Raw genomic sequence first — 42,047 nt, 5'->3', positions numbered from 1 at the left:
ATTGGATCGCTCGCCCGGCGGGGCGCGGCGGCGGACGCTCGGGCCGGTGCCACAGCTTCAGGTGGCGCAGGATCCTTTCAATCACCGGGCCGTCGCCGATCAGGCTGATGATCTTAAGGGCGCCGGAGCAGCGGGGGCAAACGAGCGGGTCCGCTTCGTACACTTTCTTGATCAACCGGGCCCACGAACGCCTGCGGCCGCGCGCGAACTGGGCGCCGCTGTCGGAATCGTCCTGGCGCAGCGGCTGTACTCCGGCTGCGGGAGCGCGAGCTGAAACCGGGCGCGCATTGGAAAAAGCTCCGTAATACCTGACCAGCTGCTGTCCCGAATCCGGCACGTGGGTGCACAGGGCGGCCCGGAAGTCCAGCGCCGGAAAGATGCGGGCCGGAGAGGCTTGGGCATCGCCGCCTCGCCCGCGTTGCCGGCCGTAGTAGAGCCGGCACCAGTTCGTTTTGGAATGCGGATCAGGTTCTCACAATATCGAGAACATTCCCGGAGCCGGCCGAGGTACTGCTCGTCCCGGTCCGACAGCATCCGTGCGAGTTCCCGATGAGGCGGCTTGCCGTAGCCGTATCGGAATGACCTCTACGAGCCCCACATCGCAACGACGAGGTTCTATCTCGGCCTGTTCGGTTTTTTCGCGTTTGTCGCGGTGTCGATGGCGGCCATCGGATTGTACGGTCTCATCAGCTATTCGGTGGCGCAGACGACCCATGAGATCGGCATTCGCATGGCGCTCGGCGCGAAGGCCGCGGATGTGGTCGGCATGGTTCTCAGAAAGGCGGCGCTGCTCGCCCTGCTCGGAGTCGCCCTCGGGATCGGCGGCGCGTTCTTGTTGACGGGGTATCTTAAGACTCTCTTGTTCGCCGTCACGCCCACGGACTTGCTCACGCTCGTCGTCGTCTCCGCAACCCTGTTCGCAACCGCGGTCGTGGCCAGCCTGATCCCGGCCCGCCGCGCAGCCCGAGTGGATCCCTCCGTCGCTCTGAAATATGAATAGCGGCCGGAGGGGGAGCTGTACGTATTACGGAACTCGGGAAATGCGCTCGATCTCGAATCAGTGGCGACTTGCGCACATAATGATGGCGCCAAGACACCAATGATTCTGCCGGTGACATTCTCATGTCCGCATCGGTTCGACTGCGATAAAATCGGCAAAGTACCGTTTCGTGTGAATCCGCTCGATGAGTTCCGTACCCCTGGAGGAATCATCCATGAGGTCGCTGAATCGCATAAGTTTGGCTTTGTGTATTTTCGTTCAATGGAGCTCAAACGGCTTAGCGCAGTCCGGGATCATCACAACCTACGCAGGTCCCGCGATGCCCGTAAATGGCGCGCAGGCGAATACACAGGCCATTGAGTTTCCGACCGCGGTTGCTGCGGATGGCACCGGTGGTTTCTATGTGGCAAGCCCGCATCAAAACCGGGTGTACCGGGTTACGGCAGACGGCAGGATCAGTTTGGTTGCAGGAACCTCCGGCCAGGGGTTCAGCGGGGACGGCGGCCCGGCGATTTCGGCACAACTCAACCGGCCAAGCGGCGTAGCAGTGGATGCAGCGGGCAATCTGTTCATAGCCGACACGGGCAATTTCCGCGTGCGCAAGGTGACGCCACAGGGCGTTATCAGCACCGTCGCAGGGAACGGACATGGTGGTGTCAATGGGGACGGCGGCCCGGCACCCGCTGCCCAACTCGCAGTCCTGACTGCCCTAGCGGTGGATGGGCGGGGCAACGTGTTTATCGCCTCAGGTGACGGCCGCATCCGCAAGGTGACGCCTGAGGGCGTGATCAGCACGGTAGCCGGAAATGGACATCCCGGCTTCAGCGGGGACGGCAGCCCGGCGACATCGGCACAGCTCAATCAGCCGCACGGTGTCGCAGTAGATGCGACGGGCAACCTGTTTATAGGGGACTATGGCAACCAGCGCGTGCGCAAGGTGACGCCCGGGGGCGTGATCAGCACGGTGGCCGGAAATGGAAGCCGTGGTCTCAACGGCGATGGCGGCCCGGCGTCCTCAGCAGAGCTCAATGATCCAAGCGGCATCGCGGTGGATGCGGCGGGCATATTGTTTATCGCGGACTATGGCAACCGCCGCGTGCGCAGAGTGGTGCCCGGTGGTTTGATCAGCACTGCCGCCGGTAGTGGGGGCAGCGTTTTGGGGGACGGCGGCCCAGCGACCTCAGCCCAACTCTCGACTCCGTCAGGCGTGGCTGTGGATGCAGCGGGCAACCTGTTTATCGCCGACTCCAATGGTAACCGCGTCCGCAAGGTGGGTCCCGGCGGAGTCATCAGCACGGTGGCCGGTATCGGAAGGAATGGTTATGGTGGGGACGGCGGCCCGGCGACATCAGCGCAGCTCTCGAGCCCATTTGGCGTGGCGATGGATAAAGCCGGCAACCTGTTCATCGCCGACTCAGGCAACATGCGTGTCCGCAAGGTGACACCGGACGGGGTCATCAGCACGATCGCCGGAGGCGGGACCCAGCCGTTCCGTGGCGACGGCGTCCCGGCGACTTCGGTCGGGCTGCCATCCACAAATGGCGTAGCCGTGGATGTCGCGGGCAACCTGTTCATCGCTGAGAACACCGGCGTGCGCAGAGTATCGCCTGACGGCGTGATCACAAAGGTGGCGGGAGGTCAAAGCCGCGGTTTCAGCGGAGACGGCGGCCCGGCGGCTTCGGCCCAGTTCGTTGTCCCATTTGGGATAGCGGTGGACGCCGTGGGCGATCTGTTCATCACCGACCCGGGCAACGAACGTGTCCGCATGGTGACTCCCGACGGGGTCATCAGGACCGTGGCCGGAATGGGGATCCAGAGTTTCAATGGCGACGGCGGCCCTGCCACTTCCGCCCAACTCTATCACCCGAGGACGGTGGATGCAGCGGGCAACCTGTTCATCGCTGATAGCGACAACAACCGCGTCCGCAAGGTGACGCCTGAGGGGGTGATCAGCACGGTGGCCGGAAATGGCGGCCGCGGATTCAGTGGCGACGGCGGCCTTGCCACTTCCGCACAACTCAATGGCCCGGCAGGGATGGAGCTGGATACCGCGGGCAACCTGTTCATCGTCGATTTCGGCAACAACCGCGTGCGCAAGGTAACGCCGACCGGAGTGATCAGCACGGTGGCCGGAGGCGGCGCCCGGGGTTACGTCGGCGACGGCGGCCCTGCGACCTCCGCTCAGCTCAATGGCCCAAGCGACGTTGCCTTGGATACGGCGGGCAACCTGTTCATCGCGGAGTTCTATAGCAACCGCGTCCGCAAGGTGACACGCGATGGATTGATCACGACCGTGGCGGGAGACGGAAACCGGGGCTATAGCGGCGACGGCGGCCCTGCGACTTTCGCCAAGCTTGCTTCCCCAAGCGGTGTGGCAGTGGATTCATCGGGCAACCTCTTTATCGTCGACTCTGAAAACCACCGTGTTCGCAAAGTGGCGTCAAACGGCGTGATCAGCACCGTGACCGGCACCGCAAACATGGGCAACTACGGCCCTGGTCCGAGCGGCATAGCCGTGGATGCGGCGGGCAACCTGTTCATCGCCGATAGCGATAACAACCGCGTCCGCAAGGTGACGCCCGGCGGGGTCGCCAGCACCGTAGCTGGAAATGGCGTCGGGGGTTTTGGCGGCGACGGCGGCGCGGCAATTTCCGCCCAGCTCAGTAGTCCGGGCGGCGTATCGGTCGATGCGACGGGCAACTTGTTCATCGCCGACACCGGTAACAACCGCATCCGCAAGGTGACACCCGCCGGTGTGATCAGCACCGTGGCGGGAAATGGAACCGTCGTAGGCTACGGCGGTGACGGGGGCCCGGCGACCTCCGCCCAGCTCCACGGACCGTATGGCGTGGCGGTGGATGCCGCCGGCAACCTTTTCATTGCCGACCGTGATAACTGCCGCATCCGCAAGGTGACGCCCGGCGGGGTCATCAGCACGGTGGCGGGAAATGGAACCGGCGGTTTCAGCGGGGATGGAGGCCCGGCGACCTCGGCCCAGCTGGCTGCCCCTCACGGGGTAGCGGTGGATGCGGCGGGCAACCTGTTCATCGCCGACTATGCTAACAACCGGATCCGCATGGTGACTCCCGACGGGATCATCCGCACGGTGGCAGGAAACGGAACCATGGGTTTCAGCGGAGACGGCGGTCCGGCGACTTCCGCTCAACTCTTTCAGCCAGGTGGCGTAGCAGTGGATGCGGCGGGCAACCTGTTCATCGCGGATACATTCAACAACCGCGTCCGTAAGGTGACCTTGAAAGCTCCTCCGCCCCGGCAATAGGCTCTACGTCGTGCGCAGGGGGGTAACAGAACCTGAATCGGTTGCGATGAAAGGCATTATTCGCAGCGCAGTGCAACCATGGGATCTATTCTTGTCGCGCGCCGTGCCGGAGCATAGCATGCCGCTAGGGTCACGGCGGTGAGCAGAGCCGATACTGCCACGAAAATCAGGGGATCCGTTGCGCTGACGTCAAAGAGAAGGCTCTTCATGAGCTTTGTGGCCGCCAGGCCTCCCACAATTCCCGCGGACAGCCCGGTGAGCGCGATCCGGAGCCCCTGTTCGATCACCAGGCTCATGATGTCGATCGGCCTTGCGCCCATGGCCATTCGCAGGCCGATTTCGGAGGCGCGCGAAGCGACGGAATAGGAAACTACGCCGTAGAGGCCAACAGAGCCAAGCACGAGTGCGAGGAGGGCGAAGGATGCAAACAACGCCGTGGTCGAGCGAGGGCCGGAAACGGAACTGGAAACCAGTGTGCTGAAAGTCTGGACTTCGCTTACGGGAGCTTCTCTATTCAGGCTCGAGACGACCGAAGGAAGCGATCCGGCGATGATGGAAGGATCGATTGCCGTGCGCAATACCAGGGTCATGGCCGTCGGCAGTTGCCTGCCGTGTCGCGGCGTGAACAAGGTCGAGTTTCCATAAGGCACGTAGATCGCGCCGTCGCTCCAGTCAGCCGACGGTGCGGCCAAGCTGTTTTGCGCGACATCGCCTGCTACTCCTACGATTGTGATCCAATCCTTTACGAACACCGGCTTGATGTGCTTGCCGATGGGGTCGCGGTCGGGCCAGTATTTGCGCGCCGTGGCTGCGGTAATCAGCGCGACCGGCGCCGCATCAGGCCGTGTATCCGAATCGGTCAGCGGCCGGCCGCGCAAAAGCGGAATCCCCATGACATGCAGATAGTCGGGAGTGATTACACTCTCGAACAGCATCGGCGCTGGATCGCCGGCAGGCCTGGGATGATCCTCGATGTCGGAGGCAAAACCGCTGACCCTGCCGTTGAGAGGGAGTACATTCACCATCGCAGCGTCCTGCACTCCGGGCAATGAACGGGCACGATCGAGAAGGGAAGTGTAGAAGGCCCCGCAACGCCCAGGTTCGCTGCAATACCCCTGGTTTGGAGTGATCCGGGCACTGAGCATCGACTGCGTTTCGAATCCGGGATTGACTCTGGACAATTGCCACAGACTCTTCGCGAGGAGACCGGCTGCGACGACCAGGACCACTGCCAACGCGAATTCCGCGGTCGCGAGCAGTCCTTGCAGCCGATGGCTCGAAACCTCGCCGGTATTCCGGCCGCCGCTTTTGATGGCCGTGCTCAGGTCGACCCTCGAAAGGTGAATGGCCGGTACGAGGCCAAAGACAAGTCCTGTGAAAAGGGCGGCCGCCGCCGCAAAGCCGAGCACGCGCCAGTCGATTTCAATCCCTGCCATTTGCGGCGTATCGGCCGGGAGGAGGGCCTTCAACAACGAAATGCCGTTTCCGGTCAACACCAGTCCCAGCGCCCCGCCGCAAAGCCCCAACAGGATGCTCTCGATCAGAAGTTGCCGGAAGATGCGCCAGCATCCCGCGCCGAGCGCCGCGCGCAGCGCGATCTCCCTCCACCGCGCTGCAGCCCGGGCCAGGAGGAGGTTCGCAACGTTGACGCACGCGATCAAGAGGATCAGAGCGGTCGCGCCCAGAAGAATGAGCAGTTTGACACGCACATCGCCCACGAGGTCATTCTGCAGCGGGATCACACTCGCCGCCTTCCACATGCTGTCAGGCATTTTCCACGGAAACATCGCCGCGATCCGGGGGAGCAGAAGGCGGGTTTCGGCGCGTGCCTGCTGGAACGTGACCCCGGGGCGGAGGCGGCCGATAATTGTCAGAGCGGAAACTCCCCAATAATCGCCGACCCGGCTCTGATCGAGGTTAAGCGGTGGGACGTGTACACCCGCCGTTCTTTGCTTCTTCGGCGGGGGAAAGTGGGTGTCCACGTTTTCCACGTTTTGCACCTTTTTGTGATTGGTGCCTTGGACGGACGCCGTCGGGCCGCGACGCCCACGCTGCTGTGAGCCGGAATCTGAAGCGTGAAGAACTGTTCAAATCTTGTCTGGTCAAAACGTTGCCGTCGTCAGTCCCCTATTCCGCCGCAAACTCCACGGCTCCAAACGGTGGGGACACTGGCGACCGTCCCTCCTTCTTTTTTGGCCGGAGGTGTTGCCTTTACGTCTAGTATAAGAGGCTATTGAATAATCTGGGGGGTTCGAGGAAATGGTGTTCCTGTCCGACGGGGAATTGACATGAAACTGCTTGTGAACTGTTTACTCGTATCCCTCGCTGTGTTGCTGTTGGATACGCAGGGGCCGCCGCCCGACCCCAGCATCGACTTGGTCGTCCTGAAGAGCAAGATTTTCCACAACACCCGCAGCCTGCGCGTGCTACTTCCTGCTGGCTACACAGAGCCGGTGAATCGCGAGCGCCATTATCCGGTCCTTTACTTCCACGATGGAATCGCGACGTTTTCGCCAAGGGCCATTAACATCAAAGCGATCATCGAGCCACTTATCCGGGCTGGCGCCCTACCGCCCATGATTGTCGTGGGAATCGATAATGGCGGCTCAACGCTGGAATCAAAGAATCCCGCCGCCGACCGGGCAAATGAGTTTCTGCCTTATCCCGACACTGGATTTCCCGGAATGACGTATGAGCCGGATCCTCCTCATCCCCAGGGTCAACTCTATCCTCTGTTTCTGAGCAAAGAGGTGATGCCGCTGATCAACCACACCTATCGGACCCGGACTGGTGCTTCTCACACGAGTCTTGGTGGATTCTCCTTTGGAGCAACTTGTGCCCTTTATTGCGCCATAAAAATGCCGAATGCATTTGGCCGACTCCTGCTTGAAAGCACGCCTCTTTGGATTGGGCCCGACAATCGGCTCTTGAAGGATTGCGAGTCGTGCAAGCATTGGCCGGCGATTATCAGTATAGGAGTCGGGAGTGAAGAAAGCCCTGACAAGACAATTGTAAACCAGGGCCGCGCCCTGCACGATCGCTTGGTAGCTGCGGTCAAGCAGAACGCGCCAAAATCGCGCATTGTCTTTGTTGTAGATGAAGGCGGAAAGCATGATGCCGCGTCTTGGGGGAAACGTTTACCAGAAGTCTTGAAAGTGCTTTACTCGGGCTGGGATGGAAAGGACGCTCAGCGTTTAAAGTAAGGCCAGGATTCCTGTCCTCGTAAAACTCGGGGGCGTCCACCCCGTTTCCTGGTAGGTGAGCAAGAAAACTGGATCCGGGAACACAGGTTGGCTATAAAATGCTGCTTAGCTGGGGCCGAAGCCCCGAAGTTAACAATTGGCTTTTATCGGAAGCTGGACAAGTGGACTGAAGCGGCGCAACCCGCGAAGGAACCGCCGCAAAAGGCAGCCAATTTTACCTATCCTTCCGCGCCGCGGAGGCGGCCAGGAGAGGAAAGAACTTCCCCAGTTTTATCGACAGGCTATCGTTCGCGTACGTCGAGGTGCGGTCGAATCTGAAGGCGCGATCACGAATCATTCAATTGAGCGACTGCACCGACGGCAGCTTGAAGACCGCGGAATCGCGTGTCATCTATCCCGTCCCTCGCCCCCACCTGTGATCCCTTGAGACCGTTTTTCTGTCATGGCAGGGACTGCTCGAGAGCTGCCAATTGCTCTCGTCCCAAAACAGTTCCTGGTTGCCTCTCGGTCCGCTCGGCGATACGCCAGCGTCACGGTGCGAGCGCCGGCAACCGACCGCAGCATCGCGGCATTAAGGACTGCGGGGATCACCCCAACGACCTTGATCTGCACAACAGCGTCGTCCGGAGTCGATTCGACGGCCGCCGCAACTCGAGCGTGGACTTCCGGTATCGCAATACCATCAAAGGAGATCGTCCTGGTGACCATGGGGCGCGCGGGAAGCGGCCGGAACTCGAAATTTTCGAGACCGGCTCGTGTCAAGTGCAGCACGACGAAGCCTTTTGTTTCCGGCTCCTCCGCGAAGGACGTCCGCTCGACCGACCCCGCATATATCGCCGGCGGGCGCCCGGGCAGTTGCAGTACCTGGTGGCGGTGAATGTGTCCACTCAGTACCACTGCCGCGTCCCTCGGCACGTCGGCGGCGCGGATCACATCGGCGCCGAGCCGGAATGTGAAGTTGCCCGGGCCGCACGTCGCTCCCTCGATGCATTGATGAAGACAAAGCACGCGGACATCTGCCCCGGATGCGTCGCGGCATGCATCGACATATATCTTCGAAAACCGATAGCGGATCTCGTTTTCATACGGGAACCCGATGAACGCGGCACGAACTCCGCGGGCCTCGAGCATAAAGCATCGCGGACGATCGAAGATGTGCAAGTGCGGGTGCAAGGCAAGCAACGGATAGGGTATGCGTGCCCGTTCGTGGTTTCCGGGAACGAGCACGACAGGCACTCCGGAAGACGCAATTCGCTTGAGCGGCTCGAGCGCCGCCTCTACAAGCCAGGCGGGAACGCGGCTTCGGTAAAACAGGTCGCCGCCGTGGACCACCACGTCCACTTCGCCGGCGCGCGCGGGTTCGAGGGCTCGCTCGAAGTTCCGAAAGAAGTCCTCCCCCCTGCGGCGCCGGACGACGCGGGGACGACTGGGCAGGTCGAAGCCGAGATGCGTGTCCGAAACGAATAAGACGCGCATGTCAAACCCACGAAAGCACGTGTACAAGCCGTGTTCCCGCCAGCGCCGGGGTGACGCCGAAGCGGACCGCCACCGGCGCGCCCCCCGCAACCAGGCGCTTGAGCTCGCTGCTCAATACCCGCAAACGGTCGAAGCGCTCCAGGTTGATAGCCTTACGACGCGCATCGACCGGGCGCGAATGGCCGGGCGGAACCGGAGGTGTCGCGCCGGAGTCGACGGAGGCCTTGAAGACGATCTCTCCATTTTCGATGACGATCAGCCTTGCGCCGGCAGCGCCTCTCTCGCTCCACAATACGGCTGCATCGGCCAGACGGGTCAGCCAGGTCGCACGATGCCGCGCGAGTGCCGCGCGCATCGCGACCCACTCCAATGAAACCTGTACGAGCTCCGGGGTCCACGAAGCAACGCCCCGGCCAGTACCATCAACCTCGTCCTCGGCTCCGTCGTGGTCCCGACGGCCTTCCCGCCAAAGGCGCGTGCCCAGCCGCAGCAGCCTGGCATGGGCGGCGAGGTCACTACGCGACATCTCGGCGTGTGCGGCACACAGTCGCGCATAGCCTGCTTTGAACGTATCTGCGTCCGGACCGCGACGGACGGGCCCGAGCGCGGCGCGGTCGACGCGGGCGAGTGCCGCGAATTGGTCGAGCACCTCAACCGATGGGAACGGTCCCAGTGGACACCGCGTCGATGGTCGCGCGCTGCGCGATCCGAGGTCCGCGGACGCGAACCAAAGCGTGCGATCCTTGATAGTGAACGCGATATTGTAGGGCGGCCGGTGCCGCTTGATTTCATCAGGTTCGAGGAGTGCGGCCTCAAGTGCGCTCGGCGTGAGTTCGTATGAGATACCGCGCGCTTGCGACAGCATCTCGAGCATCCGTTCGGCGATGCCGCCCTGCTTCCGGAAATAGCTGTTGACCCGATGATGGAGGGACGATGCCTTGCCGACGTAGAGGATGTCGCCGCTCGTCCGAAGCATGCGGTAAACACCGGGGGCATCGGGCAAGGACAGCCGCACGTCCCGCGGCATCGGCCAGACGCGGCGCGGATTCTTCGCCGAGGCGACGGGTGCAGCCAACCATTCCTGAAGCGCCGTCCACGTTGCAACTCCTTCTTCCTCAAGCAGGCACACCAACTCCCGCCAGATAAAGGCCGTGGCCTCCACGTGGTCTGCACTTCGGCGCAATTCACCGACCGCGCGGCCAAAATAGCCCGTGAGGGCACGCAGGCTGCAACGTGGCAAATCAGGTAAGAGCCGCCGTGCGATTTCATGGGTGCAAACGAGGTCGAACGGAGTCGCGCCGCCGGCCAGGGCACTGAGAAACGGCTGCTCAAATCGGGCGAAGTGGATGACGGTTGGCGCCGGCTGTTGCGCGAGTTTCGAGGCTGTGCCGGATAGTTCGCGCCAGGCAAGCCCAGCCTCGATGCCCTTGCGCACCATGCCGTCGGAGATGCCCGTAATGCGCACAACGGCTGGCGGAATGCGCTCTCTCTTCGGAAGCGCAATCAGGCATGCGCGCAGGTCTGTGATGGCCTTGCCTGCGCGCGCCCACCCGATCTCCAGGAGCTGCCCGCACGGAGCCGCCGCAGTGGCCTGGCAGTCGACCACCAGCACCTCGAGCTCAGAAAGCGGCACCGCGGGCGAAACCAACGCGGGGTTCCCGCCCGTATTTTCGACATACGGCAACCTCATAGCCGCGCTGTGCCTCTCGACGCTCCCCTGGGATTCATGAATGCTGTCCGACATTTCTGATTGTTGTCGGGACGGGTATCTCATGTGCGGGAAGACCTCATGGCCATGGGGCACCAGGTGCCCCACCGGTTGTTGACCAAACCAACGGCGATTGTAGCATCACACGCAGGAAATCGCAGAATGAACAGGAATAGCTTTGAGCCTGGGAGCGCCAAGTGTCAATTTTTAGGATTTCCAGATTTGTTTTGTCCTGAAACAGAGAACCAACGATACAGGTCGCGGTTTTGAACTGGCCAAGTCAGCCACTGACAAGATTGTAGGGCCCGGCACGTTGCCGATTCCAGGGAGGCACAGCAAATCGTATGTTTGCATCCTCATTGCCGACTGCATATCTTGCCAACGCTGACGGCACTATTATTAGGCGCGAGTGGCTGATACAAGGCGAGAAACTCGAAAAGGTTCTGGAGGATTTTTTTGCCAGGAAATAATCCCGATCGTTGTCGGGCAGCTGCTCCGGACCAACCGGCTTGCCGGACTGATGTTTCGTCGATCATTTAGGGAGACCGAGTGCCATAAACATTCAGCGGCGCACACATAAGCGCTGCACGACCCCGCCGTAAGAGTTGCGCCCGGCCCCTGCCCATGACAAAATGCACGCGTTTCTCCGTACTTCGATCCAGCAACCATCGAAAGGTGTGCTACGATGAAAACCAGTCGGGCTTTGTTGAGCAGCGCAGCTCTGATCGCTCTCTTACTTCTCCTCTCTTACAATCCGCTCCACGCGCAGGGATTCCAGGAGCCCACGGGGCATTCCGTCGGCAAAGTACGCGCTGTGGGGAACCTCATCTACATGACTCTGGACGAGGGCGCCTTCGGCAAGGAAACGCTGTTCGATCTGACGAAGCGCACGGTGAAGTTCACTCCCGACGGGGCGGGCTACCGCGTCGAGACCTTGCCGCTGAAGTGGGACGCCGATTTCGGTGCCGAACTGAGCGGCGCGCAGATCGCGCTGAAGAAGTTCACGTTCCCCTTCTCCGGCAAGAACTGGGATTCGCTGACGGTCGGCGTGAACGGATCGATCGCCTTCCCGACCACGACGGAAGCAGGCGCCGCCGGACGCGGCGGTGCAGGCGCGCAAGGTCGCGGAGGCGCGGGCGGGGCACAGGGCGGCGGTCGCGGCGGCATGGGCGGCGGCATCTCTGTTGGGGATCGCTTCGCGCAATTGCAGGACGTCGCGCGCACGCTGGTAAACACCCAGCCGGCCATCCTAGTTTTCTTCAGGCTGCGCTTCCAAGCCAAGCCGAATACGCCCAGCCGCTACGTGAAGGAACTGGACGATCGCGTTGTGATCACGTGGGATGTCACCGAGCCGTACGGCGGAATTCAGGATTGGAGCTGGGTCCCGACCGGCAACCGTTTCCAAGCGGTCCTCTATAAGGACGGGTCGGTTGAGATGTCGTACGAGACGCTCAACGCCAAGGACGCCAACGTCGGGCTGTACCCGATGGCAACGGGCGGCGCCGAGCAAGCGATCGCCACGCTGAACGGCAAGGAGAACCCGGCGGTCGCCGGTCACCTCAATATTCAGGACGTGAAGCTGTCGTCTGTCGGCGGCATGTTCCTGAAGGTTGCGCTCGACACGCGCGGCGCTCCGCTTCAGGCGGGCGATCCGGGCGCGGCAGGCGTTACTTATCGGGTGACGTTCACCCCGTCGAGCAAGGCTGCCGCCCCGGCAATTAAGAAAACCGCGAAGGCTGCGCCGGCCGTTCAACCGGTCGTCTGGGTGGTTCGCGCGGGCGGCATGGGACGGGGCGGCAACCGCGGCGGCGCTCCCACCGGCTACGCGGCTTCCGGGCCGGGCGTATCGCCGGCCGTAAAGGTTGAAGGAAACACCATTTCGATCCAGGGCATCCTGCCGGCGGAGCTGGCCAAGGCGGGCACGATCACCGTGGCGGCGGACGTCAGCACCCGCCCGGCCGCTCCTGCAGCGGCCCAGGGTGCCCAGCCCGCTTCGGCCGGCCAGCGCATCACGCCGACCACGGTGGACGAACTGGCGCCGCAAGCGGTGAAGTTGGCCGGGCTCCATAGCCCCGAAGTGGACCTCTCCTCGATCACCGCAAAGGAAGGCCCGTTCCCGATCGTCTACGAGTCGTTCCATTACGTTTCGAAGACTACGATGATGCGGGACCTGCCGTGCACAGTGATCCAGGGATTGGGCGACAACTTCGACTTCCTGGTTTACTACTCCGACTTCCGGATTGACGACCCGGAGGCGGGCACCTCCAGCAACGGTCCGCGCGGCGGCGATACCGGTCCTTATAGCGTCCAGGGCCTGCGCGACAGGAATGGTAACCCCGCGGCCTATTGCAGCCAGGGCCGTTTCCAATGGGAATGGATCCAGCCGGTATACTCCGGTTCAAACCAGATGCAGGAGCGTTCTCCCGAAGGCGTGATCGCACCGCGCGCGGGCGGGCCGATGACCGGCTACGACTACGCCATGTCGCAGGTCGCGCACGAGCTGGGCCACCGCTGGAGCGCCTTTGTGCGCGCCAAGGTCGGCAATGACCTGATCGAACTCGGGCCGACGCACTGGCAGCGCGGCTTGCAGGCGCCCGTCGCCTTCCCCTACAAACGCACGGTGGAAGCTTCGCTGATGGGCGGCGGTGTCTGGCAGGACAACTTTGACGGCACGTTCACCCAGCTTGACGACGACTACTATGTCCCGGCCACCGGCTGGTCGTACCTCGAGCTTTACCTGATGGGCTTGGCCACGCCGGCGGAAGTGCCCGACTTCTTTCTCCTGCGGAACCTGGTGCCCGCCGGACGCGATGCGAACGGCCCCCCGATCTTCAAGGCCGACCGGACCAAGATCACGGTGAACGATGTGATCGCAGCCGAGGGACTTCGCACACCGACGCCCGATAAGTCGCAGCGGAAGTTCAACACCGGCATTGTGCTGATCGCCGCGCCGGGCGCAAAGTCTCCGAAGCCCGACACCATCAAGCGCGCGAACGAAATCGCCGCAAAGTGGATCGAGCATTTCTCGATCACCACCGGACGCCGCGCCAGCATGACGGTGAGCCCCTCTGGGCCCGCCAAACCGGCTGGCAAGGCCGCCCCAGCCGCCGCGAAGCCCGCGGCCGCGAAGAAGGCCGCCAAGAACGGCAACTAGAGACGGTGTCGGATTGAATAACCTGTGACTAAGGGGTGTCGTCGTGGGCGCCGGCCGCCGGACGGCGCCTCCGGGCATTTATCTCAAGTGGGCACCGGCTGCCAGACGGTGCCCACTTATTGGGCCCCGGAAAGTGTTAGTCACAGGCTAGCCGCAGCGCGCTGCCCCCGGAAAGGATTCGTGGAGCAAAGAGCCCTGAAGGGCAACAGAAAATGATTGCATTCAAGGCCTTTCGCCCCTGCCTTGGCTCATTGATATGAAAACTCGTACTAGGGCCATGGACTAATTACACGCACGGGAGGTGCTATTTTGTTCGGAAGGCGCAAGAGTAATTCAGGATTGGAACTACCGCCCATAGCTACGACAGATCAAAGGGCTGTCGAAATACTGCGCGTTTGGGCCGTTCCCGGAGCCCCTCAGCAACTAACCATGCGGACATGTTGGAGGGACCCTGGAGCATGGGGACTTCTTCTTGCAGATGTGGCGCGGCATGCTGCGCAAGCGTATCAGCGTGAGGGGCAGAACCCAGATGATGTGCTTGGACGCATTCGCCAAATGTTCGATGCAGAATGGGTATCGCCGACGAGCGCTGCAGAAAATTTATCAGATAAGAATTAGACGCAAATTAAGGCTTGGCGTCTAACTAGTCGCACCAGCGGCCGGCGCAAAGAGCACGCCGCCGCTGGGCTCAGACATTATAGCTATTGTGCAACTGCCATTGCGGCGGACGAAGAGCCTGCAGTCCAGGAAGAGCATCGCGATGTTTCCGCGGTTGGCAACGTCGTTGCCGGCCTGCTCCAGCTCGACCACCTTCTGCTGGCCCTCGTTTTCCACACGGGCCCGGTGAGCCCCGAGCCCGTCATCGAGCAGCGCGGGCCCTACTTCACCTCGGCAACTCCCGGAAAGAGGTAGGGCACAACCTTGTAGGTCGTGTACATGCACCGATCGTTGTGGCCGCACTCCGGCACGATGAAGATCGCGTGCTTCGCGCCGGGCACCTCGTTCAGGTACTTCACATGCGCTTCGCCGCGCGCGGCGGGTCGGTCCCTGCGCCATCGCGTTCGGCGAACTGTCAAAGCCTCCAAGCGGCAGCGTGTCGACCTGCCCCAACAGAAACGTCGTCGGGCGCTCAATAAGCTGCTTCTTCAACTGTTTTCCAAATATCTGCAATCGCGTATCCCAGAAGTTGCCGAATCCCAAGATTCTAAATGAATCCGATTGGGATAGCGTTCACTGCGAGTCCGTGGGTCGGCGAGAAGTGCCTCTGCCAGCGGTTCCCATGTGTTGGCTGAAGAAGAAGAACATCGTCTTCCATTGACTCGGATACCCTCTCGGGGTATGCTCGCCGGCAACGTGGGATTTGCTCTATACAGAACTCAAACGCGCCCTGGAGTCGCACCCTTTGTCTCCAAACATACGATTCTGGCTGACCGTTGTGCTGTGGCTCGGGCGTCACTACGACCGGGCGACGGAGCGTCCATGGATGACCTTGCCCTCATGAGAGAAGCGCTCCTTGAAGCGCAGGCGGCTTATGACCGCGGTGAATGTCCAGTGGGTGCGGTTCTGATCCAAGATGGCAGAATAGTCGCACGCGCGGGAAATCGAGAATCCGAGCTACACGATCCTACGGCCCACGCCGAGGTCTTGGTTCTCAGAGAGGCGGGGCGCCTGCTCGGGCAGCACACCTTCCCCGATTGCACCGTGTATACGACGCTTTGGCCCTGCCCCATGTGCGAAAACGCGATGCTCCGTGCGAAGATCCGCAGCGTTGTCTGCGGCGCGCGCTCCTTCAAGTACATCTATGAGGTTACGTTTAATCCAGCCAACCTGCCGAAGGTTGGACCCATAATGGACCAGGACTGCAGAGGCATCTTCTTGCGATGGATCAAGAGAAGAGGCTTGAACGTCATCCTCGAACATGAGGGCCTCTAACCACGCGCTGCACCCGACGGCCCGGAAGTATTGTAGGTCAAAGAGTAGGGAGCCGTGACCACGCGTCAACACAAGGTTCACACTCAACTCGGCCAAGCCGCAGTCCAGATCTTTGCCGCCAATGATCGCATGAACCAGATTCTTATCGAACATCTCGACCCTACGGCCTGGAGAGCCAAACCGCCCGGCAAGGCCCGCACCATTGCGGCGATCTTCACGCACATTCACAATGTCCGCTCCAAGTGGGTCAGGCTTACAGCTCCGCACTTGAAGGTTCCACGACTGCTCAACCGCGCGCACTGCACGCCGCAGCAGGCCCGTGCGGGATTGGCCGAGAGCGCCGCTCGCTGCGCGGAGATGCTCGCTGAAGCGCTCGGCGGTTGTGGGGGCCGCGTCGAGAAGTTTCGCAGAGACGGATGGGCTTCGCCTTGGCCGGTTGGCCTGGAAATGCTGTGCTACATGCTTTCTCACGAAGCCCACCATCGCGGGCAGGTGTGTATGCTCGCGCATCAGCTCGGATTCCCGTTGCCGAACGAGGTGGCGTACGGGATCTGGAATTGGGAAAAGCTGTGGAAAGAGTGCGGGTCGCCTGGCGGCCCCGGCTATGATTCTTAAGGAATCGCTCAAGGGCACAGGCCGCCCGGCGATGGGCTGCGATGGTGGAGACATCGAGCCCCAGCCGTTGGGGTTGATGTAGAAGCTCCGGGCGGCGGCAGCGGTCAGAAGCGGGCGCCCGGATCCCGCGTGTGGGAGGGCGCTGCCGGAACGTGGCCCGAGCCATCGCCACACACCGCTTCGGATTGTGGAATGTACGAGTGATCCGTTTACCAACCGCTACCCGCTCCGATTGAACCCGGCAGCAGATCAAAACATCTAAACCATGAAATCAAAGGATATAATTGCGGAACGGTTTGCGGTCTTTTTTCAACCGCCTTGGAAGCCGTCTTGGCACTAATCTCGAAAGGAAATGACAGGATGAACGAATCCTATTTGCCTCGTGCCACTAATCCCGGCGGGAAGTCATTTATCTTCCAATGCCTCGTAGGCTGTCTTCTCATTCTCGCTATCCCCTCCGTTCCCAGAATCAAGGCGCAAAGCAATGCGAAGCCTGGTTGGATTGATGGATACTGGCAACTGACTGCTGAATTCCCCGATTACGACCTCGACACATCAGTGCGTTTCAAAACTGCGGCGGACGCTCAGGCAGTGGAAGGGGTAGTCCTTGGGCCGACAGCAGGACGCGCTGGCAGTTTCGTCGGCACCATTTTGGGCAATCATCTGTCTAGGAAGAACCATACAGTTGTTGTCAGTAACTGATGGGAGAGAGAATGAGCAAACCGACCGATTTGGTCCAAGGCACGCTGGACCTTTTGATTCTCAAGACGATCGCCCTTGAACCGATGCACGGCTGGGGGATCGCCCAACGCATCCGGCAGGTATCAAGAGACGTGCTTCAGGTGAATCAGGGAGCGCTTTACCCCGCTCTGCATCGACTCGAACAAAGCGGATGGATCAGAGCCAGGTGGGGGGAGTCCGACAATAACCGCCGGGCCAAGTTTTATTCGATGACGCCGTCCGGGCGGAGGTATCTGGAGCGGGAGCGAGCCAACTGGCAGAGGCTTTCTGCAGCCATTGGTCTTGTCCTGGAAACCATGTGAGGTGGGATCAACATGATGCGATGGTTATACAAGTTGCCGCTTCGATTCCGTTCGCTGTTTCGCAGGAATTGCGTCGAGCAGGAGTTGACCGACGAACTCCGCTTCCATCTCGAAAAGCAGATTGAGGCACACGTCTCACAGGGGATGCCTCCCGAGGATGCTCGCCGCACGGCCCTGCGCGAACTGGGTGGGATCGAGCAGCACAAGGAGGAATGCCGCGACATGCGACGCATGAATCTCATTGTGGACCTGATGCGGGATCTCCGGTTCGCCGGACGCTTGCTGCGCCGAAATCCGAGCTTTACGTCCGTGGCAGTGCTCGCACTCGCGCTCGGTATCGGCGCCAACACGGCGATTTTCAGCGTCGTAAATGCTGTCATGCTCCAGCGCATGCCGTATGAAGATCCTGATCACCTGGTAATGGTGTGGGAGCAGAGCCCGCAGACGGGTAAAACCAACGTCGTTAATCCAGTAAACTTTCTGGATTGGCAGGCGCGGAATCATTCCTTCGAGCGTATTGCCGCTCTTGTGGAAACAGGAGCGAGCCTTGCGGACGAAGGCGAGCCGGAGCAGGTGAACAGGCTCATTGTTTCCGACGGCTTTTTTCAAATTCTCGGCGTCAAGCCGATCCTCGGTCGCTGGTTCACACGGTCGGAGGACACCCCTGGCAACGACAATGTTGCCATACTGGGCGAGGGCCTGTGGCGGCGCCGTTACGCCGCCGATCCGAACGTTTTCGGGCGCCGAATTAGGATCAATAACCGCAACACCACGATTGTCGGCGTCATGCCCGCTGACTTTCGTTTTCCGTTCACGAAAGCCGATCTGTGGCAGCCAATGGCTCTCGATCGAGCCACCCTGCTATCACTGGGGCTCGGCCGATACCTGCTTACCGTCGCGCGACTTCGCGACGGCGTCACCGTGGCCGGCGCCCAGGCTGACATGGACATGCTTATGCCGCAGCTCCGGAGGGAGCGCCCGGACTTCAACAGCAAGTGGGAGATCAGAGTGGTCAGCCTGCGGGAACAAGTGATCGGCGACGTGCGCACGCCGCTCCTGGTCCTGTTCGGCGCGGTCGGACTCGTGTTGTTGATCGCCTGCGCCAATGTCGCAAATCTCATGTTGATGCGTGCCGCAGGGCGTGGACGCGAGATTGCCGTGCGGGCGGCCATGGGCGCGGGCGTGCTGCGCATTGCGCGGCAGCTGCTGGTCGAAAGCACACTCATTGCCGCGATCGGCGGAACACTCGGGCTGCTGATCGGCATCTGGTCGATGAACGCGCTCGTTGCCGCGCTCCCCGATACCATCACTTACGTGAACCTGAAGACGATTCGAATCGACACGACGGTGTTCTTGTTCACGACGGCCTTGTCGCTCGCCACAGGTATACTGTTCGGTCTCGCTCCCGCTTTCAAAGCGGCGCGTACCGACGTGCAGGATGCGCTCAGGAACGCCGGATGCCGGGTCACGGTTGGGCGCAGTTTCGGTCGCAACGCGCTCGTCGTCGTTGAAGTGGCGCTTACGATGATGATGCTGGTCTGCGCTGGACTGCTGATCCGCAGCTTCGCCTGCCTGACGAGCGTCAACCCGGGTTTCGACGCGCCGCATGTGTTGTCCATGCAGCTTTCCGAGCAAGGACGTTTCCGCACCGCTCAGGAATTCCTCAACTTCAATTCCCGCATGCTGGAGTGCGTGCGCGCGGTGCCCGGTGTCCAGGCTGCCGGCACGAGCCATTTTCTCCCATTGGGCCGCAGCATTCCTGGCACGGGTTTCTGGCGCGCAGATCATCCCCGGCCCAGGCACGGCGAGGAGCCCATGACCGAAGTGCTCTGCGTGATGCCCGGCTACTTCGCAGCCATGACCATTCCGTTGCAGAGCGGACGCGTATTCACTGAGCGGGACCGCAAGGGGGCGCCGCTCGCGGTAGTCATCAACCGCACACTCGCGCACGAGTTCTATCGGGGGGAGGACCCGATAGGCAAGCGACTTTACATCCAATGGGATTATCCCAACGACACCTACGAGATCGTCGGCATCGTAGGCGATGTCCACCAGAACTCGATGGACAAGGATCCCAAGCCCGGCGTTTTTCTCTCGACTCTGCAGCACCCCACAAGCCCAGTCTACCTCGTGATTCGAAGCAGCGGAGATCCGACAATTTTGGCCAGGACGATTCAGGCCGAGATTCATGCGCTCGACCGCGACATACCGATCTCGGATGTGAAGACGATGGAAGACTACGTGTCCGAGTCTGTGGCAGCGCCGCGCTTCAATACGATTCTGCTCGGTGGGTTCGCCGCGCTGGCGCTCGTGCTGGCTGCGGTGGGGATCTTCGGCGTAGTCTCGTATTCGGTGGCGCAGCGGACCCGGGAAATGGGCATACGGCGCGCGCTGGGGGCCGACACGGAGAGCGTCATGGGCTTGGTGCTGGCGCAGGGCATGCGCCTTGCCTTGGCCGGCTTGGCAATCGGCTTGGCGGGCGCCTATGGCCTGACACGTCTGATGGGAACCCTGCTGTTCGGCATTACGCCGACGGATCCAGCGACCCTGGCCGGTGTCGCAGGGTTGCTGATGGTTGTCGCTTTTGTGGCCAGTTATCTTCCTGCGCGCCGCGCGGCCAAAGTCGATCCGATGGTCGCGTTGCGCTGCGAATAGGAGGCGAGAAAAAACAGACAGAATTGTAGGATTAACAGGATACAGTCTGCTGATGTTGAAATAAGCGGCCCTGAACAGTTACCCCACCATGCGTCGGCCAAGTAGACGCGCGCTACCCGTAGATATAAATTCCGCGAAGCGGGCCATAAGTCCCGACCTGGGAAATGTTATTTTGCCGGCATCAGCCGCGTTTCTAATCGAGGCCCGCGCTATGGGCTCCACTCGTCTACCATCCCGGGTCCTCAGGTTCGTACTTGAGAGATCATGACAACTTACCGGTCTATCTGATTCACAGCGGTGCGCCGGTCCGGCAGGATTCTACGCCCGTCTGCGGTCATTTGACCGGAATGGACGGATTCTTGCGCGCGGCGGTGGTCTTTTCAATAAAAGTGTGTTCTGCAACACAATGCGTGCGTTCTGGATGGCCCAGTCAATATCTTTGTCTGCGGCGCCTGCCTTCCGCCATGTCTCGCGCCCGGACTCCATGTGGCTCAGCACCTCTTTGCAGGCAAACACCGCTTGGCGCGCTTCTACCTGCTTTTGGGGCTGAGCGGAGGCGGGTCCCGCTACGTACTTGCTGCGCAAGCTCTGCTTGCCGGAATGCGCGACCTCTTTGTCCAACGCGACCTGGTAGCCGGCGCCGGATGCAAACAGCCCCTTCAACGCACCGGATTCAAAATCGAAATCGAATAGTTCTGAATTGGCGTAGCGCACGCCGTCGATTTCAACCTGTAACGAGTCGAACCAGGCAGTGCCGTCTCCAGGATGCAGTACACCGAAATTGATGTTCTTGACGTCGGCAGGCACCAGCATGGAAATCTCGTAGAGCGTCCAGGGTGTAGTACCACGCGGGCCGCGTTCGGACATGTTGTCGAGCTTCAGCGGTCCGCTCGCGCCGTCGATACGCCACCAGAGTCCCGCATAGCCGCGAGTGATGCCTTCCGTCTTGATGTAGCCGCTGAATCGCACTTGCTTGCCAGCCACGGCGGCTATGGGGGAAAAACCCGCAGCCAGCCCGAAACTGGGCCCGCTCTGCGATGACGCCGAAGCCGCCTTGGCGTCGTCCCACACCCGTCGCACAATGTCAGCATAGCCCGGCTCATACTTGGTGATGAAATCCGATGCAATCACCATGGCGACATCGGGTGTCTGCATGTCAAATCCGGTAAACTCGACTTTACCCTTGCCCGATTTGTTGAAGTCACGCATCCACAGGATCATATCCAGCACTTCCGCGGTGTTCCACGTCCAGAAGTACATGCCCTTGAGCAACGCTGCCGGATCACCTTTGCCGGTCAGCACGAATTCGTTAAGGCGGTAGGCTTCCGGCATATTGGCCTCAATCGAAAAGATGTCGAAGCCCATCCTCGTAACGAGAAACTCCAGCATGCGATGCTTGAGTTGGAAAAACTCGCGCGTCCCATGGGTTGCCTCTCCCAGGGAGACAATTCGAGCGTTTCCTATAACCTTTTTGAGCGGCTGCATGTCGGCAAACCCGTGGCGCGCCTCGGTGGTTTGAAGTCGGATGGCATGCGTGCGCGACCAATCGACGGTCGCCTGGTTTGCCGATTGCCCCTGCATACCTGACAATGTGGACAGGGAAAGAAGAGCAATGCATGCGGCCGAAAAAGCAATGATCTTTTTCATGAGTGCCTCATCTTCATTTCCGGTGGCAGGTCGACTCTTGAATTCCTCTGTCTGTGGGAGGAGATCGCGCGAGGAGAAACGCGGGGCGCTCGCAAGATCCACGCCCAGGCGCTTCAGCCCAGCCTCGCCCTCCGGGGTTGGGATGTTGGTAAGGTGTACTTCGCATCCCGAAAAGTTTCGCAGCTTCTCCATTGTCATCTGAGCGGTGGAAATCGCAGCCAAACCAACGCTGAGCGCGATCAGCGGCGGAGCGGATAGGGAGGACGAGCCGCGTTTCCGATCGAAGTCCACGCCAAGGCGTCCGTTCGTCTGCCCTCCTCACGGGCCCTCAGGTTCGCACTTGAGCAACCATGTCGACTTTCCGGCCTCTCTAATTCACAGCTGTGAGCTGCTCTGACAGGATTTTACACCCAGAAAGGGATGGCGGGGCAGACAAATCCCTCGCCCGGCCATTGACCTTGCTGCCGTTCTATGATCAATGCCTAAGGATTTTGACCGTCGCCAGATCGCTATTGTCCTGAAGTCCTGTTATGGGAGATGCCGCCACGGAAACACCACGCTACCACCCTGATCTCCTCGAACGTCTCAGGGGAGTAACCTGGAAATATCCGGTACGCTGGGCTCTGACAAGGCCAACTTGAATATGCCCAAGGTCCTACGATGAAGATTTTGCCCTCTTTTGGCAACCACGTGGCACCGGACGGTATGCATTTGATGATTCAGGTGCTGCTGGTCGCTGCGTTGATCACGGGTGTGGCCGGGCTCGGTCAGATCAAGCTCGCTCAACGAAGGAGTCTTTAGACTCCACGGCCGAGAATTTCTGGGACTGCCCATCTGCCGATAACTGAACTGTGCTTCATCGTACTCAATAGGAGCGGAACCGGTGCATAAATGAACTTGTCCTGGTAGCAGACTATACGACAATTGACTGCCGCTTCTTCCAGGTTTCAGTTACAGCGGGCATGCAGCCCGATTGATTAGGATCGCTTGACGTGATCTGGATATTGTAATATTCTGAAGGAAATAACGAAGGGCGCGTATCGCACTCGATGGGAGGACGGCTGAGTTGATCAGTGCTTCATCTGTATGCAGAATTGCCGGAACTGTCTGTCTGTCATTTGCCGCGGTTTCTGCTACTGATACACTGCGAGCAGGACAAGAAGCGCAGGAGCTTGCGACTGGTGGAAGGGCAGCACCTGAGCAAATCGAAGAGCTAGACCTCGGAGTAATTCAGAAGCCTGCATCAACGCCAACATGCCCCGATCCGGTCGCACTTGAGAGGTTTAAGTATTTTATCGCCTATGAAAGGATGGGACAAGAGGATCCGTGGAGAGGATTGCAACAGATCCATCTAAACGTTTGGCAACAAGGACGACTAACTGGTTTCTATATGCTGGAGGAGGTGCCAGGGGCTGTGTCTACAATGCGGATATCATATTTATTCAGTGAAGATGGCCCGATAGGTGGTGGCTCGTGCCCGGCTGAACTTGACTGGCAAAAATGCGTCGTAAAATACACGTATGACAACTATCGCCGCGGTTTACCCATTAGGAGATGCACTACGACCATTGATCTGCGCACCATACCACTCTGGGAGCCGTCACCCGACAATGAAGAGAAGCGGCGCGTTGCGGCAGGACTCCGCAAAGAGATCGAGACCAAATGGCACGGAGTTCAGGAAATCGTGGTCCGTGACTTCAATCTAAAGGACAACGGCATCACGATATACATGAAAACGCGAGACGGAGACTTCTTCCAGGGCTGTGAATTCCATGTAACGGATAAAGTGCATTGTGATTCTTGGCACTCGTTCGGCATGATCTCGCTCCCAGACCTCAAGAAATGGATTTTCGAGAGGCCCTACCGTTTGAAGTAGCGGCGACGACACATTGCTGATCGCTTTCAGAATCCGGAAAGCTTTGACGCACGTCCCTAGCCGATGTAGAAAGGCAATCATCCCAACTCCCGAGCGGCGTTCTGCGAATTTCAGAGAGACCGGGACAACCGGCATTCCGGACGAAATACAGCGTTCTGGGAAGTTGATATTTGGCCAGTCAACAGGTCAAACATCGGCATTCCGGGCGGTTAACGGCGAAACCGGACAAGTCGCCCCCGGGGATTTGCTGGTTACGACATTAACGATTCAGGACCCAGGGAACATTCACTTGAAATTCCAGTCGGAATGACGGTTCAGGGAAGCCCTGACTCGGCGTAAAGGGTCCGGGGCGAACAACTGGTATCAATTCAAAATCAGCCGTAATCTCGGTCGATTGGTTTTCATCCCTGATGATGCGCCCAACCACGTCAAACCACCCACCGTACTCGTGACGGCCCGTTGCAACCTTTCCGATAGAATAGAGTTCGCATTCGCGGGCAACATCGATGCCGAGTGTATGAAAGAGCCGGATGATCTCGTCTGGGTAAACCAGTCCCAGGTTTCGTGCCGCGATGAAATTCTGGCACTCTAAACATCCGCATTGTTCGGCAGCACCAATAGGGGCCTTTGAATATTCGGAGCGGGTCGCATCAAAGTCAAACTTAACTGTCCAACCCCTGAAAGTAAGCTCGTCCAAGAACGCCTCCACTGTGCATCAGAGTTCAAGCGGTGCACATAATCTGGCATTATCTTCATCATGTGAGGCGATTACAATCCGCATTCAAGGCAGCCAGCAGGCGAAGCGCGAAGGCAATTGATGCGGTAGGGTAGGGCCATCCCTATAGAATCCGCCAGAACAGCTTATGTCGACTCTGCGCGTTGCTCCGACATAGGCTCAGATCGCACAGTTGCGAAAAGTACACCCATCTCATTGCGGTTGTATCCGAATGTGCACTCATTTGCGCTAAAGTTCCAGTTTGCTTTGGTAGCTCAGCTTCGCAAGATCGAACTTTGCCTGGATCCTCTTGCCCTTGATGCGAGTCTCGAAACGGAGTTCCTTGTCCTCCTTGACAATGGATGGGGTGCCGTCCCGTGTCGTGCGAGGGAAGAAGAACTTGGCGCCCAGACCATCCTTGCCCGGGGGCAGGTAATGATCAAGAGCAATGTGTTTTCCGGTCCTGGTCGACAAAAAGGTTACCGACAAGAAGTCAGATTGCTGGATGCCCTCGAGGGGATCCGAGACGGTCACGCCCGACCAACTGATTCTTGGTGGAGCAGACAAAAAAGACGGTGAAAACGTGATGGAAACCACAATGTGTTCGGGATCCCCTTTAACCATTATATCGTTTGGATTGGATTTTGCAAAATGCTTCAGTGCTTCCCGGCCATTCTTAGTCGCGTCATTGGCGAAGTTCTTAACGTCAATCCCCCATCCAGCCTGTGCCCCCTGGAAGAAAACTTGGCGCAGGTAGGCGTCTCTGATTGGCTTGGCGGTCACCAAACGGAGCACTGAATAAAACGGAACGAGATAGTTGTTGTAGGCGGATGGCGAATAGTCGTGCTCCGCCGGTGCGCGAGAGCTCACCGCCGGCGCGCTGAAGCTCGTTGACGAAACACAAATCCAAGGTGATTTGTACAGAATCTTCATAACATCCTGCCAATTCCATGAGTCGAATGGCTTCTCCCTCCAGTCATCTGCCATCAACGCCGCAGTCAGCAGAAACGCAGTCAGGATGGGGACGCCCCGCTTTGCGAACATCGTCGCCGGCTTCGCGACTACAATCGCACCTGGTCCCTTCATGAGATCCGCCCTTTGTTGGATTGAATCACTGAGTTTCCAGCGGAATTCCAATATCCAAAAACATTATAAGCCTGTCGTGTCAAAGAGATGCCAAAAGTATCCCAAAGGATCAGAACATTTTTGTGAATAATTTCCCTGTGCTGCTGTCTTTGCCGGCTACGAGGTCGTTATACGGAAATTGGCTTGGGCTCTGCCCCCGCTGTGTTCCGCATTGAGATCCGGGGACAAACTGGAATAGAGTACGGGGATGTCCCGGGATTTACTGAGGTTTGCCGACGAACGGGTGACGTATTTCCCTGGTTTTCCAATCTCACAGTTCTCTCAAGGCTATCAGGGGGCCCACACGAGCTGCGCGCCGGAGTGGGAGATAGCAGGCGAGCAGGACGGTTCCGCCGAGGGCCACGGGTACCGTGACAAGGCAGACGGGATCAAGGGCTGGAATCGCAACGACGTAATTGGATATCGGGCGGACGGCCGCAAGCGCCGGCAGCAGCCCCAGGACCGATCCTATCCATGCGGCTCTGATTCCATTGGTATTTCACGCAGCATCTGCGAGATGTCTCCGTTAACCTGAATTATTCATGAAGCAGAACCGTACGCCCGTGAAAAGCAACAAAATTGGACGCGGATTGACGCAGGCAGGATCTCCTGCACGCCGACCGAGACCGAACGGTCGGCGGCGGTCGGCGTTTTTCCGCGTCCAAAACTGCATCCTGGTCGCACATTCATGAATAATCCGGGTTAAAGAGATGAAGCGCGAAATGAACAAGTGATAGGAACGGACGAATGTATATCCCGGTTTGTCCCCGGTTCGCCCGGGAGAAGCTGAAGGTCCAGGCATCTGCAGAACAGGTCGTTCGTCAGGCGACAACCAATGCCGTTGCATGCTAGAATGATTAATAGGAATTTCAGGCGGAATCGAGCGTTTTTCTACAATTCGATGGCGGCGGTTTTTCCGTATTTGCCGCGAGGAGAAGGCAATGGGGAAGATCAACTACGGACGTGTAGTGCTCGGAGGGCTGGTTGCCGGAGTGATTATCAATATCGGTGAGTTCATCCTCAACGAGCAGATTCTAAAGACAGACTGGGCAGATGCAATGAAGGCGCTAAATAAGCCGGTGATGAGTGGGAGCGCGATCCCGATCCTGGTCGTGTTATGCATGTTTCTGGGAATCTTTCTGACTTGGGTGTACGCAGCCATCCGTCCCCGCTTTTCAGCAGGGCCCAAGACCGCCATCTGTGCAGGGCTGGTGGTATGGACTCTCGCCTATGCGTGGCCGTCGCTTTCCGGGATGGTCATGGAAATGTTTCCTGCCAAGCTGTTTGTGATCAGCATGATTTGGGGATTGTTCGAAGCCCCGATCGCGGCACTTGCGGGTGCCTCGCTTTATAAGGAGACCTAGCAGCCCGAAAAGATTTCTGCCGGCTTGAAGCCGCATTCTATCGCCGCGAGGCTTTAACGCCGTTCGTCATGGGTCCAGGACGCACCCGGGCGATTTGACATCTGGATCCGATGAGTACTTCTCCAGCGCAGGGCGCGAACAGGCATGGCCGCCAGTGCCGCCAGGAGAGAGCAACAACATTTCCATGGTGACCGGCAAAGCGAATACCGTGAGAGAATATTTGGCGCAATTGCTGCCGGAGTGGTGCAGGCGATTAAGGCGGTGCGCGCAACGATCCTCAAGCATCTCCCGATGGGATATGGGGAGTGCATTCAGTACGGGATGATATCTTATGCCGTCCCCGAGCTTGTCAGGCGCATCTATGGCGAGTGCGGGGTGGGTGATATTGGAGGTCTGCGAGTTCAGCGAGGTCATAAAGGAGAGAATTCGACCGGACGCCCGTTTCCCGGGCGCGCCCTGAAGGTTCCGTCAGGCTGACCGTGTCCCCGACAAGTGGCAGGCCAGGAGTTGTGAGGTGTCCCCGAGTGAGCGGTGCAACTGGGTGCTTGCGAGCGCTCCGTTCCCCCACAGGTCCAACCAGCCGAGTTGCCGGTTGCCGACAGCCAGAGCCACGGGCGCTCCCGCAGCCGGGATTGGATAGGGTCGGTCGTCCTCCTCAGCTCCGCGCTACAGCAGGTTTCCCTTCACCGACGAAGATCCCGCTGAAATCCTCCCGCGGCGGGAACCTTTTCTCATGAAACGGCATATACTGTAGATATGCCGAATCATTCCTGCATGACAAAAGCGGCAAACGAATCTCACCGCTGGAGATGGATATGCCGGATTCCTCCTTGGAGGCTCCTTTACCATGGCCAATGATGTTCGCTACGCCCTAAGAATGCTGCGCCGATCCCCATCCTTTACTTCAATTGCCATCCTGGTACTGAGCTTGGGAATCGGTGCCAACGCCGCGATGTTCAGCGTAATCCACGCGGTGCTGTTGCAGTCGCTCCCTTATGAAAAGCCGGACAAGCTCGTGATCCTATGGATGCGTTTCACGGGTATTGGCATACCGAAGGATCAGAACTGGGTTTCTGCCCCTGAATTTATGGATCTGCGAACGACTTCGAAAGCATTCTCTGAAATCGCTGCCATTGACGGAAACAGCTACAACATCAGAGTTTCGGAAAAACCGGAACGAATCGAAGGCGCCGCCGTCTCGGCGAGCTTCTTCCGGCTGCTGGGCGTTCAACCGTTAGTCGGACGGTCGTTCCGGCCGGAAGAAGAGACCGTAGGACGGAATGGCGTGATCATCATCAGCTATGGCCTGTGGCAACGCCGTTTCGGATCGGATCCGAATATTGCGGGTCGGCCGCTCAACATTAACGGCGGGAGCTTTCAGATCATAGGGGTCATGCCCAAGGGCTTCGGCTATCCTGAGGAAGCGGAGATATGGACCCCGCTCGCATTCGCGGCGGATGATCTGGCGCCATCCCGTCGGGGCAATCATGGTCTGCTGGCGATTGCCCGGATCCGCGACGACATTTCATTCGCTGCTGCCCAGGCCGACATGGAAGGAGTTTCGCAGCGGATCATCGAGGGGGTGCCCGACTATCCATACAAGAATTTTGGTTTTCGGGTGATCATGACACCTCTGCTGGAGGACATCATCGGAGATCTCCGGCCGGCGCTGTTGATCCTGATGGGGTCGGTTGTTTTTGTGCTTCTGATCGCATGTTCCAATGTGGCCAACCTGCTGCTCGCAAGAGCATCGAGTCGCGAACGCGAACTCGCAGTCCGCAATGCGCTCGGAGCAAGCCGCTTTCGCCTCGTCCGCCAATTGCTGACCGAAAGCCTGGTGTTGTCAATGGCCGGGGCGCTGGTTGGGATGGCACTGGCGAAATGGGTATTGATGGCGCTCATTCGAGTTGCAGAGAGTTCTATGCCACGGATCACCCAGGCAGAGCTCAACTGGCCCGTGCTGGGCTTCACGGCCGCCATTGCGGTCCTCACCGGCATGGTGTTTGGTTTGTGGCCGGCGCTCCGCTCCTCTGCAGAATTCAATCCCGAATCACTTAAGGAAGCGGGGCGTCCGGTGACGTCGGGGACGGCTCGGCGGCGGTTGCGCGACGCCCTTGTCGTGGCCGAGGTGGCCATGTCGCTTGCGCTGCTCGCGGGCGCCGGCCTTCTGATCCGCAGTTTCCTGCGATTGCAGGCAGTCGATCCGGGATTTCGGCCGCACAATGTGCTGACCATGCGGATTGCGCTTCCCGATTCGAGGTACGGCGACCCCGGCAAGGTTCGCGTGTTTTATCGCGAGCTGAACCGTCGGCTTGCAGCGCTGCCGGGCGTGGAAGCGGCAGGTGCAATCGGATTGCTTCCGCTGAGCGGCCAGAACAGCTCGGGAACGGTTACGGTCGACACACAAACCGTCCCTGCGGAAAACCGGACGCCGGAAGCGGACCGAAGGCCTGTGACGGCTGGGCTGTTTCAGGCCCTGGGAATCGAACTGCTGCGCGGTCGTTATTTTGATGAGCAGGATTCCGAAAATGCTGCTCCAGTGGCCATAGTAGACGAGACGATGGCACGGACTTTCTGGCCGAATGAGGATCCGATCGGGAAACGGATCAAACGGGGCGGCGCGCAATCGACGGCACGCTGGATGACCGTAGTGGGGGTTGTGCGCCACGTTCGCTATCGCACGCTCGAGTCACCGTCCCGGGTGCAGCTCTATTGGCCCGAGATGCAGAATCCGTCGCCCAGCATGAGCATCGTGATTCGTACCGCAACCGAGCCGCATGCCCTGGTGAGCGCGGTGGAGCGTCAGATTCTGGCTATCGATCCCGACCAGCCGGTGTACATGATCCGTACGATGGATGATCTGATGTCGAACTCTATGGCGCGGCGGCGATTGTCGACGTGGCTTCTGGCTGCGTTTGCGGGTATAGCCATGTTGCTCGCGGCGGCCGGGGTTTATGGAGTGATTTCATACTCGGTCGTACGGAGGACTCGAGAGCTGGGCATTCGCATGGCGCTCGGCGCAAGCCGCGGGCGGATACTGCGCATGGTGATCCAGCACAGCCTTGGACTGGTCATCATCGGCGTGGCGATCGGCCTTGCCGGCAGTCTCTTCCTGACGAGGCTAATGTCCGGGATGTTGTTCAATGTCAGCGCGACGGACCCGTTGACATTTGCGGCAGTCGCGCTCATTTTGGCATGCGTCGGGCTGATCGCCGGGTACTTGCCCGCCAGGCGTGCGACGCATATTGAGCCCGTTGAGGCACTTCGGCAGGAGTAAAGCCGATAGGAATCCGGCAGCCGTTGGCCGGAAGTCTGCGGTCGGCGTTTGGCGAGATTGAATCCTGTGCTGATGGCGGGAATACTCGGCCTGGAATGTTCCATGGAGGGCAGCCGTGGGCAGGGGCGCGTCGAGGTTGGCCTGGGCACTTGCGGGGCTGGCGGCAATCACCATTGCCGCGCACCGGATCTCTGCCAATCCCACGACTGCAGGATTTCCACTTGCTGAGCGGTAGGAATCTCTGGTTCCACGTCAACCAATGGTCAACACCATTCAGGTCGAGAACGTGGATGCCACGATTCGCTCCGTTAAGGGACTTTATGCAAAAAATCACCCCATTCCTGTGGTTCGACGCCCAGGCCGAGGAGGCAGTGAATCTTTATGTCTCTATTTTTAAAAATTCAAAGATTGTGAATGTTTCTCGAAATGGCGAAGCTGCCCGACTCCCATTGCAACACTAGATCGTGCCAACGTTTTAGTGCTGAAAGTCCTGTTCGTGTCAATATCCCCTCAGGTGTCATCCCAGCCCGAGTAGGCCGTTTACCGCGTCGCGGAGGTTTTGGCTCCTTATTGACGCGAACGCCACATCTTGGGAGCTTGCCAGTTTCCGGTGGCCGACGCATTCGCGCAAGTGCTGCGGATTCGGCTAACCAGGGCTGACCCGAGTCGACTATAATCGCTGCAAATTCAGGTCGTTCTGATTGCAGTGCGGGAATTGCCAGTGGAGGGATTCTCCATGGTCGGCAAGATCGTATCGCACTACAGGATCATTGAGAAACTGGGCGGCGGAGGGATGGGTGTCGTCTACAGGGCCGAGGACACCTCCTTGGGCCGCTTTGTTGCCTTGAAGTTTCTCCCCGAAGTGGTATCCGAAGACCGGCATGCCCTGGAGCGATTTCAGCGGGAAGCCAAGGCTGCTTCAGCGCTGAATCATCCGAACATCTGCACGATCTACGAAATCAACCAGCACGAGGGCCAGCACTTCATTGCCATGGAGCTGCTGGAAGGCAAAACGCTCAAGCAGCGGATCGAAGCGAAACCGTTCGATGTGGAGCGCATTCTCGATCTGGCGATCCAGATCAGCGACGGACTCGATGCGGCGCACGCCAAGGGCATCATTCATCGAGACATCAAGCCTGCCAATGTTTTCGTAACCGAACGTGGGACCGCCAAGATTCTCGATTTCGGACTGGCAAAGGTCTCCGCCGAGCCAAGGCACAAGGGATCGGCAGCCCCCACGGCGGCCACTGAGGAGATGCTGACCAGTCCCGGCACCGCCGTCGGGACCGTGGCGTACATGTCGCCGGAACAGGTTCGCGGCGAAGAACTAGATATGCGGACGGACCTGTTCTCGCTGGGTGTTGTTCTGTATGAAATGGCCACAGGGAGACGCCCCTTCGACGGCACCACTTCTGGAATCATCTTCACGGAGATCCTCACCAAGGCGCCGACCGCTCCGGTCAGGATCAATCCCGGCTTGCCGGATGATCTGGAACGAATCATCAACAAGGCCATGGAGAAGGAGCGCAAGTTGCGCTACCAGAGTGCTGGCGACATGCGCGTCGATCTCGAGCGGCTCAAACGCGATTCTGATTCCGGTCGCGCGGCAGCAAGCGCCGAACAGATATCGTCAACACGCGCCAGGATGCCGGCCAAGCCAGGAGGACGCAGGTGGGCCTGGTGGGCTGTTGGGGTTGCGGCGGTTATCGCGCTCACAGCGGTTATGGCCATCTTGTTTTCCGGCCGGACACGGCAGCCAGCGGCCGATGTTCCTCGCCTGGCCAACCCCGTCAAAGTGACTGCCGCAATGGGAGTCGAGGATTACCCGAGCTGGTCCCCGGACGGCCGCACTCTCGCGTATCAATCGGATCAGACCGGCAACTGGGACATCTGGGTAACCCAGGTGGGAAGCAGCCAGGCGGTCAACCGGACCGCCGACAGCACCGCCGATGATATGTTTCCGACTTGGTCGCCGGATGGCCAATGGATCGCGTTCTTTTCATTCAGGGAGGGAGGGGGTTATTTTGTCATGCCGGGGGTTGGAGGGAGAGCGCGCAAGGTCGCCTCCTGGTCGCCGGGCGATCCGTATCCAACTCCGGCACAGTGGTCCCCCGACAGTACACAGCTGGCGTACGCGCTGGGCCAGCGTGTCGGGCCGTGGCTTGAGATCCTGACGCTGGCCAGTGGTGCCTCGAGAAAGTTGCCGCTCCCAGGGAGGCCCCGCAGTAATGCGATTGTGGACATTAGTTGGTCGCCGGATGGCCGCTGGCTCGCATATGGGCGGGGGATAAGCCCCATTGCTGCAACGCGGGAACTCTGGTTGACGCGCACCTCTGACGGGGAGAGCTTCCAACTGACCGACGGCACAAAGAAGGATTGGAACCCGACCTGGTCGCCGGACTCTCGCACGCTGTATTTCGTCGCGGATCGCGGCGGTACACCCGACCTGTGGAGATATACGCTGGGTCGCGCCGGCCTGCCTGAAGGTGAACCACAGCGAGTTACCGCCGGAATCGAGATGATCCATGCCGTGTTTTGCGCGGATGGGAAGAGGCTGGCATACACAAAGGGACGTACCGCCCGCAACGTCTTTCGCGCTCCCATCCTGACTGACCGTCCAGCAACTTGGACGGACACCGCCCAACTTACTTTTGACGAGTCAGAGTTCGAGTCCATCGATGTAGCACGCGATGGGCGGCTCATCGTCAGCTCAGACCGGGCGGGGAACTGGGATCTGTGGACATTGTCCGCAAGTGGAGGAGATCTGCAACAGCTCACCACGGATCGGGCGGTAGACGCAGGTCCGCGGTGGAAGCCCGACGGCAGCGAAGTGGTGTTCTACTCCTCCCGGACAGGGCATCGAGAGGTCTGGATCATGCCAATCGGGGGCGGGCCAGCGCGGCAAGTGACCCACGGCGAATCGGAGAGCCTTTACCCGGCCTGGTCACCCAATGGGCTGGAGATTGTCAAGGAGGGGAATGGTCTCTCTGTTGTGCCGGCCCAAGGGGGCAAGGAGCGGCGCCTGACGAGCAACGCCGGGGACCTCCATGCCGACTGGTCGCCCGATGGCAAATGGGTGGTGTTTGATTCGATTCGCGATGGCACCCGTGGGCTGTGGCGTGTCTCTGCTTCCGGTGGGCAAGCGGAGCGGTTGACGAAAGGAGTGGGATCTCTGCCCCGATGGTCACTCGATGGGAAGCAGATCTACTTCATTGGGGTTGGAGATCGAGCAAACAATGTCTGGACCCTGTCCATGGGCAACCGGCAGGAGCGGCCAGTCACGGCGTTGGCCGGCAGGCGTGGCGTGCTTGGAGCCCTCGGCCTGGCGACGGATGGGCGGTACATCTACTTTACCTGGGAGGAATCGCGCGGCGACATCTGGGCAGCGGGCATTATCCAACCGCCGGGCAGATGATTGTAGCCCGGGATGAACACACATTGCTTACTCAAGCTTGGCTCCATGCTCGGCCAGGAGCATCCGCAGCACCGAGCGATGGCAGTGCGATTCGTTCTCGCAGTAGCATCCGACTGAGAAACTGCTGTGATGGGACAGCGCGGCGAGGAGCGCGAGGGTGTGGCGGGCTTCCGGGGCCGACATTTCGGCCCGGTATTTCTTGGCGAAGGCGGCCCAGTGTGCGGGGGTGGTGGCCGTCTGCCCCAACTTTAGTGTTTCGACGCTTGGCGCCAAGATTGGAAACCAAACGTCATACCAGTTCTGCGAGGCGAACTCAGACTTGGGTACGCCGCGTGGCGGGCGGCGGACTGTTCCGATGCGCAGCCCTTCGCCCTGGCTTCGGGCGCTTCCCAGCCTCACGATACGGATGGCCATTCCAGCGTCCTCCTTTGACACGCCCAACGGCGGCGCATCAGCTGCCGAACTTAGATCATGCGGGTCTCGATAACTGGATATGTCGCCAGTTGGCGTCTGCATATCTCATCGAGATTGGATCATCAAGACGGCAATTTCGTTAATAATCCCCTGGTTATGCGTAATCCAATTCGCGGCTTAGCCAGATACAAAGCGAGCCTCGCCCACTTGACTGGATAGTAAGTGCCGGGTGAGTCCTCCCGCCGCCCCCCATCTTGAGACCGGTAATCACACCTGCCATCCCTGCATCGGCAGGCACCATAGTTTAAGCAATCGCCTTCTCCGACCTTACACCTAAATGGCTCCATTAAACAAAAGAATTACCTCAGCACCTCCAGGCATTTGATCAAATTGCGCCGCTGCCATCAGCGCTCGGAAACAGCCCCAGGAATAAATGTCTGGCTTCGACAGCATGATAAGAAGCGGCCTGAAGCGATGGCATTGATAAAGCCGAAAATTCGGCGCTGTCGTGACGGAGGGATCGAACAGTCGGCGTTCACTTGGCCAAGTAACTGGAAACTACGGCCCTCACTCCCGCGAAGTCCCGTACGGGGAAGCTTCGATATCCAGCGCATTCGCAGACACAGGCGTGTGGTCCCGTTATAGGAGATCTCGCCCCAGCGACGCCTCGCTGCCTTCCTGATCTCCTCGAACACCTTTTCTGGAGCGCATAGTGGTTTCCGTATACCCCACTAAACGACAACTGAATGCCGATCGCTCGCGCAAATATGAGTGAGATCAAGGACAAGCAGCGGTATCATGGAATGCTGGATCACGAGGGAAATTATGATCCCAAGCGGCCAAGATACGCATTTGATATCGGTCCAATTGTATCTTCAGGCAGTCAGCGTTGCGCTGATCTTTTAGGAGGCAAGTATGCGTCATGGTGCAAATTTGTTTTTTCTTTTCATTTTGGTAGCAGGAAATCCGATTCCCAAATGTGCGGCATATATTATTCCACCTGAACAGGCTCAGATGGTTGATTACGACACTTTTGGCAAATTGGATATTCAGGAAAGGCGTAAAGTGTTCAACGAAATCTCCCCTGAAAACAAGGCTGAAATAATGAGAACGCACGTGAGACGATGGCTTGAAACAAATCGGAATCGCCTTTCTTCAGAGCAGATATCGGTTCTTGAAGAGAGCATCAAATCTATTACTGCAGATTCATATCGTCTTCCCAGAAGCAATGAAGTTATGAAGCGGGCAAAAGAGCTTGAGGCGAAAACTGCCGCCGTATTTTCTCAGGAAGATATGGTTCAAGCGTTTACTTTGGATGGAGACTACATACCCTCAAAAAAGAAATGAGAATGTTCCGCGATTGTGATACCGCTGCCCAGAAGTGGGGATTGCCTATTTGTCAGCAACTTTTGCCTCACGGACGAACCCGGCAGCGCGTACATTGACCGGACGACATTATTACTAAACAGATCGGAGACAAGTCGGGGCCGAGAACCGCGAAAATCATAGTTTCCGTGTGGCCGCCTATACGCCCCCGTGGCCTAAAAGGATGAATCTGCGGCTTCGTTCAACGGGACTTCGTGACAATGTGGTAAACTGAAACCGATTTGAATGGAACTTGCGCGAGTGAGGCTCTCGGTTTCCGGCTTGCCTGTCATGTGACCAGTGCTTCAGATCCCCGGCTGCTGTCTCGGGATCATGTTACTTTGACGGGAGGCCAATGCGGCGAAGCAAGGCCTCAAAGCGCGGGTCGCCGCGCAGGCGGTCCCAGTGAGGTCTGCCGACGTAAGCCAACGAGGGATCGTGAGCTGCGTAGGCTTTGTTGAGAAACTCCATCGCACGGTCCTTATCACCGCCGTCGAGATACCGGAAGGCGACGCCCATAGGATCTTTATATTGGCCCTTTTCATACCGTGCCGCATAAACGTCGGCGATGGCCCGCTGCGCGCCTTCGTACCCGCCTTCGCCGAGGCCCCGTTCGAAAGCCGCGCGTCGTTCGGGGTCGCGGGCGACCCTCAGTCTCTGCTCGGCCAGTTGCTCTTTGCGCATCCCCTTGTTGAGGTAGTAACGCTGAAACATATCGATGGCGATCCCCAAATCAGGCTGAAGGGAGAGCGCCTTGCGGGCCGCGGCGAGTGCATCGTCGTAGCGCCGAAGGTAATCCAGGACTATCGCGTACATGCCATGGTACAGCGCATTGGACGGGTCCAGCTTGAGCGCCAGCTGGCTGTGCGGGAGAGCCTCGTCCGCGCGCCCTCGTACCGCCAGGAAGTGGGCATAGAACGCGTGCGCGTTCGCATCGCTGGGGTTGAGCTCCAGGGCGCGCTTCCACTCCGGCTCGGCGCCGGCCCAGTCCCAGTCTGACCACGACCTGACCGAAGCCAGCGCCCTGTGCGCCACCGCGGAATTGCCATCCAGAGCAAGGGCCTTCAGGGCTTCCTCTTTGGCCTTGGGCCCAGCTTCACCCGGCGGTGTCAAATCCGTCTGCTGGCGGACCATCCAGACCGCCGCCAACCCCTGGTGGGCTGGAGCATAGGTGGGGTCTTTGATCAGAGCCAGCTCGAAGTTGCGCTGGGCCGCCTCTATGTCCGCCGACTTCATTGTCTTCAAGAGGGAGGTGCCCTTGAGATAGGCATCGTAGGCCTCGGGACTGACTGTCCGGGTGGAGGCCAGGCGGTCTTTCTCCGCGGTCAGCAGCCTAAGCGACAGCGCCTCGGCCACGCTCCGCGCCAATTCGTTCTGGACCATCTGGATGCCCGGGACCTCGTGCTCGTATGTGTGGGCCCAGATCTGTGTCTGGTCGCCCACATGGATCAGCTCGGCGCTGATGCGGACGCGGTTCGCCTCGCGCCGGGTGCTTCCCTGCAAGACGAAGTCCACCCCCAGCTCGCGGCCGATCTGGTCGATGCGCGTTTCGGTCTTCTTGTAGAGCATCACCGAGTACTGGGCGATGACGCTCAGGCCTGCCGGATGGAGGCCTCCGAGCTGGGTGATCAACTCCTGGGTGAAGCCATCGGAGAAGGACTCCTGCTCCGGATCGCCGGACTGGTTCACGAACGGCAGCACGGCCAGCTTGACCGCGCGCGCCTGGCCTCCGGTGGTCAACCGCGCGCGCAGGCCGCCCACGTCCAAACCCACCAGGACAGCCATGATGGCCACCAGTGCCGCCGCCAGCACCGTCCAGGGATGACGTCCCAACCGGTAGCGCCACGCCTCCCAGGGGGCCACCGTCCCCGCACGGACCGCTTCGAGGGCAGCCCGCAGTTCGCCCGCCTGCTGATAGCGCTTTCCTGGTTCCTTCTCGAGGCAGCGCTCGATCACCGCCGCCAATGCCGCTGGCACGTGGGAGGGGAGCGGCCGCGGCGCCTGGTTTAAGATCGCCGATGGCAGCTCGAACCCGCTCTGGCCCTGGAATGGCCGCTCACCCGCCACTAGCTCATATAACGTTACGCCCAACGCCCATATGTCGCTGCGGGCGTCGGCGGCCTGGCTGCGCAACTGCTCCGGCGACATGTAAGCCAGCGTTCCGACGGTGCTTCCTTCCGAGGTGAGAGCGGTGGCCGTCTCTTCCTGGCTGGCGATCCCATCGGCCGGAATCATTTGCTTCGCCAGGCCGAAGTCCATCACCTTAGCATGGCCTGTCTGCGTCAGCATGATGTTGGCGGGCTTGATGTCCCGGTGGATGATCCCTTTCGTGTGCGCCGCCTCGAGCGCCTCGGCCACCTCGATGGCTATTGGCAGCGCCTCCCCGAGCGGCAGTGGGGCTTGGTCCAGCCTGTCTTTGAGCGACCGGCCGTCGACGTACTCCATGGCGATGAAGTACTGGCCGTCAGATTCGCCGACTTCGTTGATGTGGCAAATGTAGGGATGGTCGAGCGCCGCCGCCGAACGGGCTTCACGAATGAACCGCTTGTGGGCCGCGGGGTCTTGCTGCATCGCTGGGGGAAGGAACTTCAGGGCAACCTTCCGGTGCAGAGATGTGTCCTCCGCTAGGAATACTTCTCCCATACCTCCCTGGCCGATCTTCTCAACAACCTTATAGTGACCGAGGGTCTTGCCGATCATGGAGAATTCCTCCACCGGCCCTTCGTGCGCTGCAATCTGAGGTACCTGAAGATGCCGCCATTATAAACGGGCGTTGTGGTTTAAGGAAGCTGAATCCGGAGTACTTGCGGCGTTATCGGGCTCTCACGTCTTTGCACGCGAACCATAATCAAACGGCAATCTGGGAAGTTGACAAAAAACCAGTCACGCGGACGGCGTACTCGTACATTGGCAAGGAAGGTAAAACTTAGGCGAACGTCGGATCAGGACGTCGGCAAGGATCGAAAATCCACTGGTACGTGAACGCCACTTATCGACCGCTGGTGCTGGAAAAAAAAGTCGATTGTCCGGCAAGCTCATGGAACTTTCGTATTATTGACGAGTCTGATTCGACAAGGTGACATCATGATAAGATCCGCCCCGCAGAAGTTGTCGCCGAAGTCCTATTCCAGTTTCTACAGTGGACCTTTTCAAGGCGGCAACTGCCTGCAAAAAAGGCCCGCCGATAATTCGCTGACATTCAAGAAGCGCCTTTGCGCTATCCCGTCAGCCTTGCTATCGCCCTGGTGATAACGGTGCAGTAAGAGCACGGCAGGATTGCGATTGCCCTCAGCTCTGCCTACCGCAGCCGCGGAAGGACGGACAAGCCGCGTTTCCGATCGAGGTCCACGCCTGGGCCGCAGCGTGATTCAAGCCATAATGGCAACAAACGTGACGAGTGGGTTTACCGCGTCTCGATCGCCAACGAACTCCGTGTGGGCACGGGCTTCGTTACTCCCCATGCTCTTGGTCCACACGCGCCACGCGATCTCGGAAGGAATCGAGATGGAGGTTTCAGCAGCCGAATCGGTGCCGCTCCAGAGCAGCCAAGCCCCGCCAGTGCGGTGCAGCGTCCAGCCCAAGCTGACCGGACCAGTTGTGGCGATGGCCAGGGCTGTTCCCTCGGGCCGGTCGTACGTACGGTACGCGAAGGGCAGGCCACGCGCGAACGTCTCGAGCACGGGAACCATGAGGGCCGGCTCGTAGAGCGGTGGCCGGACGGTGGCATCTCGGAGCTGCTGCTGATGGTGCCACTTTTCAGTGTATTCGCGTGCAATGTGGAACCATCTGCGCGAGAGGCTCTCGCCGGCCCAGACAACGCCGGTTCCGAGATCGTCTGGAACCGCGTTCTCGAAGAGTGCCAGCATTTGAGGATCATACATCGCGATCAGCTCAACCAAAATCTGCGGGCTGATACGCCGCATCCCAGTCATGAACTCGCGATTTTCCTGCTGGATGAATGCGATGAGATCTTCCGTGCCACGGATCAGCGGCGTCGTGGTCCTGTAGCCATCGCGGCCGTTAGTGACGCTGCGGAGGCTGCCGTGCAGCAGGTGGGCGGTAAGATCCTTGACGTTGCGGTCCCGATGAACTGTCGGTTTGCTCCAGTCCTCAGCCGTGAATCCGCGCAGAAGATCCAGCAGGGCTGCGTTCACTGTCCGCAACGCTTCCAGCACGGGTATTCGTGCGGTCTCGTCCAAGCGCGTTCCGGCAGGAAACATCGGTCCTCCTCCATGCACTCAGTCTTGAGCCACCGCTACCATCGGCTCCTCGACGATGACGCACGCGTCGAAGCCTTCCCCCACCCTGAGGGTGACCTCTGCCATCTCGGCGATCGTCAGCATTGGATGGGTGTGCCCACAGTCGAAGTTCGTGACGATCGGATAGGGCCGTCCGGCTCCGACGATCTCCAAGATGAGATCCTCGTAGCTGAACGGAGCGCCCTCCGGATCCAGGAATTCCGGCTTGCCCACGATCAGTCCCGTGATTACGTCGAACACTCCGATGCGTTCGAGTTGCCGTAGTGCTCGCTCTTCCAGGGAGTGACACCACCTCAGCTCTTCGATGAGGAGGATGTTGCCTTCGAGGGCAGGGAAGTACAGAATGAACTCCCGAGCCCGCTGTTGCGGCGAGCCTGAACGATAGCCTTCGCTGCTGCGCCAGCTCGTGACCTCCCCCTCGACGACACGGAACCCGAGTCGCCGGAGCACCTCCAGACCGTAAAGGTACTTCTCGCGAAAGATGACGTTCGCCGGCGTCGAAGGCGTGAAAATGCCAATCGTGTCACCAGGACATAGGGGCGGCGGTCTCAAGAGCTGCATCTGCTTCACGGCTTCCGTATCTTTGCCCAACTTGTAGGCAGGCTAACCAGCGTATCAACCATTACTTGTTTTCGCCGGATACCCGGAGCACTGTTGCCGGCGTGCGCCTGTGTCGGGAGCAGTTTTAGAGATCTCCGGCCTCCTCAGGGCCCTCAGGCGCTGTTGCTCACTCAAAGGCAGCCACGCCCTTGCCTGGACTCTTGGCAATCTCGAAGTCGTTGGCCTCGAGCAGGTTATACATGTTCTGCTGCAAGGTGATAACGGCTTTCTTGTAGGTAATCAGAGCTTGCACTTCCTCGCCTTGCGCTGCTGAGAGATCTGCCTGGCGCTGGAGGAGCAGGAAGTTCTGGCTCATGCCGGCCTCGAAGCGCTGGGTTTCGCCCTTGAGCTCTTCCTCGGCAAGCTTGCGCGAAACCTGGGCGGTTTCCACGCGCTGTCGGCAGGTTTCAAGGTCCTCGACCGCGTTGCGGACCTGCACGATGACGTTTTGCTCGGTCTTGGTCCGATTCATGAGCAATTGCTGCTTCGAGATTTGGGTTTGCGCCAACTGCGCATCAACGGACCTGTTTTTGATCGGTATCTGGATGTTGAAGCCCACGGTCCAAGTAGTGAGGCCTTCCGTGAAGATCGTCTGGTACGCGGTGGGAAGGCCACCAACGAACTGCACCGGGATCGTCGGCACACCTGATGAGGAATAGGACTGAGGTCCCGCCGTGCCGTTGGCCCCGAAACTGCCAACTAAGTCAAACTGCCATTTCTTCATGTTCTTTTGGATCTGATACGTGATGTCGTTCTGCTGCAACTGAAGATCGTATTGCTCCAGTTCAGGCCGATTTTTCAGGGCTGTCTCGATGGCCTCATCGAGTTCAACAGTATACGCGTTGAAATCCGGTGAATCGGCGGGGACGATGGTCTGGTGCCAGATGTCGGCATTGCGGTCATTGGAGATCATGTTTCTCAAGGAGTTTTCAGTGCTTTGAATGGTCGCCTTGGCCTGGATCAGGTTGATTTCCCGCGTGGCCTGAGTCGCCAGCGCTTCGGTGACCGTGATGGATGCCAGGGTGCCAATCTCGACTTTCGCCTTGTTTTGTGCCACGGTAATTTTAGCTAACTCCATCGACTCGCGCAGGATGTTGTAATTACGGATCGCATAAACCAGGTCCCAGTAAAGGTTTTGAATCGATGCGATCGTGGTTGTGACACTCTGCTTGAATTTGCTGTCGTTGGTCTTCAGGTCAAGATTGGCGAGCTTGATGGTGCCCCGCGTCTGGTCGGTGCGGAAATTTCGCCGCAGCGGCTGCGTGAATTGCACCGAGGCACTCGATTGGAATTGGGGGGTGAACAGCGTCGCCAGCTGGTTGGTGTCGCTCCGGCTGGAATTGAAAGTTGCTGTTATGCCGCCCCCGGTCGGGAGATTCTTTACCATCGAGAAATTCCAGAGGGCATTATCTCTCTGATTGAAGCCAGTTGCCGATCGGTTGGTAATGTTCGTGTTTGCCGACTTACTCCTTCCATCCTGGAGAGTCAGGGTAATGGTGGGATCGTAAAACCCGTAGTTTTGGATCACCTTCTGCTGGTACATGGCCTCGTTGGTGTCTGAAATCGCGATATCCAGATTGTTTTGAAGTGCCAGCTTTGTCAGTTCCTTCAGCGAGATGTGCAGCGCGGTCCCGTCCTTTTCCGCACGCTCGATGGGGCTCATCAGCGAGGCTGGAACCTGGGTTGGCTCGACTTGCTTCTGATCCTGCGCAAATGCTCCCCATGACGGTCCCCATGAAAGCATCGTCGAGAAAGAAAGGGTCAGCAAAACACCAATCCACTTTAGAAACCTGCCCCACCGGAGAGGGGTGTGAAAGATCTTCATAAATGCTCCTTGCGTAAGCTTCGACCTCCGAGGCGTGTGGCCACCGCCTTACCCACAAGTTGGATGCCGACAAAGACATCCTTCTGGACGACTTCCGTC

At 59.3% G+C, this 42,047-nt stretch carries 29 protein-coding genes; 16 read left to right on the top strand and 13 right to left on the bottom strand.

All coding sequences use genetic code 11. The features are described 5' to 3' along the window. The coding region (locus tag LAP85_08480) for an IS91 family transposase (GenBank protein MBZ5496425.1) at positions 1 to 379 on the bottom strand (379 nt) is incomplete at its 3' end. Between the two features lie 279 nt (positions 380 to 658). Between LAP85_08480 and LAP85_08475 the strand changes: the two genes are divergently transcribed. Further along, positions 659 to 1,000, top strand: a complete 342-nt coding sequence (locus LAP85_08475) for an FtsX-like permease family protein (protein ID MBZ5496424.1) — start codon at positions 659 to 661, stop codon at positions 998 to 1,000. A 319-nt stretch (positions 1,001 to 1,319) separates the two neighbouring features. After that, the gene (locus tag LAP85_08470; protein MBZ5496423.1) at positions 1,320 to 4,280 is read left to right on the top strand and encodes a hypothetical protein; all 2,961 of its coding nucleotides are present in this window, start codon (positions 1,320 to 1,322) and stop codon (positions 4,278 to 4,280) included. Between the two features lie 56 nt (positions 4,281 to 4,336). On the opposite strand, the gene LAP85_08465 is transcribed toward LAP85_08470, so the two are convergent. Continuing rightward, positions 4,337 to 6,271: an ADOP family duplicated permease gene (locus LAP85_08465; GenBank protein MBZ5496422.1), complete on the bottom strand. Its 1,935-nt coding sequence runs from the start codon at positions 6,269 to 6,271 to the stop codon at positions 4,337 to 4,339. Between the two features lie 297 nt (positions 6,272 to 6,568). Between LAP85_08465 and LAP85_08460 the strand changes: the two genes are divergently transcribed. Continuing rightward, entirely contained in the window at positions 6,569 to 7,483 is a 915-nt protein-coding gene (locus LAP85_08460) for a hypothetical protein (protein ID MBZ5496421.1), read from the top strand. A gap of 387 nt (positions 7,484 to 7,870) precedes the next feature. Here the strand turns inward: LAP85_08460 and LAP85_08455 are convergent, their stop codons facing one another. Then, the gene (locus tag LAP85_08455) at positions 7,871 to 8,959 is read right to left on the bottom strand and encodes a metallophosphoesterase (GenBank protein MBZ5496420.1); all 1,089 of its coding nucleotides are present in this window, start codon (positions 8,957 to 8,959) and stop codon (positions 7,871 to 7,873) included. Position 8,960: 1 nt separating this feature from the next. Next, positions 8,961 to 10,733: a hypothetical protein gene (locus tag LAP85_08450; protein MBZ5496419.1), complete on the bottom strand. Its 1,773-nt coding sequence runs from the start codon at positions 10,731 to 10,733 to the stop codon at positions 8,961 to 8,963. 766 nt (positions 10,734 to 11,499) lie between these two features. Here LAP85_08450 and LAP85_08445 point away from each other — a divergent pair. Next, entirely contained in the window at positions 11,500 to 13,821 is a 2,322-nt protein-coding gene (locus tag LAP85_08445; protein MBZ5496418.1) for a hypothetical protein, read from the top strand. Between the two features lie 309 nt (positions 13,822 to 14,130). Then, positions 14,131 to 14,439: a DUF5076 domain-containing protein gene (locus tag LAP85_08440; GenBank protein MBZ5496417.1), complete on the top strand. Its 309-nt coding sequence runs from the start codon at positions 14,131 to 14,133 to the stop codon at positions 14,437 to 14,439. Positions 14,440 to 14,699: 260 nt separating this feature from the next. Here LAP85_08440 and LAP85_08435 read toward each other — a convergent pair whose 3' ends face one another. Beyond that, positions 14,700 to 14,897, bottom strand: a complete 198-nt coding sequence (locus LAP85_08435) for a hypothetical protein (protein MBZ5496416.1) — start codon at positions 14,895 to 14,897, stop codon at positions 14,700 to 14,702. A gap of 403 nt (positions 14,898 to 15,300) precedes the next feature. Between LAP85_08435 and LAP85_08430 the strand changes: the two genes are divergently transcribed. The 5 genes from LAP85_08430 to LAP85_08410 all read left to right on the top strand — a co-directional run bounded on the left by LAP85_08430 (position 15,301) and on the right by LAP85_08410 (position 20,066). Beyond that, on the top strand, positions 15,301 to 15,753 hold the full coding sequence (locus LAP85_08430) for a nucleoside deaminase (protein MBZ5496415.1): 453 nt from the start codon (positions 15,301 to 15,303) through the stop codon (positions 15,751 to 15,753). 54 nt (positions 15,754 to 15,807) lie between these two features. Further along, entirely contained in the window at positions 15,808 to 16,368 is a 561-nt protein-coding gene (locus LAP85_08425; GenBank protein MBZ5496414.1) for a DinB family protein, read from the top strand. A gap of 360 nt (positions 16,369 to 16,728) precedes the next feature. Further along, positions 16,729 to 17,070 carry a hypothetical protein gene (locus tag LAP85_08420; protein ID MBZ5496413.1) on the top strand — a complete coding sequence of 114 codons (342 nt, stop codon included), beginning with the start codon at positions 16,729 to 16,731 and terminating at the stop codon, positions 17,068 to 17,070. Between the two features lie 11 nt (positions 17,071 to 17,081). Next, complete coding sequence (locus LAP85_08415) at positions 17,082 to 17,411, top strand: PadR family transcriptional regulator (protein ID MBZ5496412.1); 330 nt, start codon at positions 17,082 to 17,084, stop codon at positions 17,409 to 17,411. A gap of 12 nt (positions 17,412 to 17,423) precedes the next feature. Then, on the top strand, positions 17,424 to 20,066 hold the full coding sequence (locus LAP85_08410) for an ABC transporter permease (GenBank protein ID MBZ5496411.1): 2,643 nt from the start codon (positions 17,424 to 17,426) through the stop codon (positions 20,064 to 20,066). A 318-nt stretch (positions 20,067 to 20,384) separates the two neighbouring features. Here LAP85_08410 and LAP85_08405 read toward each other — a convergent pair whose 3' ends face one another. Continuing rightward, the gene (locus tag LAP85_08405) at positions 20,385 to 22,004 is read right to left on the bottom strand and encodes a DUF1846 family protein (GenBank protein MBZ5496410.1); all 1,620 of its coding nucleotides are present in this window, start codon (positions 22,002 to 22,004) and stop codon (positions 20,385 to 20,387) included. 775 nt (positions 22,005 to 22,779) lie between these two features. On the opposite strand from LAP85_08405, the gene LAP85_08400 reads away from it, so the two are divergent. Continuing rightward, positions 22,780 to 23,589 carry a hypothetical protein gene (locus LAP85_08400; GenBank protein MBZ5496409.1) on the top strand — a complete coding sequence of 270 codons (810 nt, stop codon included), beginning with the start codon at positions 22,780 to 22,782 and terminating at the stop codon, positions 23,587 to 23,589. Between the two features lie 259 nt (positions 23,590 to 23,848). Here the strand turns inward: LAP85_08400 and LAP85_08395 are convergent, their stop codons facing one another. Continuing rightward, positions 23,849 to 24,286, bottom strand: a complete 438-nt coding sequence (locus tag LAP85_08395) for a hypothetical protein (protein MBZ5496408.1) — start codon at positions 24,284 to 24,286, stop codon at positions 23,849 to 23,851. Positions 24,287 to 24,553: 267 nt separating this feature from the next. Continuing rightward, positions 24,554 to 25,390 (bottom strand): hypothetical protein, encoded by an 837-nt coding sequence (locus LAP85_08390; protein MBZ5496407.1) that lies wholly within the window; start codon positions 25,388 to 25,390, stop codon positions 24,554 to 24,556. A gap of 980 nt (positions 25,391 to 26,370) precedes the next feature. Here LAP85_08390 and LAP85_08385 point away from each other — a divergent pair. The 4 genes from LAP85_08385 (at position 26,371) to LAP85_08370 (ending at position 33,485) form a co-directional block, all read left to right on the top strand. Then, the gene (locus LAP85_08385; protein MBZ5496406.1) at positions 26,371 to 26,793 is read left to right on the top strand and encodes a hypothetical protein; all 423 of its coding nucleotides are present in this window, start codon (positions 26,371 to 26,373) and stop codon (positions 26,791 to 26,793) included. Between the two features lie 847 nt (positions 26,794 to 27,640). After that, a complete protein-coding gene (locus LAP85_08380) occupies positions 27,641 to 30,070 on the top strand; it encodes an ABC transporter permease (protein MBZ5496405.1) in 2,430 nt (809 codons plus the stop codon). A 320-nt stretch (positions 30,071 to 30,390) separates the two neighbouring features. Beyond that, complete coding sequence (locus tag LAP85_08375; protein MBZ5496404.1) at positions 30,391 to 30,531, top strand: VOC family protein; 141 nt, start codon at positions 30,391 to 30,393, stop codon at positions 30,529 to 30,531. Positions 30,532 to 30,806: 275 nt separating this feature from the next. Next, a complete protein-coding gene (locus tag LAP85_08370) occupies positions 30,807 to 33,485 on the top strand; it encodes a protein kinase (protein MBZ5496403.1) in 2,679 nt (892 codons plus the stop codon). Between the two features lie 27 nt (positions 33,486 to 33,512). Here LAP85_08370 and LAP85_08365 read toward each other — a convergent pair whose 3' ends face one another. Beyond that, positions 33,513 to 33,899 carry a DUF488 family protein gene (locus tag LAP85_08365; protein MBZ5496402.1) on the bottom strand — a complete coding sequence of 129 codons (387 nt, stop codon included), beginning with the start codon at positions 33,897 to 33,899 and terminating at the stop codon, positions 33,513 to 33,515. Between the two features lie 915 nt (positions 33,900 to 34,814). Here LAP85_08365 and LAP85_08360 point away from each other — a divergent pair. Then, on the top strand, positions 34,815 to 35,246 hold the full coding sequence (locus LAP85_08360; protein MBZ5496401.1) for a bacteriocin fulvocin C-related protein: 432 nt from the start codon (positions 34,815 to 34,817) through the stop codon (positions 35,244 to 35,246). A 354-nt stretch (positions 35,247 to 35,600) separates the two neighbouring features. On the opposite strand, the gene LAP85_08355 is transcribed toward LAP85_08360, so the two are convergent. The 4 genes from LAP85_08355 to LAP85_08340 all read right to left on the bottom strand — a co-directional run bounded on the left by LAP85_08355 (position 35,601) and on the right by LAP85_08340 (position 41,948). Then, entirely contained in the window at positions 35,601 to 37,964 is a 2,364-nt protein-coding gene (locus LAP85_08355) for a protein kinase (GenBank protein MBZ5496400.1), read from the bottom strand. A gap of 668 nt (positions 37,965 to 38,632) precedes the next feature. Next, positions 38,633 to 39,484, bottom strand: coding sequence for a maleylpyruvate isomerase N-terminal domain-containing protein (locus tag LAP85_08350; protein MBZ5496399.1), 852 nt, complete (start codon positions 39,482 to 39,484; stop codon positions 38,633 to 38,635). An 18-nt stretch (positions 39,485 to 39,502) separates the two neighbouring features. Further along, positions 39,503 to 40,093, bottom strand: coding sequence for a hypothetical protein (locus tag LAP85_08345; protein ID MBZ5496398.1), 591 nt, complete (start codon positions 40,091 to 40,093; stop codon positions 39,503 to 39,505). A 157-nt stretch (positions 40,094 to 40,250) separates the two neighbouring features. Further along, positions 40,251 to 41,948 (bottom strand): TolC family protein, encoded by a 1,698-nt coding sequence (locus LAP85_08340; protein ID MBZ5496397.1) that lies wholly within the window; start codon positions 41,946 to 41,948, stop codon positions 40,251 to 40,253. Between the last annotated feature and the right edge of the window lie 99 nt (positions 41,949 to 42,047).

The sequence above is a fragment of the Terriglobia bacterium genome, assembly GCA_020072565.1.
Classification (GTDB): Bacteria; Acidobacteriota; UBA6911; order UBA6911; family UBA6911; genus JAFNAG01.
Note: the sequence above shows the minus strand (reverse complement) of the source record. Positions and strands in the feature narration are given on the sequence as shown.

Excerpts from the sequence above, each read along its gene's own strand:
- LAP85_08390 (MBZ5496407.1), bottom strand. The coding sequence starts at position 25,390 with ATGAAGGGACCAGGTGCGATTGTAGTCGCGAAGCCGGCGACGATGTTC.
- LAP85_08350 (MBZ5496399.1), bottom strand. The coding sequence starts at position 39,484 with ATGTTTCCTGCCGGAACGCGCTTGGACGAGACCGCACGAATACCCGTG.
- LAP85_08370 (MBZ5496403.1), top strand. The coding sequence starts at position 30,807 with ATGGTCGGCAAGATCGTATCGCACTACAGGATCATTGAGAAACTGGGC.
- LAP85_08360 (MBZ5496401.1), top strand. The coding sequence starts at position 34,815 with ATGCGTCATGGTGCAAATTTGTTTTTTCTTTTCATTTTGGTAGCAGGA.
- LAP85_08455 (MBZ5496420.1), bottom strand. The coding sequence starts at position 8,959 with ATGCGCGTCTTATTCGTTTCGGACACGCATCTCGGCTTCGACCTGCCC.
- LAP85_08385 (MBZ5496406.1), top strand. The coding sequence starts at position 26,371 with ATGGGGAAGATCAACTACGGACGTGTAGTGCTCGGAGGGCTGGTTGCC.
- LAP85_08470 (MBZ5496423.1), top strand. The coding sequence starts at position 1,320 with ATGCCCGTAAATGGCGCGCAGGCGAATACACAGGCCATTGAGTTTCCG.
- LAP85_08450 (MBZ5496419.1), bottom strand. The coding sequence starts at position 10,733 with ATGAGATACCCGTCCCGACAACAATCAGAAATGTCGGACAGCATTCAT.
- LAP85_08365 (MBZ5496402.1), bottom strand. The coding sequence starts at position 33,899 with ATGGCCATCCGTATCGTGAGGCTGGGAAGCGCCCGAAGCCAGGGCGAA.
- LAP85_08380 (MBZ5496405.1), top strand. The coding sequence starts at position 27,641 with ATGGCCAATGATGTTCGCTACGCCCTAAGAATGCTGCGCCGATCCCCA.
- LAP85_08445 (MBZ5496418.1), top strand. The coding sequence starts at position 11,500 with ATGACTCTGGACGAGGGCGCCTTCGGCAAGGAAACGCTGTTCGATCTG.
- LAP85_08340 (MBZ5496397.1), bottom strand. The coding sequence starts at position 41,948 with ATGAAGATCTTTCACACCCCTCTCCGGTGGGGCAGGTTTCTAAAGTGG.
- LAP85_08375 (MBZ5496404.1), top strand. The coding sequence starts at position 30,391 with ATGCAAAAAATCACCCCATTCCTGTGGTTCGACGCCCAGGCCGAGGAG.
- LAP85_08415 (MBZ5496412.1), top strand. The coding sequence starts at position 17,082 with ATGAGCAAACCGACCGATTTGGTCCAAGGCACGCTGGACCTTTTGATT.
- LAP85_08460 (MBZ5496421.1), top strand. The coding sequence starts at position 6,569 with ATGAAACTGCTTGTGAACTGTTTACTCGTATCCCTCGCTGTGTTGCTG.
- LAP85_08475 (MBZ5496424.1), top strand. The coding sequence starts at position 659 with ATGGCGGCCATCGGATTGTACGGTCTCATCAGCTATTCGGTGGCGCAG.
- LAP85_08355 (MBZ5496400.1), bottom strand. The coding sequence starts at position 37,964 with ATGATCGGCAAGACCCTCGGTCACTATAAGGTTGTTGAGAAGATCGGC.
- LAP85_08410 (MBZ5496411.1), top strand. The coding sequence starts at position 17,424 with ATGATGCGATGGTTATACAAGTTGCCGCTTCGATTCCGTTCGCTGTTT.
- LAP85_08420 (MBZ5496413.1), top strand. The coding sequence starts at position 16,729 with ATGAACGAATCCTATTTGCCTCGTGCCACTAATCCCGGCGGGAAGTCA.
- LAP85_08430 (MBZ5496415.1), top strand. The coding sequence starts at position 15,301 with ATGGATGACCTTGCCCTCATGAGAGAAGCGCTCCTTGAAGCGCAGGCG.